46 protein-coding genes (2 of these 46 only partly in view) are annotated in these 57671 nt (G+C 61.7%); 29 read left to right on the plus strand and 17 right to left on the minus strand.

Annotated elements, in window-relative coordinates; genetic code table 11:
• The 14 genes from hscA to N8H74_RS10130 all read left to right on the plus strand — a co-directional run.
• Window positions 1–888: the 3' end of a Fe-S protein assembly chaperone HscA gene (gene hscA, locus N8H74_RS10065; RefSeq protein ID WP_262147282.1), read on the plus strand. It extends 978 nt beyond the left edge of the window; 888 of the gene's 1866 nt are visible here — the last part of the coding sequence; its start codon lies beyond the left edge, outside the window; it ends in the stop codon at window positions 886–888.
• The gene (gene fdx / locus N8H74_RS10070; RefSeq protein WP_041071821.1) at window positions 888–1229 is read left to right on the plus strand and encodes an ISC system 2Fe-2S type ferredoxin; all 342 of its coding nucleotides are present in this window, start codon (window positions 888–890) and stop codon (window positions 1227–1229) included. The genes hscA and fdx overlap by 1 nt, the downstream gene beginning before the upstream one ends.
• Window positions 1230–1243: 14 nt before the next feature.
• A complete protein-coding gene (gene iscX / locus N8H74_RS10075) occupies window positions 1244–1444 on the plus strand; it encodes a Fe-S cluster assembly protein IscX (RefSeq protein WP_217833939.1) in 201 nt (66 codons plus the stop codon).
• A gap of 88 nt (window positions 1445–1532) precedes the next feature.
• Window positions 1533–1958: a nucleoside-diphosphate kinase gene (gene ndk / locus N8H74_RS10080; RefSeq protein ID WP_217833938.1), complete on the plus strand. Its 426-nt coding sequence runs from the start codon at window positions 1533–1535 to the stop codon at window positions 1956–1958.
• A 29-nt stretch (window positions 1959–1987) separates the two neighbouring features.
• Window positions 1988–3136 carry a 23S rRNA (adenine(2503)-C(2))-methyltransferase RlmN gene (gene rlmN, locus N8H74_RS10085; protein WP_217833937.1) on the plus strand — a complete coding sequence of 383 codons (1149 nt, stop codon included), beginning with the start codon at window positions 1988–1990 and terminating at the stop codon, window positions 3134–3136.
• A gap of 12 nt (window positions 3137–3148) precedes the next feature.
• Complete coding sequence (gene pilW, locus N8H74_RS10090) at window positions 3149–3907, plus strand: type IV pilus biogenesis/stability protein PilW (RefSeq protein WP_262147288.1); 759 nt, start codon at window positions 3149–3151, stop codon at window positions 3905–3907.
• Window positions 3907–4959 carry a RodZ family helix-turn-helix domain-containing protein gene (locus tag N8H74_RS10095; protein ID WP_262147289.1) on the plus strand — a complete coding sequence of 351 codons (1053 nt, stop codon included), beginning with the start codon at window positions 3907–3909 and terminating at the stop codon, window positions 4957–4959. The genes pilW and N8H74_RS10095 overlap by 1 nt, the downstream gene beginning before the upstream one ends.
• Window positions 4960–4962: 3 nt before the next feature.
• Entirely contained in the window at window positions 4963–6072 is a 1110-nt protein-coding gene (ispG, locus tag N8H74_RS10100) for a flavodoxin-dependent (E)-4-hydroxy-3-methylbut-2-enyl-diphosphate synthase (protein WP_053152544.1), read from the plus strand.
• 38 nt (window positions 6073–6110) lie between these two features.
• Window positions 6111–7400: a histidine--tRNA ligase gene (gene hisS / locus N8H74_RS10105; RefSeq protein WP_217833934.1), complete on the plus strand. Its 1290-nt coding sequence runs from the start codon at window positions 6111–6113 to the stop codon at window positions 7398–7400.
• A 40-nt stretch (window positions 7401–7440) separates the two neighbouring features.
• Window positions 7441–8082, plus strand: coding sequence for a tetratricopeptide repeat protein (locus N8H74_RS10110; RefSeq protein WP_217833933.1), 642 nt, complete (start codon window positions 7441–7443; stop codon window positions 8080–8082).
• Complete coding sequence (gene bamB, locus N8H74_RS10115; RefSeq protein ID WP_217833932.1) at window positions 8075–9226, plus strand: outer membrane protein assembly factor BamB; 1152 nt, start codon at window positions 8075–8077, stop codon at window positions 9224–9226. The genes N8H74_RS10110 and bamB overlap by 8 nt, the downstream gene beginning before the upstream one ends.
• Before the next feature lie 136 nt (window positions 9227–9362).
• Complete coding sequence (gene der / locus N8H74_RS10120) at window positions 9363–10835, plus strand: ribosome biogenesis GTPase Der (RefSeq protein ID WP_217833931.1); 1473 nt, start codon at window positions 9363–9365, stop codon at window positions 10833–10835.
• A 222-nt stretch (window positions 10836–11057) separates the two neighbouring features.
• Window positions 11058–12206 (plus strand): pyridoxal phosphate-dependent aminotransferase, encoded by a 1149-nt coding sequence (locus N8H74_RS10125; RefSeq protein WP_262147295.1) that lies wholly within the window; start codon window positions 11058–11060, stop codon window positions 12204–12206.
• Window positions 12194–12985 carry an amidohydrolase gene (locus tag N8H74_RS10130; protein WP_262147297.1) on the plus strand — a complete coding sequence of 264 codons (792 nt, stop codon included), beginning with the start codon at window positions 12194–12196 and terminating at the stop codon, window positions 12983–12985. The genes N8H74_RS10125 and N8H74_RS10130 overlap by 13 nt, the downstream gene beginning before the upstream one ends.
• 100 nt (window positions 12986–13085) lie before the next feature.
• Here the strand turns inward: N8H74_RS10130 and leuA are convergent, their stop codons facing one another.
• From leuA to N8H74_RS10150, 4 genes are all read right to left on the minus strand, one after another.
• Entirely contained in the window at window positions 13086–14765 is a 1680-nt protein-coding gene (gene leuA, locus N8H74_RS10135) for a 2-isopropylmalate synthase (RefSeq protein ID WP_217833928.1), read from the minus strand.
• A gap of 477 nt (window positions 14766–15242) precedes the next feature.
• Window positions 15243–16064 carry a M23 family metallopeptidase gene (locus N8H74_RS10140; RefSeq protein WP_262147300.1) on the minus strand — a complete coding sequence of 274 codons (822 nt, stop codon included), beginning with the start codon at window positions 16062–16064 and terminating at the stop codon, window positions 15243–15245.
• A gap of 3 nt (window positions 16065–16067) precedes the next feature.
• Window positions 16068–17447: an exodeoxyribonuclease VII large subunit gene (xseA, locus tag N8H74_RS10145; RefSeq protein WP_262147302.1), complete on the minus strand. Its 1380-nt coding sequence runs from the start codon at window positions 17445–17447 to the stop codon at window positions 16068–16070.
• 41 nt (window positions 17448–17488) lie between these two features.
• Window positions 17489–18385, minus strand: coding sequence for a LysR substrate-binding domain-containing protein (locus N8H74_RS10150; RefSeq protein ID WP_262147304.1), 897 nt, complete (start codon window positions 18383–18385; stop codon window positions 17489–17491).
• Between the two features lie 100 nt (window positions 18386–18485).
• Between N8H74_RS10150 and N8H74_RS10155 the strand changes: the two genes are divergently transcribed.
• The 4 genes from N8H74_RS10155 to guaA all read left to right on the plus strand — a co-directional run bounded on the left by N8H74_RS10155 (window position 18486) and on the right by guaA (window position 23155).
• Window positions 18486–19253 carry a sulfite exporter TauE/SafE family protein gene (locus N8H74_RS10155; protein ID WP_262147306.1) on the plus strand — a complete coding sequence of 256 codons (768 nt, stop codon included), beginning with the start codon at window positions 18486–18488 and terminating at the stop codon, window positions 19251–19253.
• Between the two features lie 91 nt (window positions 19254–19344).
• Window positions 19345–19893, plus strand: a complete 549-nt coding sequence (locus N8H74_RS10160) for a sugar ABC transporter ATPase (protein ID WP_217833923.1) — start codon at window positions 19345–19347, stop codon at window positions 19891–19893.
• A 116-nt stretch (window positions 19894–20009) separates the two neighbouring features.
• Complete coding sequence (gene guaB, locus N8H74_RS10165) at window positions 20010–21479, plus strand: IMP dehydrogenase (protein ID WP_217833922.1); 1470 nt, start codon at window positions 20010–20012, stop codon at window positions 21477–21479.
• A gap of 98 nt (window positions 21480–21577) precedes the next feature.
• Window positions 21578–23155, plus strand: a complete 1578-nt coding sequence (guaA, locus tag N8H74_RS10170; protein WP_217833921.1) for a glutamine-hydrolyzing GMP synthase — start codon at window positions 21578–21580, stop codon at window positions 23153–23155.
• Window positions 23156–23237: 82 nt separating this feature from the next.
• Here the strand turns inward: guaA and N8H74_RS10175 are convergent, their stop codons facing one another.
• The 3 genes from N8H74_RS10175 to N8H74_RS10185 form a co-directional block, all read right to left on the minus strand.
• Entirely contained in the window at window positions 23238–27536 is a 4299-nt protein-coding gene (locus N8H74_RS10175; protein ID WP_262147308.1) for a membrane-targeted effector domain-containing toxin, read from the minus strand.
• A 207-nt stretch (window positions 27537–27743) separates the two neighbouring features.
• A complete protein-coding gene (locus N8H74_RS10180) occupies window positions 27744–30593 on the minus strand; it encodes a membrane-targeted effector domain-containing toxin (protein WP_347710404.1) in 2850 nt (949 codons plus the stop codon).
• Between the two features lie 3 nt (window positions 30594–30596).
• Window positions 30597–30824 carry a hypothetical protein gene (locus N8H74_RS10185; RefSeq protein ID WP_262147313.1) on the minus strand — a complete coding sequence of 76 codons (228 nt, stop codon included), beginning with the start codon at window positions 30822–30824 and terminating at the stop codon, window positions 30597–30599.
• Window positions 30825–31045: 221 nt separating this feature from the next.
• Between N8H74_RS10185 and N8H74_RS10190 the strand changes: the two genes are divergently transcribed.
• Window positions 31046–32422: a multicopper oxidase family protein gene (locus N8H74_RS10190; protein WP_262147315.1), complete on the plus strand. Its 1377-nt coding sequence runs from the start codon at window positions 31046–31048 to the stop codon at window positions 32420–32422.
• The gene (gene tadA / locus N8H74_RS10195) at window positions 32422–32919 is read left to right on the plus strand and encodes a tRNA adenosine(34) deaminase TadA (RefSeq protein ID WP_217833918.1); all 498 of its coding nucleotides are present in this window, start codon (window positions 32422–32424) and stop codon (window positions 32917–32919) included. Before N8H74_RS10190 ends, tadA begins: the two co-directional genes overlap by 1 nt.
• 52 nt (window positions 32920–32971) lie before the next feature.
• Here tadA and cmoB read toward each other — a convergent pair whose 3' ends face one another.
• The 7 genes from cmoB to N8H74_RS10230 all read right to left on the minus strand — a co-directional run bounded on the left by cmoB (window position 32972) and on the right by N8H74_RS10230 (window position 43204).
• On the minus strand, window positions 32972–33928 hold the full coding sequence (gene cmoB / locus N8H74_RS10200; protein ID WP_262147317.1) for a tRNA 5-methoxyuridine(34)/uridine 5-oxyacetic acid(34) synthase CmoB: 957 nt from the start codon (window positions 33926–33928) through the stop codon (window positions 32972–32974).
• Window positions 33925–34704 (minus strand): carboxy-S-adenosyl-L-methionine synthase CmoA, encoded by a 780-nt coding sequence (cmoA, locus tag N8H74_RS10205; RefSeq protein WP_262147318.1) that lies wholly within the window; start codon window positions 34702–34704, stop codon window positions 33925–33927. Before cmoA ends, cmoB begins: the two co-directional genes overlap by 4 nt.
• Window positions 34705–34796: 92 nt before the next feature.
• Window positions 34797–35441 carry a lysoplasmalogenase gene (locus N8H74_RS10210; protein WP_262147320.1) on the minus strand — a complete coding sequence of 215 codons (645 nt, stop codon included), beginning with the start codon at window positions 35439–35441 and terminating at the stop codon, window positions 34797–34799.
• A 2-nt stretch (window positions 35442–35443) separates the two neighbouring features.
• Window positions 35444–35836, minus strand: a complete 393-nt coding sequence (locus N8H74_RS10215) for a protease inhibitor I42 family protein (RefSeq protein WP_217833914.1) — start codon at window positions 35834–35836, stop codon at window positions 35444–35446.
• A gap of 275 nt (window positions 35837–36111) precedes the next feature.
• Window positions 36112–38529: an endopeptidase La gene (lon, locus tag N8H74_RS10220; protein WP_225930165.1), complete on the minus strand. Its 2418-nt coding sequence runs from the start codon at window positions 38527–38529 to the stop codon at window positions 36112–36114.
• 753 nt (window positions 38530–39282) lie between these two features.
• Window positions 39283–41694, minus strand: coding sequence for a glucose/quinate/shikimate family membrane-bound PQQ-dependent dehydrogenase (locus N8H74_RS10225; protein ID WP_262147324.1), 2412 nt, complete (start codon window positions 41692–41694; stop codon window positions 39283–39285).
• Between the two features lie 148 nt (window positions 41695–41842).
• On the minus strand, window positions 41843–43204 hold the full coding sequence (locus N8H74_RS10230; protein WP_262147326.1) for a carbohydrate porin: 1362 nt from the start codon (window positions 43202–43204) through the stop codon (window positions 41843–41845).
• A 300-nt stretch (window positions 43205–43504) separates the two neighbouring features.
• Between N8H74_RS10230 and N8H74_RS10235 the strand changes: the two genes are divergently transcribed.
• Both N8H74_RS10235 and N8H74_RS10240 read left to right on the plus strand, forming a co-directional pair.
• On the plus strand, window positions 43505–43735 hold the full coding sequence (locus tag N8H74_RS10235; RefSeq protein ID WP_065258699.1) for a VF530 family protein: 231 nt from the start codon (window positions 43505–43507) through the stop codon (window positions 43733–43735).
• 1 nt (window position 43736) lies between these two features.
• On the plus strand, window positions 43737–44375 hold the full coding sequence (locus N8H74_RS10240; RefSeq protein WP_262147329.1) for a Pr6Pr family membrane protein: 639 nt from the start codon (window positions 43737–43739) through the stop codon (window positions 44373–44375).
• Between the two features lie 59 nt (window positions 44376–44434).
• On the opposite strand, the gene N8H74_RS10245 is transcribed toward N8H74_RS10240, so the two are convergent.
• Both N8H74_RS10245 and N8H74_RS10250 read right to left on the minus strand, forming a co-directional pair.
• Window positions 44435–45220 carry a siderophore-interacting protein gene (locus N8H74_RS10245; RefSeq protein WP_262147331.1) on the minus strand — a complete coding sequence of 262 codons (786 nt, stop codon included), beginning with the start codon at window positions 45218–45220 and terminating at the stop codon, window positions 44435–44437.
• The gene (locus tag N8H74_RS10250; RefSeq protein WP_262147333.1) at window positions 45217–45795 is read right to left on the minus strand and encodes a PadR family transcriptional regulator; all 579 of its coding nucleotides are present in this window, start codon (window positions 45793–45795) and stop codon (window positions 45217–45219) included. Before N8H74_RS10250 ends, N8H74_RS10245 begins: the two co-directional genes overlap by 4 nt.
• A gap of 516 nt (window positions 45796–46311) precedes the next feature.
• On the opposite strand from N8H74_RS10250, the gene N8H74_RS10255 reads away from it, so the two are divergent.
• The 7 genes from N8H74_RS10255 to N8H74_RS10285 all read left to right on the plus strand — a co-directional run bounded on the left by N8H74_RS10255 (window position 46312) and on the right by N8H74_RS10285 (window position 53847).
• Window positions 46312–46803, plus strand: a complete 492-nt coding sequence (locus tag N8H74_RS10255) for a CS1 type fimbrial major subunit (protein WP_217833706.1) — start codon at window positions 46312–46314, stop codon at window positions 46801–46803.
• 102 nt (window positions 46804–46905) lie between these two features.
• On the plus strand, window positions 46906–49428 hold the full coding sequence (locus tag N8H74_RS10260) for a CS1-pili formation C-terminal domain-containing protein (protein ID WP_262147338.1): 2523 nt from the start codon (window positions 46906–46908) through the stop codon (window positions 49426–49428).
• Between the two features lie 3 nt (window positions 49429–49431).
• On the plus strand, window positions 49432–50664 hold the full coding sequence (locus N8H74_RS10265; RefSeq protein ID WP_262147340.1) for a hypothetical protein: 1233 nt from the start codon (window positions 49432–49434) through the stop codon (window positions 50662–50664).
• A 44-nt stretch (window positions 50665–50708) separates the two neighbouring features.
• A complete protein-coding gene (locus tag N8H74_RS10270; RefSeq protein ID WP_262147341.1) occupies window positions 50709–51452 on the plus strand; it encodes a molecular chaperone in 744 nt (247 codons plus the stop codon).
• A 23-nt stretch (window positions 51453–51475) separates the two neighbouring features.
• Window positions 51476–51976: a CS1 type fimbrial major subunit gene (locus N8H74_RS10275; protein ID WP_262147343.1), complete on the plus strand. Its 501-nt coding sequence runs from the start codon at window positions 51476–51478 to the stop codon at window positions 51974–51976.
• Between the two features lie 94 nt (window positions 51977–52070).
• A complete protein-coding gene (locus N8H74_RS10280) occupies window positions 52071–52574 on the plus strand; it encodes a fimbrial protein (protein ID WP_262147345.1) in 504 nt (167 codons plus the stop codon).
• Between the two features lie 61 nt (window positions 52575–52635).
• The gene (locus N8H74_RS10285) at window positions 52636–53847 is read left to right on the plus strand and encodes a hypothetical protein (protein ID WP_262147347.1); all 1212 of its coding nucleotides are present in this window, start codon (window positions 52636–52638) and stop codon (window positions 53845–53847) included.
• A gap of 92 nt (window positions 53848–53939) precedes the next feature.
• Here the strand turns inward: N8H74_RS10285 and N8H74_RS10290 are convergent, their stop codons facing one another.
• Window positions 53940–57671: the 3' portion of an NEL-type E3 ubiquitin ligase domain-containing protein gene (locus N8H74_RS10290; RefSeq protein WP_262147349.1), read on the minus strand. 1245 nt of this gene lie beyond the right edge of the window; only the last 3732 of its 4977 coding nucleotides appear in the window; its start codon lies off the right edge, out of view; its stop codon occupies window positions 53940–53942.

Raw genomic sequence — 57671 nt, forward strand, 5'->3', positions numbered from 1 at the left:
GAAGACGTACACGCCGTGGTCATGGTGGGCGGTTCGACCCGTGTTCCGCGTGTTCGCGAAGCGGTCGCCGAAGCCTTTGGCCGTCAGCCGTTGACCGAGATTGACCCGGATCAGGTGGTCGCCATCGGCGCTGCGATCCAGGCCGATACCCTGGCCGGCAACAAGCGCGATGGCGGTGAATTGCTGCTGCTCGACGTGATTCCGCTGTCCCTGGGGCTGGAAACCATGGGTGGCCTGATGGAGAAGGTGATTCCGCGTAACACCACCATCCCGGTCGCTCGCGCTCAGGACTTCACCACTTATAAAGATGGCCAGTCGGCCATGGCGATCCATGTGTTGCAGGGCGAGCGCGAGCTGATCAGCGACTGCCGCTCCCTGGCGCGCTTCGAACTGCGCGGCATTCCGGCGATGGTCGCCGGTGCGGCGAAGATTCGCGTGACCTTCCAGGTCGACGCCGACGGCCTGCTCAGCGTTTCCGCCCGTGAACTGGGTTCGGGCGTCGAGGCGAGCATTCAGGTCAAGCCGTCCTACGGCCTGACCGACGGCGAAATCGCCAAAATGCTCAAGGATTCGTTCCAGCACGCCAATGATGACAAGGTCGCCCGCGTCCTGCGCGAGCAGCAGGTCGACGCCCAGCGACTGATCGAAGCGGTGCAGGCCGCTCTGGAAGCTGATGGCGAGCGTCTGCTCGATGCCGACGAGCGCATGGTCATCGAGCTGCAAGTGCAGGAACTCACCGAACTGATGAAAGGTACTGATGGCTATGCCATCGAGCAACAGACCAAGCGTCTGTCGCAAGTGACCGACGCCTTTGCCGCCCGCCGCCTGGATTCGACGGTGAAAGCCGCGCTGGCCGGGCGTAGCCTGAATGAAATCGAGGATATCTGATGCCGCAGGTCATTTTTCTGCCACACGAGAAGTTCTGCCCGGAAGGCATGGTGGTCGAGGCTGAGCCCGGCACTTCGATTCTCGAGTTGGCCCACGAACACCATATCGAGATGGAAAGCGCCTGCGGCGGCGTTTGTGCCTGCACCACTTGCCACTGCATCATCCGTGAGGGTTTCGACTCGCTGGAAGAGGCTGATGAGCTGGAAGAGGACTTCCTTGATCGCGCCTGGGGTCTGGAAGCTCAATCGCGTCTGGCCTGCCAGGCTATCGTGGGTGAGGAAGACCTCACCGTCGAGATTCCGAAATATTCGCTTAACCATGCGGCCGAAGCGCCGCACTGACTGGTACGACTGTCATGAGCTACGGTTGGAATGATGTTCAACGCATTGCAGAAGAATTGGCGGATGCCAAGCCGGATGTAGATCCGCTTTCTGTCAATTTCGTCGACCTGCAGCGTTGGATCATGGAGCTGCCTGACTTCGACAACACCTCTGGCCGGGTTGGCGAGAAGGTGTTGGAAGCGGTTCAGGCACTCTGGATCGAAGAAAAAGACTGATCGTCCTCGCAGGTTAGGCAATACCCAAGAACCCGCGTATAATTCGCGGGTTTAATTTTTCGCAAATTACCGTTTCTGGAGTTACACCATGGCTGTTCAACGTACTTTCTCCATCATCAAGCCTGACGCCGTTGCCAAAAACGTGATCGGCAAGATCACCACTCGCTTCGAAGAAGCTGGCCTGCGCGTTGTAGCTTCGAAACTGAAGCAACTGTCCAAAGCCGAAGCTGAAGGCTTCTACGCCGAGCACAGCGCTCGTGGCTTCTTCGGTGACCTGGTTGCCTTCATGACTTCCGGTCCGGTTGTCGTTCAGGTTCTGGAAGGCGAAAACGCCATCGCTCGCAACCGTGAGCTGATGGGCGCTACCAACCCTAAAGAAGCTGCTCCAGGCACCATCCGTGCTGATTTCGCCGAGTCAATCGACGCCAACGCCGTTCACGGTTCGGACTCCGAAGCCGCTGCTGCTCGCGAAATCGCTTACTTCTTCGCAGCTACTGAAGTAACCACTCGCTAAGCATTGGCTTGATGAGTGAAGGTGAATCCATGACTACATCGACTGTTAAAACCAACCTGCTGGGTCTGACCCAGCCGGAAATGGAAAAATTCTTCGACTCAATCGGGGAGAAGCGTTTCCGTGCCGGTCAGGTAATGAAATGGATTCACCACTTTGGCGTCGATGATTTCGACGCCATGACGAACGTCAGCAAGGCCTTGCGCGAAAAGCTCAAGGCTGTTGCTGAGGTCCGTGGTCCCGAAGTGGTCAGCGAGGACATTTCCAGCGACGGCACCCGTAAGTGGGTGGTGCGCGTGGCGTCCGGCAGCTGTGTCGAGACCGTGTACATTCCCCAGGGCAAACGCGGCACTCTGTGCGTTTCGTCCCAGGCAGGCTGTGCCCTGGACTGCAGTTTCTGCTCCACCGGCAAGCAAGGCTTCAACAGCAACCTCACCGCCGCCGAAGTCATCGGCCAGGTGTGGATTGCCAATAAATCCTTCGGCAGTGTTCCGGCCACCATCGACCGCGCCATCACCAACGTGGTGATGATGGGCATGGGCGAACCGCTGCTGAACTTCGACAACGTCGTGGCCGCCATGCATCTGATGATGGATGACCTGGGCTACGGGATTTCCAAGCGCCGCGTGACCCTGTCCACGTCGGGTGTGGTGCCGATGATCGATGAGCTGGCCAAGCACATCGATGTATCCCTGGCGTTGTCCCTGCATGCACCGAATGACGCATTGCGTAACCAATTGGTGCCGATCAACAAGAAATATCCGCTTAAGATGCTGCTCGATTCCTGCGTGCGCTATATGTCCGCCCTTGGCGAAAAGCGCGTGCTGACCATCGAGTACACCCTGCTCAAGGACGTCAACGACAAGCTTGAGCACGCGGTGGAGATGATCGAGCTGCTCAAGGATATTCCGTGCAAGATCAACCTGATTCCGTTCAACCCGTTCCCGCATTCCGGGTACGAGCGGCCGAGCAACAATGCTATTCGCCGGTTCCAGGATCAGCTTCATCAGGCCGGTTTCAACGTCACTGTCCGCACCACCCGTGGTGAAGACATCGACGCGGCCTGTGGTCAATTGGTAGGGCAGGTGATGGATCGCACCCGTCGCAGCGAACGTTATATCGCCGTGCGTGAGTTGAGCGCCGACAGCGATCTGGCACAGAACGCCGCGAACACTAACTAAGAGAGGATCTCTATGTCCCTGCGCTTTGCGCTGCTGTTGCTGTGGGCCAGCCTGTGTGCTGGTTGTGTTCTGTCGGGCGACTACAACCCGATGAAGACCAGCAAGGGCCGCGATGAGGCGCGGGCTGCCTACGTGCAGTTGGGACTGGGGTATTTGCAACAAGGCATGACCGAGCGTGCCAAGGTGCCGCTGAAGAAGGCGCTGGAGCTCGACGGCTCGGATCCGGACGCCAACGCCGCCCTGGCGCTGGTGTTTCAGGCCGAGATGGAGCCAAAGCTGGCTGACGAGCATTTCCGCAAGGCCTTGTCCTCGCGTCCCGCCGATGCCCGTATCCTCAACAATTACGGCAGTTTTCTCTACGAAGAACAGCGTTACAAGGAAGCCTACGAGCGTTTTGAACAGGCCGCCGCCGATACCCTGTATCCTGAGCGTTCGCGTGTGTTCGAAAACCTCGGCATGACGGCCGCCAAGCTCGGTCAGCGGGATGTGGCGCAGCAACAGCTGGAAAAAGCGTTGCGTCTGAACCGCCAACAACCGCGCGCCTTGCTGGAAATGGCTGAGTTGTCATTCGAAGACAGGCATTATGTGCCCGCGCGTGACTATTACGACCAATACAACCTGCTTGCCGAGCAAAATGCACGTAGTCTGTTGCTCGGCGTCCGGTTGGCAAAAGTGTTTGAAGATCGCGACAAGGCCGCCAGTTATGGCCTGCAATTAAAACGACTCTATCCCGGTACGCCGGAATATCAGCAATACCTGTCGGAGCAATGATGAAAGCGGCGCATCCCGAAGTTGTAGCAGCGAATCGCGTTAACCCCGGTGAGACCCTGCGCCAGGCCCGCGAAAGCAATGGCTGGTCGCTGGCTGAAGTGGCCCTCAAGCTCAACCTCACTGTGACTTCCCTGAGCAATCTTGAAGCCGGCGCGTTCGACAAGCTGCCGGGGCACACCTTCGCTCGCGGTTACATTCGCGCCTACGCCAAGTTACTCGGTATGGATCAGACCGTTCTGGTCCAGCAGTTCGACCAGTCCACCGGCACCGACTCTCAAGGCAGCAATGTCCACGCCTTGGGCCGCATCGAGGAACCGGTACGGGTTTCCCACACCATTTTGCGCATCGTCAGCCTGTTGCTGCTGGTCGCCGTTATCGGCGGCGGTTTCGTCTGGTGGCAGGATCAGACTTCGCTGCGGACCAAGGATCTGATGAGCCTGGCGCCGGAGCATGTCGAAGTCGAAGGCGCCGACGGCACCACCCAGATTCATCCGCTGGACGAGCCGGAAGACCAGGCTGTCGCGGAAGGTCAGGCTGAGGGTTCGACCGCCCTGGCGCTGCCACAATCCGAAACCACCGCTGAGTCGACCGGCACCGAAGCTGCCGCTCCGGCCGCCGAGCCGGTTGTTCCGGCGCCTGTCGCCCCGGCGGCAACACCTGCCGCGCCGGTTCACACCCCGGCGCCTGTTGTTGCTGCCCCGGCCACTCCGGCACCGGCGGCTCCGGCTACACCGGCTCCGACCGTCGCCGCTCCAACAGCTCCGGCTGTGGCTCCTGCACCTGCTCCTGCACCGGCCGTTCCGGTCGCGGGCCAAGGGCAGGTTTCGGTGCAGTTCATCGCCGATTGCTGGACTCAGGTCACCGATGGCAGCGGTAAAGTGCTCTATAGCGGCCTCAAGCGCAAAGGCGACAGCCTGTCGGTTGTCGGTAAACCACCGTTTGCCGTGCGTCTGGGCGTTGCCCGTGGCGCGCAGGTCAGCTACAACGGCCAGCCGGTCGATGTCGCTCCGTTCACCAGTGGCGAGACTGCTCGCCTGAAGTTGGGTCAATAAGTCATGCACGGCGAATCTCCAATCAAACGTCGCGAATCGCGCAAGATCTGGGTCGGTAACGTACCGGTTGGCGGCGATGCGCCTATCGCTGTGCAGAGCATGACCAACAGCGACACCAATGACGTCGCGGCCACCGTCGCCCAGATCAATCGTCTGGAAGCGGCCGGTGTCGACATCGTGCGGGTGTCGGTGCCGGACATGGACGCCGCCGAGGCGTTCGGCAAGATCAAGCAACTGGTCAAGGTGCCGCTGGTTGCCGACATTCACTTCGACTACCGGATCGCCCTGCGTGTGGCGGAACTGGGTGTCGATTGCCTGCGGATCAACCCGGGCAACATCGGTCGTGAAGATCGCGTGCGTGCGGTGGTGGATGCGGCCCGTGATCGCGGAATCCCGATCCGCATCGGCGTCAACGCCGGTTCCCTGGAAAAAGACCTGCAAAAGAAATACGGCGAGCCGACGCCGGCCGCGCTGGTCGAATCGGCCCTGCGTCACGTCGAACACCTCGAGCGCCTGAATTTCCAGGACTTCAAGGTCAGCGTGAAGGCTTCCGACGTGTTCATGGCCGTCGAAGCCTACCGTTTGCTGGCCAAGGAAATCGTCCAGCCGCTGCACCTGGGCATCACCGAAGCCGGTGGTTTGCGTTCGGGTACGGTGAAATCCGCCGTGGGCCTAGGTATGCTGCTCGCCGAGGGGATTGGCGATACTATCCGCATCTCGCTGGCGGCCGATCCGGTCGAGGAAGTGAAGGTCGGTTACGACATTCTCAAGTCCCTGCATCTGCGTTCCCGTGGTATCAACTTCATCGCCTGCCCGAGCTGCTCGCGGCAGAACTTCGATGTGGTCAAGACCATGAACGAGCTGGAAGGACGGCTTGAAGACCTGCTGGTGCCGCTGGATGTCGCGGTGATCGGCTGTGTGGTCAACGGTCCCGGCGAAGCCAAGGAAGCCCATATCGGCTTGACCGGCGGCACGCCGAACCTGATTTACATCGACGGCAAGCCGTCGCAGAAACTGACGAATGACAATCTGGTGGACGAGCTGGAAAAGCTGATCCGCGAGAAAGCGGCCGAGAAGGTCGAAGCTGACGCAGCGGTTATCGCGCGCGGCTGAACCTGACTGACAGCGCCGAACGAATTTAAGGATTTAAAGTGAGCAAGTCTCTGCAAGCCATCCGTGGCATGAACGACATCCTGCCCGAACAGACTCCGCTATGGCGTTATTTCGAAGGCACCGTCGCCCGTTTGCTGGATAACTACGGTTACCGCCAGATCCGCATGCCGATCGTCGAGTTCACCGAGCTGTTCAAGCGCTCGATCGGCGAAGTGACCGACATCGTCGAAAAAGAGATGTACACCTTCGACGACCGCAACGGCGACTCCCTGACCCTGCGTCCGGAAGGCACCGCCGCCTGCGTGCGTGCTGTGCTCGAACACGGGATCACCGGTGGTGGCCAGGTTCAGAAGCTCTGGTACATCGGTCCGATGTTCCGCCATGAGCGTCCGCAGAAAGGCCGTTATCGCCAGTTCCACCAGATCGGTCTGGAAGTCTTCAACCTCGACGGCCCGGACATCGATGCCGAGCTGATCGTGCTGACCTGGCGCCTGTGGGGCGAGCTGGGCATTCGCGATGCGGTCAAGCTCGAACTCAACAGCCTGGGCACCAGTGAGTCCCGTGGGCGTTATCGGGAAGCGCTGGTCGAGTATCTCTCGGCGCATCACGACAAGCTCGACGAAGACAGCCAGCGCCGTCTGAAGACCAACCCGCTGCGCGTGCTCGACACCAAGAACGCCGACACTCAGGCGGTGCTGGTCGATGCGCCGAAAATGGCCGATTACCTGGATGACGAGTCCCGTGAGCACTTCGAAGGTCTGAAGGCGCGTCTGGATGCCGTCGGCATTCCTTACGTGCTCAATCCGAAACTGGTGCGCGGCCTGGATTACTACAGCAAGACCGTTTTCGAATGGGTCACCGACAAGCTCGGCGCCCAAGGCACGGTATGCGCCGGCGGCCGTTACGACGGTCTGGTCGAGCAGATGGGCGGCAAGCCGACCACCGGCGTTGGTTTCGCCATGGGCATCGAACGTCTGGTATTGATGCTGGAAACCCTGGAGCAGATTCCGGAGGAAATCTCCCGTCAGGTCGACGTCTATCTCTGCGCCTTCGGGGAAGCCGCGGAGCTGGCCGGTCTGGCCCTGGCCGAGCGCGTGCGCGACCAGTTGCCGAACCTGCGCCTGCAAGTCAATGCCGGTGCCGGCAGTTTCAAAAGCCAGTTCAAGAAAGCCGACAAGAGCGGTGCGCTGTTCGCACTGATCCTCGGTGACGACGAAATGGCTCAGCAAGTGGTAGGTGTCAAACCCCTGCGTGGTCAGGGCGAACAACAAAACATTGCCTGGGATGCGCTCGCTGCACACCTGGCCACCTGCGTCGTGCAGGCTTGAAGCTGTCAAACAGCCGATTTAGCGATTAAGGAGTATTGGGGTGTCGAGTACCGAAGACGAACAGTTGGCGGATTTGAAGGACTGGTGGGCACGCAACGGCAAACCTCTGGTCACTGGCGGCCTGTTGGCGCTGGTCATCGTGTTCGGCTGGCAGGCTTTTCACAAGTATCAGAGCAACCAGTCGCAAGGTGCCTCGGTGCTCTATCAGCAACTGCTGGAAACCACGCTGACCCCGGATGGCAAGCCTGACGCCGCGCGCGTCGCGGATCTGGCCGGCAAGCTCAACAGCGAGTTCGGCGGCACTGCCTACGCGCAGTACGGCAGCCTGTTCGTGGCCAAGGTCGCGGTCGACAGCGGCAAGCTGGACGACGCGGTGACCGAGCTCAAGGCCATTGTGGCCAAACCTGCCAACCCGGCGCTGGGCGAAATCGCCCGTCAGCGTCTGGCGCAGGTTCTGGGTGGTCAGAACAAGCCGGAAGAAGGCCTGAAACTGCTTGAAGGCGATGCCGACAAGTCGTTCCTGGCGACTCGCGAAGAACTCAAGGGCGACCTGCTGGTACAGCTGGGCCGTACCGATGAAGCGAACGCTGCGTATCAAAAAGCCAAGGCGGCACTGTCGGATGAAGCGGCGGTCGGTGGCCTTCAAATCAAGCTGGACGACCTGGCCAAAGGGGATGCGTGACGTGATCCGTTGGAAGCATGCAGCATTGCTGGCTCTGGCCATTCTGGCCGCGGGTTGCAGCAGCAACAGCAAGAAAGAACTGCCACCGGCCGAACTGACCGACTTCAAAGAAGAAGTGGTTCTGCACAAGCAGTGGAGCCGTTCGATCGGTGACGGTCAGGGCGAAACCTACAACATGCTGGTGCCGGCGATCGATGGTGATTCCATCTATGCGGCCGATGTGACCGGTATCGTGATGGGGATGGATCGCAGCAACGGCGACGTGAAGTGGAAAAAGGATCTTGAACTGCCTGTGTCCGGCGCCGTGGGCGTGGGTTACGGTCTGGTCCTGATCGGCACTCTGCGCGGCGACGTGATTGCCCTCGACGCCATCAATGGCGAAGAGAAGTGGCGCGCGCGCGTCAACAGCGAAGTCCTCGCACCACCGGCCAACAACGGTGACGTGGTGGTGGTGCAGACCCAGGACGATCGTCTGATCGGTCTGGACGCCTCCACCGGCAACCAGCGCTGGGTGTATGACAGCACGCCAGCCGTGCTGACCCTGCGCGGCACCAGCGCGCCGATCGTCACCAACCGCCTCGCGGTGGCTGGCCTGTCGACCGGTAAAGTGGTCGCGGTCGACATTTCCAACGGCGTGCCGGTATGGGAACAGCGTATCGCGATTCCACAAGGTCGTTCCGAGCTGGAGCGTGTGGTCGACATCGACGGTGGCCTGCTGCTGTCCGGCGGTACGCTGTACGTCGCCAGCTATCAGGGTCGCGTGGCGGCACTGGACCTGGAAAGCGGTCGTCAACTCTGGCAGCGCGATGCGTCGAGCTATGCCGGTCTGGCCCAGGGCTTCGGCAGCGTCTACGTAAGCCTGTCCTCGGGCACCGTTGAAGGCGTCGACGAGCGTTCCACCACCGCATTGTGGAGCAACGATTCGCTGGCCCGTCGTCAACTGTCGGCCCCGGAAGTGTTCTCCAGCTACGTTGCTGTCGGTGACCTGGAAGGTTACCTGCACCTGCTGAGCCAGGTGGACGGTCGCTTCGTCGGCCGTGAGCGCATCGACAGCGACGGCCTGCGTGCCCGTCCGCTGGTGGTGGGCGACACGATTTATGTGTATGGCAACAGCGGCAAACTGGAAGCCCTGACCATCAAGTAACAACTATGCTTGGGGTTGATCCCCAAGCGGCCTTGCATTTGCAGGGTTTGCAGCACCCATGGGTGTTTGCCCCGAGCACCAGCCGCTGCCTCGCAGCGGCTTTTGTATTTTCTGAAATAACGAAGTGGAGAGCCGCATGGTTCCCGTAATCGCCCTGGTGGGCCGACCGAACGTCGGCAAGTCCACCTTGTTCAACCGCCTGACCCGGACCCGCGACGCCATCGTCGGTGACCTGTCCGGTCTGACCCGTGATCGCCAGTACGGTGAGGCCAAGTGGCAAGGGCGTTCCTACATTTTGATCGACACCGGCGGTATCTCCGGTGACGAATACGGTATGGACGAAAAAATGGCCGAGCAGTCGCTGCTGGCCATTGAAGAAGCGGATGTCGTTCTGTTCCTGGTGGATGCCAAGGCCGGCTTCACCGCTGCCGACCAGATGATCGGCGAACACTTGCGCAAACGTAACAAGCGTTCCTACGTGGTCGCCAACAAGGTCGACAACATCGACCCGGAAATGGCCCGCGCCGAATTCGCCCCGATGGGCATGGGTGACGCGATCCCGATCGCCGGTGCCCATGGCCGTGGTATCACTCAACTGCTGGAAATCGCCCTGAGCGAGTTCCCGAAGGATGAGGACGAGCCGCAGGAAGGCGAAGAGGACGAAGAAGTTGCCGAAGGCGAGGAAGCCAAGCGCATTCCTGGCCCGAGCGAGAAGGACGGCATCAAGATCGCCATCATCGGCCGGCCGAACGTCGGCAAGTCGACGCTGGTCAACCGCATGCTCGGTGAAGAACGGGTGATCGTATACGACCAGCCCGGCACCACGCGCGACAGTATCTACATTCCGTTCGAGCGCAATGAAGAGAAGTACACGCTGATCGACACCGCCGGTGTGCGCAAGCGCGGCAAGATTCACGAAGAAGTCGAAAAGTTCTCCGTGGTCAAAACCCTGCAGGCGATCAAAGACGCCAACGTGGTGATCTTTGTGATGGACGCCCGCGAAGGCGTGGTCGACCACGACCTCAACCTGCTGGGCTTCGCGCTCGAGTCGGGCCGTGCGATGGTCATTGCGCTCAACAAGTGGGACGGCATGACGCCGGGTGAGCGCGACTACGTGAAGACCGAGCTGGAACGCCGGCTGTTCTTCGTCGACTTTGCCGACATTCACTTCATTTCGGCGCTGCACGGCACTGGTGTGGGCAACCTGTACGGTTCGGTGCAGAACTCGTTCAAGTCGGCGGTCACCCGCTGGCCGACCAGCCGCCTGACCCAGATCCTCGAAGACGCGGTCAGCGAGCACCAGCCGCCGATGGTCAACGGTCGCCGGATCAAGCTGCGGTATGCCCACCTCGGTGGCGCGAACCCGCCGCTGATCGTGATCCACGGCAACCAGATCGAGAAAGTGCCGAAGTCGTACGTGCGTTATCTGGAAAACACTTACCGCCGCGTGCTGAAGTTGGTCGGTACGCCGATCCGCATCGAGTTCAAGGGCGGCGAGAACCCGTACGAAGGCAACAAGAACACGCTGACCGACCGCCAGGTCAACAAGAAGCGTCGTTTGATGTCGCACCACAAGAAGACCGAGAAGAAGCGCCGCGACAAGCGCTGATCTTGCAGCTTGCCTGGCTCCCGTGGGAGCGTGGCTGGCCCGCGAAGGACGATAACGGGGGTATGTGTGACACCCCGTTGCAACCTTCGCTGGCAAGCCCGCCCCCACGAGGCCGGGTTACAGAAAGGGCGCTGGCGGCGCCCTTTTTTTATGGGCGCCGGATGGGCTATCCTCGGGCTCTCCCGCGCCGTCGTCAGAGCCGGGGCAGAGCAGGGAACCCCGATGATCACCAGCAAGCTGCCGAATGTCGGCATCACTATTTTCACGCAGATGTCTCAGCTCGCGGCGCAGACCGGAGCGATCAACCTTTCCCAGGGTTTTCCCGATTTCGATGGCCCGCAGGAACTGCGGGATGCGGTCGGTCGGCATATCGCCAGTGGCCACAACCAGTATTCGCCGATGACCGGCCTGCCGGCGTTGCGTCAGCAGATCGCGGCGAAGATCGCCCGCAGCTACGGCGCCCATGTCGATGCCGACACTGAAGTGACGGTCACCCCGGGCGCGACCCAGGCCATCTTCTGCGCCATTCAGGCGGTTATCCACAGCGGCGACGAAGTCATCGTGTTCGACCCGGCCTACGACAGCTACGAGCCGGCGGTTGAGCTGGCCGGCGGGCGTTGCGTGCATGTGCAGCTGGGGCTGAACGATTTCTCCATCGACTTCGAAAAACTCGGCGCAGCCTTGAGCCCGCGCACCCGGATGATCATCCTCAACACCCCGCACAACCCGAGTGGCGCGCTCATCAGCCGTGCTGAACTCGACCAGTTGGCGGCGCTGATCCGCGATCGCGACATTTATGTGATCAGCGACGAAGTCTACGAGCATCTGGTGTTCGACGGCGTGCCCCATGTGAGCGTGCTGGCCCATGAAGAGCTGTATCAGCGCGCCTTCGTGGTCAGCTCGTTCGGCAAGACCTACCATGTCACTGGCTGGAAAACCGGCTACGTCGTGGCGCCACCGGCCCTGACCGCCGAGTTGCGCAAGGTGCACCAGTACGTCAGTTTCTGCGGGGTGACGCCGCTGCAATTTGCCCTGGCCGACTACATGGCCGAGCACCCGGAACACGTTGAAGAGCTGCCGGGCTTCTATCAGGCCAAGCGCGATCTGTTCTGCGATTTGCTGGCGCCGTCGCGCTTCAGCTTCACCCGTGTCACCGGCACCTATTTCCAGCTGGTCGATTACTCGCAGATCCGCCCCGATCTGAACGACGTCGAGATGGCCATGTGGATGACCCGTGAGCATGGCGTGGCGAGTATCCCGGTGTCGGTGTTCTATCAGAATCCACCTGAAGGCCAGCGGCTGGTGCGGCTGTGCTTTGCCAAACGCGAGGAGACGCTGCGCGAAGCAGCGGCGAAACTATGCGTGATCTGAGTGCGTTGCCCGATCTCAAACTGGCGCTGATCCAGACCACCCTGGCCTGGCATGACCGCCAGGCCAACCTCGAGCATTTCGAGCAACTGCTGGAGCAGGCGCAGGGTGCCGACCTGATCGTCCTGCCGGAAATGTTCACCACCGGATTCTCCATGGAGTCCGAAACCCTCGCCGAAGCCGAAAACGGCCCGACCAGCAAATGGCTGCGGGCTCAGGCGGCAAAACTGAATGCGGTGATCACCGGCAGCGTGATCATCCAGGCCGCTGACGGCAGTCATCGCAACCGCTTGTTGTGGGCGCGGCCGGACGGCGAGGTCTGGCACTACGACAAGCGTCACTTGTTCCGCATGGCGGGCGAGCACAACCACTACACCCCTGGCGAGCGGCAGGTGCAGTTCGAGCTCAAGGGCTGGAGGATTCGTCCGCTGATCTGCTATGACCTGCGTTTCCCGGTGTGGAGCCGCGACGCGCAGGACACCGATCTGCTGCTGTACACCGCCAACTGGCCGGGGGCGCGGCGTCTGCACTGGAATCGGCTGCTGCCGGCACGGGCGATCGAAAACCTTTGCTACGTGGCGGCGGTCAACCGCGTCGGCACCGATGGCAAGGGCTTCGCCTACACCGGCGACAGTCAGGTGCTGGACTTCCAGGGCGAGACATTGCTCGCGGCGGGGGAGGCGGACGGCGTGTTCAAAGTGACACTGGAAGCGGCGCCACTGGCGGCTTACCGTGAACGCTTCCCGGCGAATCTGGATGCGGACACCTTTGAGTTCACCTGAGCCCTTCACTGCCTGAAATCAGGACAAACCACACAGAACCATCAGGCAAAAAAAGGCCCCGAAGTTTTCACTTCGGGGCCTTTTGCGTTGCAGCGAAGGCTTAGGCTGCTTTCGCTTCCGGCTGGCTCAGGGAGCGGTTCAGCGCACTGAACAGGGCCTTGAAGCTGGCGGTGGTGATGTTTTCATCGATGCCCACGCCGTGTACCGCACGCTCACCGTTCACGCGCAGCTCGATGTAGGCCGCTGCCTTGGCGTTGGTGCCCGCGCCGATGGCGTGTTCGTTGTAGTCCATGATTTCCACCGGGATCGGCAGGCCGGCCACCAGGGCTTCGAGGGCGCCGTTGCCCTTGCCGCGCCAGTGCAGGTTGGTTTCGCCCTGACCCTTGCTCGCCACTTCCACTTCGACGGCGCTGTTGCCGTTTTCTTCCTGCAGGCGATGGCTGACCAGCGCATACGGGGTGTTGGCTTGCAGGTACTCGCTGATCAACAGGGAGTGGATCTGCTTGGCGGTCATTTCCAGGCCGAGGCGGTCGGTTTCACGCTGCACGACCTGGCTGAACTCGATCTGCATGCGACGTGGCAGGCTGATGCCGTATTCCTGCTCCAGCAGGTAGGCGATGCCGCCCTTGCCCGACTGGCTGTTGACGCGGATCACCGCCTCGTAGCTGCGGCCGATGTCGGCCGGGTCGATCGGCAGGTACGGCACTTCCCACAAGGCGTCGGATTTCTGCTGGGCGAAGCCCTTGCGGATCGCGTCCTGGTGCGAGCCGGAGAATGCAGTGTGGACCAGGTCGCCGACGTACGGATGACGTGGGTGAACCGGGATCTGGTTGCACTCTTCGACGACCTTGCGCACGCCGTCGATGTCGGAGAAGTCCAGTTGCGGGTCGAGGCCCTGGGTGTACATGTTCAGGGCGACGGTGACGAGGTCGACGTTACCGGTACGCTCGCCGTTGCCGAACAGGCAGCCTTCGACACGGTCGGCACCGGCCATCAGGCCCAGCTCGGTGGCGGCTACGCCAGTGCCACGGTCGTTGTGGGTGTGCAGGCTGATGAGCACGCTGTCACGACGGTTGATGTTGCGGTGGAACCATTCGATCTGGTCGGCATAGACGTTCGGGGTCGCGCATTCCACGGTGGCCGGCAGGTTGAGGATCACCTTGCGCTCAGGCGTCGGGTTCCAGACTTCGACCACGGCGTCACAGACTTCCTTGGCGAATTCCAGCTCGGTGGCGCTGAAGGTTTCCGGCGAGTATTCGAACGTCCACTCGGTTTCCGGCTGCTGGGCGGCGTATTTGACGAACAGCTTGGCGGCGTCGACCGCGATGGCCTTGATGCCGTCCTTGTCCTGGTTGAAGACGATACGCCGGAACGACGGCGAAGTGGCGTTGTACAGGTGAACGATGGCTTTTTTCGCCCCGCGCAGGGATTCGAAGGTGCGCGCGATCAGGTCTTCACGGCCCTGGGTCAGCACCTGGATGGTGGTGTCGTCGGGAATGTGGCCGTCTTCGATCAGGGTGCGCACGAAGTCGAAGTCGGTTTGCGACGCGGCCGGGAACGAAGCTTCGATTTCCTTCACGCCGACTTGCACCAGGGTTTTCCAGAAACGCAGCTTCTTCACCGAGTCCATCGGTTCGATCAGCGACTGGTTGCCGTCACGCAGGTCGGAGCTGCACCAGATCGGCGCGGCATCGATGGTTTTCGACGGCCAGGTACGATCCGGCAGGTTGATCACGGGGAACGCGCGGTATTTCGAAGACGGGTCTTTGAGCATGCTCATCGGAATAATCCTTGTTGTGAGGGCCGAAAGAAGGCGGCCTGCCGGTGGAACGAATGTTCTGGGAAAAGCGTGGGACGAGGCGCAGCGATTCAGCCCGGCAGTCGTGCGCTGACGAGGCACAGGCTGCGGTGCTGGCGAAGCTGAATGAGGGTGTGAGAGGTTTTCATGCCCTCAACCCTAACCGCGAGGATTGAGTATGGCAAGCAGTCGGGAAAATTTGAGAGGAATACTCGAAAAGCGAGGTTTGGCGAGATTTTATTGTGCGTAATGCTGTTGATCGTCGGGATGTTTGCGCAGTGTTTCAAGCCGGCGCAATCGACGAAAAAGCATTCGGCTGAAGGGAGAGTGGCCGCTTTGTCAGCGGATTTTGCGGTGACCTTGAGGTGTATTCGCGGGCAAGCCCGCTCCACGGGAGTACGCATTCCAACCGTGAGAGCGGGCTTGCTCGCGAAGAGGCCGGTGGCCGCCGCCGATGACTCAGGGCTGGAACGCCCCGATGAAAATCGCCGGATCCACCCGTGCATCATTCAGGCTGACGTTCCAGTGCATGTGCGGGCCGGTCGCGCGACCGGTGGCGCCCACCCGGCCGACCACGGCGCCACGGGCCAGTTGCTGGCCATTTTGCACGTCGATTTTCGACATGTGGCAGAACATGCTGATGAAGCCCTGACCATGGTCGACAAACACCGTGTTGCCATTGAAGAAGTAATTGCCGATCAGAATCACCTTGCCCGCCGCCGGGGTCTTGATCGGCGTGCCGGCCGGCACCGCGAAATCGAGGCCCGCGTGAGGATTGCGCTCTTCACCGTTGAAGAAGCGGCGCACGCCGAACTTGCTCGACAGCGGTCCGTTGACCGGTTTGTCCAGCAGCAGGTTGCTTGGGGTGTTGGGGCTGAAGCTGCGGTAGGCCTTGATCTGTTCGGCCAGTTCACCCTCGATGCGCTTGAGGTTCGCCGGGTTCGGGTTGACCTGCTGAGTGTTCTTCAGGGTGATGTGCTGTTCCGGGTACTTCTTGTTGCCGACGTTGAAACTCAAGGTACGGCCGGCGCTGCTGATCTGCTGAACACCGGGTTTGACCGTCAGCGGCACGCCGACAATCGCCAGCCAGTTGTTCTGTTCCTTGACCACCAGCACCGGTTTGCCCTGATACGTGGCTTTCGGCGCCTGGGCGGCGGTGCCCAGATCGACCACCGCCACGCCGCCCGGCACCGGTTTGTTCAGCAGCCGGGTGATGTAACTGTCGGCGTGGGCATTGAAGGTCAGGCACAGCAACAGCAGCGGAGCGAGAAAACGCGGCATTGATCAGTCCAGTAAAGAGAGGGTGACAGGCGTCAGATGGTTGTCCTCGACGCGCACTTGCAGTTCGCCTTCGCCCAGCCTGGCCTTGAGACGCTGGCCGGTGTGGGTCTGTTCGGCGCTGCGGATCGCGTTGCCGCGTTCGTCCAGCAGAATGCTGTAGCCCCGGCCGAGGGTCGCCAGTGGGCTGACCACATGCAGGGTCTGCATCTGGCTGTGCAGTTGCAGGCGACGGCTTTTCAAACCTTCGCGCATGGCCCGTGGCAGGCGTTCGGCGAGGCTGTCGAGACGTTGGCGCAACAGGGCCAGTTGCCGGCCGGGATGTTGCCCGGCGAGACGGGTTTCCAGGCGGATCAGCCGTTCGCGGCGGGTATTGAGCTGACGCTCGAACGCCCGGCGCAGGCGCATGTCCAGGTCATCCAGGCGTTGTGCCTGCTGACGCAGACGCTCGCCGGGATGGCGCAGGCGACGGGCCATGCCTTCAAGACGCAGACGGTCACGCATCAAGCGGTCGCGCATGCGCATCACCAGACGCCGGTGCAGGCTTTCGACCTGGCGGATCAGGTGGCTGGAGTCGGGCGCCAGCAGCTCGGCAGCGGCGGAGGGGGTTGGCGCACGCACGTCGGCCACGAAGTCGCTGATCGAGACGTCGGTTTCATGGCCGACCGCGCTGACAATCGGCGTCACGCAGGCGTCCACGGCCCGGGCCACGGCTTCTTCGTTGAAGCACCAGAGGTCCTCCAGCGAGCCACCGCCACGGGCCAGGATCAGCGCATCGAAGCCCCGGGCGTCCGCCAGTTTCAGCGCGCGGACGATTTGTGCCGTGGCCTCGCGGCCCTGCACCGCTGTCGGGATCAGGGTCAACTGCACCTGCGGCGCGCGACGGCGGAATACGCTGATGATGTCGCGGATCACCGTGCCGGTCGGCGAGCTGACGATACCGATGCGCTGCGGATGCGCCGGCAGCGGCACTTTGCGTTCGGCGCTGAACAGGCCTTCGGCGCTGAGCTTTTCCTTCAGGGCATCGAAGGCCAGGCGCAGCGCACCGTCGCCGGCAGGTTCGACGGTGTCGAGAATCAGCTGATAGTCGCCGCGTCCCTCGAACAGCGAGACCTTGCCGCGCACCTTGACCGCCAGGCCGTCCTTGAGCGCCTGACGCACCCGCGCCGCATTCTGGCGGAACAGCGCGCAACGCACCTGGGCGCCGCTGTCCTTCAGGGTGAAATACACATGGCCGGACGCCGGGCGAGCAAGGTTGGAGATTTCGCCTTCGACCCAGATGTTGCTGAACACGTCTTCGAGCAACACCCGCGCGCGGCCGTTGAGCTGGCTGACGGTCAGGACTTCACGGTCCAGGCCGAGTCTTGAAAAGGGATCTTTAATCATGGGGCGCAGTTTAAAGGCATTCGGCGATCAATCTCCATGAGTCAGCACAAATCGCTTTTTCGTGTGAGGGCCTGGATGAACTGCCGCAGCAGGGGCGAGGGTGACTGGCGATAGGCGAGGGCGACGGTGCTCTGGCAGTCGGGATCGGCCAGCGGCAGAAAGCGTACGCCGGACGGTGCGATGTCCTGCATCGACTCCGGCAGCAGGGCGATGCCGAATCCAGCCTGGATCAATTGCAACTGAGTGGTCTTGCGCGACATCACCCGCGCCGCTTTCGGAAAGAAGCCCTGACGCATGCACAAGTCCGCGCATAAATAGCTCAGGCCGCCCCGTTGCGGATGGGGAATGGAAATGAACGCCTCGTCCTGCAATTGCGCCAGTTCGACGGTGCGCGCGCTGGCCAGTCGATGACTGGCCGGCAGCGCGAGCAACAGGCGTTCGGTGAACAGCGGCACGATCTGCACGCCTTCGCGCTGACGCAATACCGGCAGGCGCAGCAGGCCAAGGTCGAGACGGCCCTCGGCCAGTTCCTCCAGTTGCGCTTCCGAGGACAGTTTGCCGATGTCCAGCGACACGCCGGGCTGGCGCTCGAGATAGGTGCTGATATCGGTCAAAAGGCGTCCGCTGATCGGCACGGTGCTGGAATGGCTCAGGCGCAAGGTGCCGAGCTGGCCGTGGCCGATGTCGGTGGCCATGGCGCTGGCCTGGGTCAGTTCATTGAGCAGATTCCTCGCCCGTGGCAGAAAGGCTTCGCCTGCTGCCGTGAGACGGGGCTGGCGGGCGGTGCGTTCGAACAGCGGCGTTTGCAGGCGGGTTTCCATGTCCTTGATCTGCCGGCTCAGTGCCGATTGCGCGATGAACAGGCGTTCGGCCGCCGCGCTGAAGCTGCCGCACTCGGCGATTTCCACGAAGTAACGCAATTGACGGGTTGAAAGCACAAGGTATGCCTTTTCGAGATGAGTGATCGGCCTTGAAGATATTAGTCGCAACCTTCGGCGCTGGCTAAAGTCATCTCAGGCTTATAAAGGAAGCGGATTGATGAGCGTGGTGGGTTTGTTGAGTGAGTGGTCGTGGGGCGCGGGCGGCTGGGCGGTGGTCGGGCTCGGTATCGCGCTGGCCTACATCGTGTTTGGCATTGCCGGTTTTGGCACGGCACTGGTGGCGGGGCCGATCCTGATTCTGTTCATGCCGCTGTCGAAGATCGTGCCGCTGCTGGTGCTGCTGGATTTCGTCGCGGCGTTCGGCAATCTGTTGCCATCGCGGCGAGACGTCGCCAGGCCCGAATTGCTGCGACTGCTGCCGTGCATGGCGGTGGGCTGCACGCTGGGCGTGATATTTCTGCTCAACCTCAAGTCGGATCTGTTGCTGCTGTTGATGGGGCTGTTCATCAGCGCCTATGCGGTTTATAGCCTATGGGTCAAAACCCGGCCGGCGCAATTATCTGCCGCATGGGCAGTACCGATGGGCACCGTGGGCGGATTGTTCGGTGCGCTGTTCGGCAGCGGTGGCTTTTTATACGCGATCTATCTCAACAGCCGGCTGCCCAAGGAGGCGGCCCGGGCGACACAGAGTGCGCTGATCAGTTGCAGCACGGTGGTGCGCTTGAGTCTGTTCGCCATCGCCGGTGTGTATGCCGAGCTACCCTTGTTGCTGCTCGCGTTTTGTTTGTTGCCGGCGATGGCGCTGGGCTTGTGGATCGGACGGCGGCTGACCATGCGCCTGTCCCGCGAGGCTTTCGTGCGGCTGGTGACCTGGCTGGTGCTGGCGAGCGGGATTGCGCTGATCGGTCGCTATTTGAGTACTTGACCGGATTGCGTCAGGGATTAAGCTGCCGGCCGTCAAGACGCTTCGCGGGCAAGCCTGCAAAGACGTCAGAAGCCATGCCGCAGGACTATCCATGAATTCGCAAAGCATCCTCGTCCCGAAAATCTCCACCCTGCCGGTCCACGAACCCCGGGCGCGGGCGATCGTGCGCTGGCTGGTGCGCAAGAACATCGTGCAGGAAGAGTTGACCACCTGCGGGCGCACCGGCAACCGCATGGGTCATGCCCTGGCCGAGGGCGCGCGTGCCGTGGTGCTGCATCCCGAAGCGCTGCCGTTCGGTGAGCCGGTCAATGGTCTGGAGATCATCGTAAAACGTTGCATCTACACCCCGGCCAAGGGCTTTCTCGAAGAGGCCGGTTGCGCCGAGTGTCGGCAGGAGGTGGGAGAGGCGCTGTTCGAAAGCCTCGAAGACTGGATGCCGGGGCGCACCGACAACTTCACCTGCCCCGAATGCGGGCACGAAGACGACATCAACGGCTTTCTGTATTTGCAGCCGTGTGCGTTTTCCAACCTCGGGTTCATCTTCAATAACTGGCTGGAAGCTGGCTTCAAGCAGAGTTTTATCGACGAATTCGCCGACTGGCTCGACCAACCGGTGAGCTGGGTGAAAGTGGAGTTGTAAGGGCGCTCATTCCCGTACATCAGCAACATTGATATTCGACAGAGTTTTACATTGAGCCCGGTGGGGTGTCTGAGTATAATGGCGCGCTTCCATTTTCCCGCTCGGGAGCCCCCGCGATGCTGCGTATCAGCCAAGAAGCTCTGACATTCGACGACATTCTCCTAGTGCCCGGTTATTCCGAGGTTCTTCCTAACGAAGTCAGTCTGAAGACCCGCCTTACCCGTGGCATCGAGCTGAACATTCCTCTGGTTTCTGCCGCCATGGACACCGTTACTGAAGCCCGTCTGGCGATCGCCATGGCTCAGGAAGGTGGCATCGGCATCATCCACAAGAACATGACCATCGAGCAGCAAGCTGCCGAAGTGCGCAAGGTCAAGAAGTTCGAAGCCGGTGTGGTCAAGGACCCTATCACCATCGAGGCCGATGCCACGGTGCGTGATCTGTTCGAACTGACCCGCATGCACAACATTTCCGGCGTTCCGGTACTGCACGATGGCGACCTGGTCGGCATCGTCACTTCCCGTGACGTGCGTTTCGAAAACCGTCTGGACGCCCTGGTCCGCGACGTGATGACGCCGAAAGAGCGTCTGGTCACCGTCAAGGAAGGCGCCAACAAGAACGAAGCCCGCGAACTGCTGCACAAGCACCGCATCGAGCGCGTGCTGATCGTCGACGACAAATTCGCCCTCAAGGGCATGATGACCGTCAACGACATCGAAAAAGCCAAGGCCTACCCGCTGGCGAGCAAGGACGATCAAGGTCGTCTGCGCGTCGGCGCTGCGGTCGGCACCGGTAAAGACACCGGTGACCGCGTCGCCGCCCTGGTCAATGCCGGCGTGGACGTGGTGGTGGTCGACACCGCGCACGGTCACTCCAAAGGTGTGATCGACCGCGTTCGCTGGGTCAAGCAGAACTTCCCTGAAGTGCAGGTGATCGGCGGCAACATCGCCACCGGCGCAGCCGCCAAGGCCCTGGCCGAAGCCGGCGCCGACGCCGTCAAGGTCGGTATCGGCCCTGGCTCGATCTGCACCACCCGTATCGTCGCCGGTGTCGGCGTGCCGCAAATCAGCGCCATCGCCAACGTCGCCGCCGCCCTCGAAGGCACCGGTGTTCCGTTGATCGCCGACGGTGGCATCCGTTTCTCCGGTGACCTGTCCAAGGCCATCGTGGCCGGTGCCTCGGCAGTGATGATGGGCTCGATGTTCGCCGGTACTGAAGAAGCGCCGGGCGAAATCGAACTGTTCCAGGGCCGTTCGTACAAGGCTTATCGCGGCATGGGCTCGCTGGGTGCAATGTCCCAGGCGCAAGGCTCTTCCGACCGTTACTTCCAGGACTCCTCGGCGGGTGCCGAGAAACTGGTTCCGGAAGGCATCGAAGGGCGTGTTCCGTACAAGGGCACCCTGACTGCGATCATCCACCAGTTGATGGGCGGCCTGCGCTCCTCGATGGGCTACACCGGTAGCGCCAACATCGAAGAGATGCGCACCAAGCCTGAGTTCGTGCGGATCACCGGTGCCGGCATGGCCGAATCCCACGTTCACGACGTGCAGATCACCAAGGAAGCGCCAAACTACCGCGTAGGTTGAGCCTTCAAGCAAAAAGTTAACGACCGGGGCTGTTTTATTCAGCCCCGAGTTGTTTCTGAATCAAGACTGTTTCTGAATTACTTAGACGAGACTGAATCATGGCCCTCGACATTCACGCTCACCGCATCCTGATCCTCGACTTCGGCTCCCAGTACACCCAACTGATCGCCCGCCGCGTGCGCGAGATCGGCGTGTACTGCGAACTGCACCCGTTCGACATGGACGAAGATGCGATCCGTGAGTTCGCTCCAAAAGGTGTCATCCTCGCCGGCGGCCCCGAGTCCGTACACGAAGCCAACAGCCCGCGCTGCCCACAGGCCGTGTTCGATCTGGGCGTACCGGTCTTCGGTATCTGCTACGGCATGCAGACCATGGCCGAGCAACTGGGCGGCAAGGTTGAGGGTTCCGAGCTGCGTGAGTTCGGTTATGCCCGCGTTGACGTGGTTGGCAAGAGCCGCCTGCTCGATGGCATCGAAGACCACGTCGATGCCGACGGCGTATTCGGCCTCGACGTCTGGATGAGCCACGGTGACAAGGTCACCAAGATGCCGGGCGACTTCCACGTTCTGGCCAGCACCCCGAGCTGCCCGATCGCCGGCATGTTCAACGACGATCTGGCCTACTACGGCGTGCAGTTCCACCCGGAAGTGACCCACACCAAGCAGGGCGGTCGCATCCTGTCGCGCTTCATCCTCGACATCTGCGGTTGCGAAGCCCTGTGGACGCCGTCGAAGATTGCCGAAGACGCCATCGCCAACATCCGTGCCCAGGTCGGCACCGACAACGTGCTGCTGGGTCTGTCCGGCGGTGTCGACTCCTCGGTGGTTGCGGCGCTGCTGCACAAGGCCATCGGCGACCAACTGACCTGCGTGTTCGTCGACAACGGCCTGCTGCGTCTGCATGAAGGTGAGCAAGTGATGGCCATGTTCGCCGAGAACATGGGCGTCAAGGTGATCCGCGCCAACGCTGAAGACCAGTTCCTCGGCAACCTGGCCGGCGAAGCCGACCCGGAGAAGAAGCGCAAGATCATCGGCCGTACCTTCATCGACGTGTTCGACGCCGAATCCTGCAAGCTGGAAAACATCAAGTACCTGGCCCAGGGCACCATCTACCCGGACGTGATCGAATCGGCTGGCGCGAAAAGCGGCAAGGCTCATGTGATCAAGTCGCACCACAACGTGGGCGGCCTGCCGGAAGAAATGAACCTGAAACTGGTCGAGCCACTGCGCGAACTGTTCAAGGACGAAGTCCGTCGTCTGGGCCTGGAGCTGGGCCTGCCGTACGACATGGTCTACCGTCACCCGTTCCCGGGCCCAGGCCTGGGTGTGCGGATCCTCGGTGAAGTGAAGAAGGAATACGCCGACCTGCTGCGTCGCGCCGACCACATCTTCATCGAAGAACTGCGCAAGGCCGACTGGTATCACAAGGTCAGCCAGGCATTCGTGGTGTTCCAGCCAGTGAAGTCGGTTGGCGTGGTGGGCGATGGTCGTCGTTACGCCTGGGTCGTGGCCCTGCGTGCGGTGGAAACCATCGACTTCATGACCGCGCGTTGGGCACACCTGCCTTACGAACTGCTGGAAACCGTTTCCGGCCGCATCATCAATGAAATCGAAGGCATCTCCCGCGTCACCTACGACGTGTCGAGCAAGCCGCCGGCGACCATTGAGTGGGAATGATCCTGCCCACGCCTTGACGGCGTAACCGCAGGTATCGCAAAAGGCCGTGTGAACACTGTTCACGCGGCCTTTTTGTTGGCGGTTACAACGCGCCCGACCAGCCGGCCAGGGTCAGGCCCCGGCCATTCAGCGCATCAATCAAGCCGAGCATGCTGTCGAAGCGTTTTTCATGCAGCGTCGGCCAGGCCGGGCGCTCGATGAAGTAGCGGCCGGATTCGTGGTTGATGCGTGTCTTGACGATGAGGTTGTCGCGCCCGCGATGCAGCAGCGATGTACCGCCAGGCTCTCTCGTCAGGGTGTACATCCCCGGACGGGTCAGCAGTTTCTCGGTGTTCTCGATCGACCGGGCAGCCCACGGGGTTTCCATTTGCAGGCGCAGATCGCTCTTGACCACGCCCGTGGGCCGGCCGTCCTGGTAAACGAACGTTCGGCCTGGGTCTGGCTGGTATCCGCTGGCCTGGCCCTTGGGCACGTCCTCTATTCGCAGCCCGAGAGCGCCTTCCGTTTCGCTGACGCCGATGGCGCCTTCGTAGGTGTTGGCATGGGAGTTACCCATCAGCGCGATCCACTTTTGTGGCCCCCTCGCAGCGCGGTCGGCCTCGATGATCGTGTGGGCGTAGTAGTTCATCATTTTCTGACGGGTCGTGCGCTGTAGGCCTTTCATGCCGCTCAGACGATAACTGGTCATGCAGTCGATTGCCTGAATCCGCACGCGTTTGTTGCGTGCTGTCTGTACCAGCTCAAGAAAGGTGTAACGCCCCATCGGATCGGTCATGTGGCCCCGGTCCAGTGTTTGCAGATACCGCTCCAGATCCCGGGGCATGACGCCGGTGCGGTAATAGTTGTTCAGCGATACCTGGTGAAAGTCGGTCATCAGGTGTTCCAGATACAGCGTCTGCACGCCCCGGCGGCTGAGTTCCGGCATGTTTTCGATCAGCCAGCGTTTGCTGCCGACCTCGCCGTGGCTCTCTCCGATGGCCAATCCGTCGTAGTGATTGATCCACCAGTCGATGAACGCCTCGGGGTCGGCGGCCGGGTCGACTGGCGGCACTGCCCGACGGGGCGGGAGTTCCAGTTCGGCGTAAAAACGTGTGGCCTCCTGATGCAGTTTTTGGCGCAGGGCCCGGAAGGTTTCCATGCCGGTGTCTTCGTCCAGGCTGACGAATTGATCGCCGAGTGTGCGGCTGTCAGGGTTCAAGGCCGACGGCTTTAATTCCCCGCGAAACGCTTGTGGAATTTCATACGGCGAATCGAACAGCGCCTTGTCGGGCATCATGGACTCCGGGTCGACGGTCGCACTCGTGGCGGCGGAGGAGGGCGGCTCGATGACCGGCGACTGGCCTGCCTTTGGATCGATGCGCACGCGTCTCAGCGACAGACCTTCATCTTCCAGCGCGATGGCGAGTTCATGCACGCTGTCGAAGTGTCGTCCACTGACCGAAGTCCAGCGCGGGCGAACGATGGAAAAACCGCCGGCATCGTGCTGGATCGGTGTACGAACCAGCGTGCCGTCGCCGCTGCGATGAATCAGCGTGGTGGATTCATCGATCATGAACATGCCACCTCTGGGCAAGGCCTCGTCGATGTTGCGAGCCGTGATCGTTGGCGAGGCCTCCAGTTGCAGGCGCAGGTCGCTCTTGATCAGATCAACGGTCTGGCCCAGCAGGTCGTGGACCTTTTTGCCCGGATCGATCGACACTCCGCCAGCCTTGCCCACCGGCACTTCTTCTACACGAATCGCAACGACACCTTGCTGCTCGCCGAGGCCGGGAACACCTTCAAGAACGCTGGCCCGTTCTTCGTCGACCAATGCCACCCAGGGGTTGGCGCCGTGGGCAGCCTGGTCGGCGCGGATCGCGGTGTCGGAAAAGTAGTTCAGCATCTTGCGGCTGCTGACCTGTGACGTGTGCTCCATGGTCGGAAAGCGGCGGCTGGCCATGCAGTCGATGGCTTGTACGCGGATATGATTTTTCTGTGCGGCCTTCACCAGTTCCAGATAACTGTGGGGACCTGTCGGATCAGTGCCCAGGTGGATATCGATGGCTTTCAGGGATTCTTCCAGAGAAGGCGGCAGCTTCCCGGTCCGGTGGAACGCGTCGAGGTCGGCCTGATGGAAGTCTGTCAGCAACTGGTCCAGGTACAAGGTTCTGACTTTCTGCTTGTTCAGTGCCTTGAAGTTGTCGATCAGCAGTTGCCGGGCGCCGGTGGTAGCGTTTTCCTGGCCGATCACCAGACCGGGTATCTCTTTGAGCAGTCGTTTGCTCATGTCGGCGAACGAAGTCGAGGGCTTGAAGGTTGGCACCATCGGGCGCGAGGGCAGGCCTGGGGTGGAGTAGAAGTCGATGGCGTCGTCATACAGGCTGCGCCGCAGCGTCTTGAAGTCCTGATAGAGGCTGTCGCTGTGCTCCACGCGGTCCAGCGGAAAGTCATCGAGGCGGTTTTCGGCCAGTGGTCGCAGTTCCGTTGCCGACGTTTGCGCAACGTCATAGGGCAGCGGTTCGCTCGCAAGCTCCGGCAGCGGGCTGGACGTGTGTCCCCAGGGCCATTCGCCGAAGATTTTCATGCCGCCCCGCAGGCCGGGGCGGGCAGCCGGTTCCCATTTCAGTGCCTCGTTCAGGCGTACCGGCACGTTGCGATAGAACGAGTAGGGATGAACCGGATCGATGATGACCCAACTGCGCATCTGCTCGACATAACGGACTTCATAGAAACCGTCGCCACCGGCGCGCCGCATGTAAATGTAACGCTTGCCCGAAGGGGTCTGAATGATCTCCTGGAGCTTCGGATGTTCGGGGTCGATGAGCGTGGGTTCGCTGATGGTGGTCTTGAACGATTCGAGAAAATCCTCCGGTGCAGCCGGGAGCACCTGTTTCGGCGCGATTTCCTCCAGCGGCGGCAATGGCGTGCGAGTCGGTGTCGTGCCGACGAGATGTTCTTCTTCCTCGATGACCATGGAGGTTTCGGCAATTTCCGGAAGTGCGCCTTCCCCCCTGAGGAACGTCGCGTTGAACAGGGTATCGATGGCCGTGAAGATCGCAGCGGTCACCGCCGACTTGCGGGCTTGCGGGGTTTTGCCGTTGACCGCCTGATCGATCTGCAGGCCGACGTTGGCGATGCCCGCACCGACCACCGCCAGCGCCACCGGCCAACCCACGGCGGCCATGGGGCCGAACATCCGGTTGAAGGCGTTGAGGTAGCCGATCCACAGCTTTTTACGCAGATCGCCGTTGGTATGCATCATGAACGTGGCGTCGCTGAGCATGCGCGCGTGGGTGGCGCTGGCGAGGAAGGTGAAGGCGTCACCGGTCAGGGTTTCGGCGGTGCTCTCGACCAGTTTGTGATCGTTGCTGTCCCAGGTGCTCACCAGCAGGTCGAGGACGTGATTGAGCCCGACGTTCTCGATGTGCGGCTCACGGAAAAACAGCGAGGCCAGATTTGCCCCGGGATTCAACGCTTCGAGCCATTGTTTCTTGGCGTTCTGTCGCCAGGCGGTGTCCTCCATAATGTCGTGATCGGCGACCTGAAAATGCGCCATGAAGCGTTTGCGGTCATCCGGCTTTTTGATTTTCGACAGCACCCACCAATGCACATGACGGTCGGACTGCAAGGCGTGCACACCCCAGGCTTCACCGGGGACATAGATCATCTTCCGGCCGTGAGCATCGATGATGCACAGGATGTCGGTCGCCACGAATCCGCCGATCTTCAGCAGGCTGACGCGAATTTCCCTGGCTGGCGGAACCTCGTCTTCGAGCATCTGGCGGGTCACCGGCCAGCTGACATTGCCGGCCACGGCCTTGACCACGGTCTTGAAGTTTTCATCCGAGAGCCGGCCGCTTTCGCGGTCTTCCATGGCCTTGGCGAGGAAGGTGCATTTGGCCAGCGCACGGAAGGTCTTGCTGTGTTTGTTCCAGAACGACTTGATCTTTTTCTGGTAGCGATCGGAAAAGTTGATTGCCCAGAACGCCTTCAGCACGTCATTGGCGTGCAGCCGTACTTCGTTGCTTTCGTCGTAATTTCCAGCGTTCGGGCCGGCGGTGTAGAACCCGGCATCGGCGTCGAGCAGATCGGCGTTGTCCTGGTCGTGCACACTGAAACGCTGAATGACCAGTTGCGGCAGGGTCATCGACAGGCGTGGGGTTTCCAGCCGATGTTCCCAACCGGTGAAGGTTCGCGAACTGCTCTGAGCCGAGTGAAAACGGTGGAAATAGACCTGTTCCGGTTCCAGATGGGCAAGGTCATGGCTGGCAAGGATCTCCCGGGCGATCGCGCAGGCCATTTCATACAGGTCGGGGCAGGCTTCGACCAGGTTCGGGACCAATAACTTGAGTGCCTCTCGGTCACCGGTGTTGGGTAGTTTGCTGTCTTGAAGGGTGTCCACAGTCTTTCCTTGATCGTGGGTGGTTGAACGCAGCGACGATCATTTCAGGGTGGCGGGTGATACGTCTGTCAGACCGCAGGACGACGTGTTGTCGTATGAGGTGATGGGGTGCATAGGAAAACTCCGCTGCCAGCGAACGAAACCAGCACCCGAGCGGAGCCTGAGTGCTCCGCCCGGTGTGCATAGATCCCTAATACGCAGACCTGCTCAAGCCGGAATCTGGCTTTGCAGGCTCAGGCCGTATTCCTGAGCCAGCGCCCGGGACATCCGCTCGAGGTTGGCGTAGGGCACCTGATTGACCCGAGCCCAGGTGGGGCGCTCGATGAAGTAATAGCCGGCAGCCGTCCTTTGAACCGGCGTTCGCACGATCTGCTCGGTGGTGCTTCTATGGACCAGGGTGTAGCCCTGCTCTGTACGCTCGAACACATACATGCCCGGACGCTGGAGCAAGCGGCTGGTCTGCAACGGGTTGCGCGTCACGGGTGGCGCCTCCATCTGCAGCAGCAGATCGGCATGAAAGGTATCCACGGTTTCGGCCGTCTCCGGTGCGTTTGCTACCGGGCCTCGCTGGATGTCGATACCCGGATCGGCGCTGAACCGTTGGCCCTGACCCGGATCGACTTCTTCAATACGCAGCCCGATCCCACCCTCCAGTTCCGCGAGGCCGGGAAGACCACGGAAGGTGTTGATGTTGCCGGTATCGGTCAAGACTACCCATTTGCCCGTGTCGTTCATTGACCGGTCAATGAGCATGATGTCGTGGATCAGGTGATTGGCCACGATCTGCTGTTCCGGTTGCGGCAGGGTGAGCGGCCGCCGGTACAGGGCCGTGCAGTCGATGGCCTGGACACGAACGCCGTGCTGCTGTGCGGTCTTGACCAGTTCAAGTTCATTGAATCGCCCCAGAGGATCGCCGCCCATACGGCTCAGATACATTTCCAGATCCCTGGGCATGCTGCCGGTGTGGAAGTACTGGTTCAGATCGAGTTGGGCGAAGTCGCTGAGCAGGCGATGGACATACAGGGTTCTTGTGCCCGCGCGGGCGAAGGTCGGCATGTGCTCGATCAGCAGGCGCATGCTGGTGATCCGCCCTGGTGTTTCCGCGATCACCAGCCCTGGTGACAGCTCCAGCGCACGGCTGATGAAGGCCTCGATGGTCGTGGACGGCTCAATCGCCGGCAGCGCCGGGCGCGGGGGCAGGGTGTTCCAGTGCAGGTTGGCATAGAAGCGTTTTGCCGAGCTCACCAGGTGGCGGAATTTTTCGGCGAAGTGCTCGGGGTAATGATCTGGAGCGATCAGGTCGCCCTCGGGACCGATCACGAAGCGCAGATGGGTTTGCGGCAGACGCAACGCCCATTTTTTCAGCGTTGCCTGTTGCGCAGGATCAACATCGTAGGGCGTTCGGACCAGACCGATACCGGTGGACGTCGACGGCTGTGGCTCATCGACGGGCGGTGCGACTGCCGGGGCGTCGGCGGTGTCCGGCTCGAAGGTGTCCAGTTCGAACGCCGGTGCGCACTGCTTGCCCAGGCATTGCCCTCCGGCTTTCAAGCCCAGGCGCGGAAGACGCTCCCAGGTCCCGGCGGCGGTCAGGCGCACTGGCAGGGCGTGGATGAACTGATTCGGTTTTGCCGGATCGACGATCGCCCAGAAACCGCTGCCTCGGGCGTCGGCGAAATAGTGTACGTAGTAGGGCGTGTCGTTCAGCAGAATGGCGTAGGGCGGGTCGCTGTCGAGCCTGTAGACACCCTGGAACTTGCCGGCCTCGGTCGCCGGCGTCAGCCCGTCGAGCAGTTCGTTGCATTGATAGGCCTGCGGGATGACAGATGGCTGTACCGGCGGGGCGGGCATCGGTGGGGTGTCGGTTGCGGGCGGGAACGGACCGTCGGGCTCTTCAGCGACAAAGGCAGGTTCATCCGGCGTCTGTGCGCCTTCGGCGTATTCGGCCCACTCTGCGGCTTCGGCTTGCGCGCTGATTTCGGCGATTGATCCGACACCCTTGAGAAACGGCAGGTTGAACAGCAAGTCGATACCGCTCAGCACCGCGCCGATCACCCCTTCCTTGCGTTCGGCGGCGGTCTTGCCGTTGACCGCCTGATCGATGTTCAACCCCAGGCTGGCGAGGCTGGCGCCGATGACCGGCAGCGCCACTGGCCAACCCACCACCGCCATCGGGCCGAACAGTTTCAGGCCGGCACTCAGGTAGCCGACCCACAGTTTTTTGCGCAGGTCGGCGTTGGAGGTCAACGCTGCCCCGGCTTCGGCAAACATCGCCGTGCGGGTCGAATCACGCAGCCAGGTGAAGGCGTCCCCGGTGATCGCCTGCTCGTGCTGGTTGATCAAGTGATGATCGGCGCGACCCCAACTGCTGACCAGGCGGTTCATCAGGTCGCTGATGTTCTCGCTGATCGCTTGACGCTCGATCAGCGCAAAGTGATTGAGGAACAGCTGTCGCGGGTGGGCCTGGTTCATCTGCTGCAAGATCCACCAGTGCATGTCCGAGGGCGTCGCGCAGACCACGAAGGCTTCGACGTCGCCGGGCAGGTAAAGAATCTGCCGGCCCGTGGAGTCGATGATGCGCAGAATGTTGTTCGCCACATGACCGGCAACGTCCAGGGCATACACCTTCGAGTGCTGGTCGAGCGGCGTTTCGGCTTGCAACTGAGACAGGCTGACAGGCCAGGTCAGCGGGCCGATGACGGCGTTGACCACGGTTTGAAAGTCTGCGTCAGACAGCCGTCGTGCGTCCCGGGCTTCGATGGCTTTGACGAGAAAGTTGCATTTGGCCAGGGTGCGAAAATCGGTGGCGGAAGCATCCCAGAAAGTCTGAAGCCGATGGCGATAGCGTTCGCTGAAATCGATGCTCCAGAAGTCTTTCAAGACCTCATTGCCATGCAGGCGCACCTCGTTGGTTTCGTTGAAGTCTTCGGTCTGCGGGCCTGATGTGTAGAAACCGGCGTACAGATCCAGCAGGTCGGTGTTGTCCTGGTCAGTGGCGCGGAAGCGGTGGATCACCAGTTGCGTCAGGGTCAGGGATTCACAGGGCTTTTCCCGGATGTGCTACCAGCCGGTGAAGGTCGTGGAGCTGCTTTGCGCGGTCTTGAAACGATGAAAATACACACGGTCGGGGTCCAGGCCGGTAATCCCGTGTTTGCCCAGCAATTCGCTGGCGACCTGATGGGCGGTGTCGTTCAGGCCGGGGCATGTATTGATCACATGGGCGGCGATGACCTTGAGGGCTTCCTTGTCTGCGGCGTTGGGGAGTGGCGGGGGGCGATTGGGTTGCATGTAGGCTCGGTCCTTGAGAAGTGATGGCTGATCATTACCCGATGGCGCGTCCCTGATGCGGTGCATATGTACTACCTGCCAGGCGCGTTCCCGAGCTATGGGCGGACGGGTCGCTGCGGCCATCCGCCGCGCTGCCCTTACTGTTTCGCAAGCGCAGGTGTATCGTATTCGCCTTTTGCGGGCGCCCAGGCCTGCGGCTGATTCGTGAGGTAGTTGAGTTCATGTCCTTTACCCGTCGCCAAATTCTCGGAGGCCTGGCCGGTCTTGTTGTCGTAGGTGTTGGCGCAGGGGGCGCTTCGCGTTACTGGCTCGGTAAAATGGCCGATGTCAACGCGGGTCATGACTACGAGCTGATCGCGGCACCCCTGGACGTTGAACTGGTGCCGGGGCACAAGACCGAAGCCTGGGCTTTCGGCCCCTCGGCGCCGGGCACCGAATTGCGCGTGCGCCAGGGTGAATGGCTGCGGGTGCGCTTCATCAACCATCTGCCGGTCGCCACCACCATCCATTGGCATGGCATCCGTCTGCCGCTGGAAATGGACGGCGTGCCTTACGTCTCGCAACTGCCGGTGCTGCCGGGCGAATACTTCGACTACAAATTCCGCGTGCCGGATGCCGGCAGCTATTGGTATCACCCGCACGTCAGCAGCAGCGAAGAGCTGGGGCGCGGGCTGGTCGGGCCGCTGATTGTCGAAGAGCGCGAGCCCACCGGCTTCAAATACGAAAAGACCCTGAGCCTGAAGAACTGGCACATCGACGACGAAGGTAATTTCGTCGAGTTCAGCATCCCCCGTGAAGCGGCCCGTGGCGGTACGGCGGGGCGTCTGTCGACGATCAATGGTGTGCCGTCACCGGTGATCGAATTGCCGGCCGGGCAGATCACCCGGGTGCGGCTGCTCAACCTCGACAACACCCTGACCTATCGCATCAACATTCCCGGAGTCGAAGCGCAGATCTACGCGCTGGACGGCAACCCGGTGCAGCCGCGCCCGCTGGGCAAGGAATACTGGCTCGGGCCGGGCATGCGCATCTGCCTGGCGATCAAGGCCCCGGCGGCGGGCGAAGAGCTGTCGCTGCGCAACGGCCCGGTACGCCTGGGGACGCTGCGTTCGGTGGCCAACACGGATGCACCGACTGACTGGCCCCCTGCGTTGCCCGCCAACCCGGTGGCCGAGCCGGATCTGGCGAATGCCGAGAAACTCAACTTCAATTTCGAATGGGTCGGTTCGGTGTCGGTCAATGTCGACAACGGCAAGCCGCCGAGCCTGTGGCAGATCAACGGCAAGGCCTGGGACATCACCGACAAGACCTGCGCCGACCGGCCGATCGCCAGCCTGAAGCTGGGCCAGAGCTACATTTTCGAACTGAAGAACATGACCCAGTATCAGCACCCGATCCACCTGCACGGCATGAGTTTCAAGGTGATAGCCTCGAACCGGCACAAGATCGTGCCGTATTTCACCGACACCTATCTGCTGGGCAAGAACGAGCGCGCGCAAGTGGCGCTGGTGGCGGATAACCCTGGGGTGTGGATGTTCCATTGCCATGTGATCGACCACATGGAAACCGGCCTGATGGCCGCCATCGAGGTGAAGTGATGCGCCAGATTCGCCCGGCGGCGATCATCGACCGCAGCCGCGACCGCGACTTCATGCACGAAGCCCTGGCCCTCGCGGCGCAAGGCGCGGCGCTTGGCGAAGTGCCGGTGGGCGCGGTGCTGGTGCAGGATGGCGAGATCATCGGGCGCGGGTTCAATTGCCCGATCAGCGGCAACGACCCCAGCGCCCACGCCGAGATGGTTGCGATCCGCGCGGCCGCCCAGGCGGTCAGCAACTATCGCCTGCCCGGCAGCACCCTTTACGTGACCCTGGAGCCGTGCAGCATGTGCGCCGGTTTGATCGTTCATTCGCGCATCGCGCGGGTGGTCTACGGTGCGCTGGAACCCAAGGCGGGGATCGTGCAGAGCCAGGGGCAGTTCTTCACCCAGGGCTTTCTCAACCATCGGGTGTTGTATGAGGGGGGCGTGCTGGCGGAGGAGTGCGGGGCGGTGCTGACCGAGTTCTTCAGAGCAAGGCGCGCCAAGTCTTCTGACTGAATACACAACTCAATGTGGGAGCGGGTAGCCCGCTCCCACAAGGTAACCCGGATTATTTCTTCGCGACGATCACCGCGCGCATCGGCGCCGGCAACCCTTCAATGGTCTTGCTGTGATCCTCGGGGTCGAGGAAGTCGCTCAGCGATTGATACTTCATCCACTCGGTGCTGCGCTGTTCCTCGACGGTGGTGAAGCTCACGTCCACGCAACGCACGTCGGTGAAACCGGCGCGGCGCAGCCACAACTCCAGCGCCGGCACCGAAGGCAGGAACCACACGTTGCGCATCTGCGCGTAACGATCTTCCGGCACCAGCACCTGCTGTTGATCGCCTTCGACCACCAACGTCTCCAGCACCAGTTCGCCGCCCTTGACCAGGCAGTCCTTGAGCGCCAGCAGATGCTCGATCGGCGAGCGACGGTGGTAGAAAACTCCCATGGAAAACACCGTGTCGAAGCCTTCGAGGTTCGGCGGCAGGTCTTCGAACGGGAAGGGCAGGTGCCAGGCGTTCGGTTCCGACAGGTAACGCTGCACGGCCTGGAACTGGCAGAAGAACAGCCAGTTCGGATCGACGCCAATCACGCTGTCGGCGCCGGCACCGAGCATGCGCCACATGTAGTAGCCGTTGCCGCAACCGACATCGAGGATGCGCTTGCCCTTGAGGTCCAGGTGCGGAGCGACCCGCGACCATTTCCAGTCCGAGCGCCATTCGGTGTCGACATGCACGCCGAACAGATCGAACGGCCCCTTGCGCCACGGCGAGAGGCCCATCAGCGCGGTGTGCATCTGCGCACGGGTGGCGTCGTCGCAGTCGCTGTCCAGCTTCAGGCCGTCGAGCAGATCGACTTCGCTCGGCTGGATCTTCGGCAGGGCGTCCAGCGCACTTTGCCAGCGCTCCAGGTCGCCGTGACCTTTCTCCATTTTCTTGTCGAGCTGCACTTGCAGGGTGTTGGCCCATTCGGCCAGCGGGGTGCCGGCCAGACGGCGGGCGAGGGGGGACAGATCAATCATGGCAAGGCAATCAACGAAGCAAAGTTAAGACACTGGAACCACGGCACGACTTTCGAGAACCCGGCGGCCAACAGGCGTTCGCGGTGTTCTTCGAGGCTGTCGGGCTTCATGACGTTTTCGATGGCGCTGCGCTTCTGGGCGATTTCCAGTTCGCTGTAGCCGTTGGCGCGCTTGAACGCGACGTGCAGGTCGGTGAGCAGCGAGTGTTCTTCGGCGTCGTTGAAACGCAGCTTCTCCGAGAGAATCAGGGCGCCGCCCGGCAACAACGACTGGCGGATGCGCGAGAGCAGCGCGGTGCGTTGCTCCGGGGCGATGAATTGCAGGGTGAAGTTCAACGCCACCACGGAGGCCGGTTGAAATTCCAGGGCCAGGATATCGCCCTCGATCACCTCGACCGGCAGCAGCTCCTGGAACATCGAGTTCTGCGCGTTGAGGTATTCGCGGCAGCGCTCGACCATCGCTGCCGAGTTATCCACCGCGATCACCCGGCAGCCGTCGCTGCGTACGTGCCGGCGCAAGGCCTGGGTCACGGCGCCGAGGGACGCACCGAGGTCGTAGAGCACGCTGTCGGGTTGAGCGAACTGCGCCGCGAGTACGCCGAGGTTTTCGACAATGGTCGGGTAACCCGGCACCGAGCGCTTGATCATGTCCGGGAACACCCGCACCACGTCCTCGTTGAAGGCGAAGTCGGGCACCTGGGCCAGGGGCTGGGCGAAAATGCGATCGGGTTCTTTGCTCACGGCGGTTCCGGCGGTGTCGGTGGAGAGGGCCGGCATTTTAGCCAAATTGACGCGGGGATGCGCGGGTTGGCGGATAAAGCGCTTTCTGGCGATGCTCGCTTCCCTCGGGCGGGAGCGAGCATCGGCCTTTATGGGGCCGCGCGTTTGCTCTGCGAGAACGCCGAAGCGGTGATCCCCCACTGGCCGAGCCAGTAGCTGAGGATGATGACGTAGGGCGCGGCATTGAACGGTGCCACGAAGCGGTTGATGCCGATCACGCTGTCGGAGAACACGAACGCCACCGCACCGGCCGCCGCCAGCAACGCCGAACGCTGCGGCACGCCGCTGCCGAGTCGGGCCAGGGCGCGCCAGAGCATCGCGCTGATGGCGGTGCCGTAGACGATCACCGGCACCAGCAATGGACCCAGACCATGGGAAATCAGAATCCCCAGCAGCACGGCACCCAACGCAATCGCGAGCATCAGCGGCAGCAGTGCCAGGCGCCGGCAATCGCTGAGATAGGCTTTGAGGTAGGCCAGATGGGCAACCAGAAACGCGCCGAGGCCAAACACGAACAAATCCCCCGGCCACGCCAGCAATACATCGCCGACCAGGGAAAAAATCAGGCCGAGGCTGATCCAGCGCCGATAGTCGCTGGCCGGAGCATCATGCAGCCAGCCGAGCAGCGCCAGCACCGGCAACGGTTTGACCAGCAGGCAGAGCAGAGCCGCGTGGGTGCTCAATCCGTAGAGAAACGTCACCGCGCCCATCAGCGCCAGAATCAGCCAGCCCATGCTCAGTTCACCGTAATGGCGCAGTCAAAGGTTTCCACCGGCAGCACTTCCGGCGCCCACGGTTGCTGCGAGGTCAGGCGCAGGCGCCCGGTGCCGGTGGCGAAGGCCTGGAAGCGCCAGGTCGAAAGACCGGCGGCACCGACCACACCGGCGTCCTCTGGATTGCTGTAGACCTCGGGACTGAGGGCGCGCAACACGCCGCCAGCGGAATCCTGGATCGCCCAGCGGTAACCGGTGGTGGGATTGCTCGGCAGAGTGACGATCAGGTTTTGCCCATTGACCAGCCGCACCGGGCATTCGCTCTGTTTTTCCACCGTCAGGTTGGTTTTCGGTTGCGTGGCGCAGGCGGCCAGCAGGGCGAGGGACAGGGGGACAAGCAGGCGAATGGGGGACATGGGGGCAGCAGCTCCGACGTTGGCGACGAACGGCGAGCATAACTGAAGATGAGACAAAGTGTGACAACGCCAAGCCCCTCACCCTGACCCTCTCCCGGAGGGAGAGGGGCAGGGTGAGGTGTCTGGCGTTATACATCGACCTGGAAGACCGGGTGGATTATGGATTCAGCGAAGAGCTTTCAGGTCGACGCATCTCTGAAGCATCGCACAATCGGCTCCCTCTCCCTTTGGGAGAGGGCTGGGGTGAGGGAGACGATTGATCGCTCAAGCCGTCATCAGAAAAGCACCTTCGCCACATCCGCAAACCGCTTGGCGAAATGCGCGGTGATGCCTTCTTTCAGGTAATCCGGCAACTCCTCGAAGTTGCCCCGGTTCGCTTCCGGCAAGATCAGCTCGAAAAGCTTCTGCCGCCGCGCCGCGATCACCTTCTCGCGCACCCCGCCAATCGGCAGCACATGCCCGGTCAGCGTCAGTTCGCCGGTCATCGCCACGCCTTTTTTCGGCGGCTGGTTGCGGGCCAGGGAGAGCAGGGCGCTGGCCATGGTCACCCCGGCGCTCGGGCCGTCCTTCGGTGTCGCGCCTTCCGGCACGTGCAGGTGGACGAAGGCTTCGTCGAAGAATTTCGGATCACCGCCAAACGACTTCAGGTGCGAGCTGACGTAGCTGTAGGCGATCTCCGCCGATTCTTTCATCACGTCACCCAATTGTCCGGTGAGTTTGAAACCGCGATTCAACGTGTGGATCCGCGTCGCTTCGATCGGCAATGTCGCGCCGCCCATGCTGGTCCAGGCCAGCCCGGTGATGACGCCGGTGCCGGACAGCACTTGCTCGTTACGGAACACCGGATGACCGAGGGACGCTTCGAGGTCTTTCGGGCCGAGCTTGATCACCGCTTTCGGGTCGTCGATCAGCTTCATCACCGCTTTGCGCACCAGTTTGCCCATCTGTTTTTCCAGCTGGCGCACCCCGGCTTCACGGGCATAACCGTCGATCAAAGCCTTGAGGGCGCTGTCGCTGATGCTCAGGCTGCCCTTGGACACGCCAGCCTTCTCCAACAGTTTCGGCCACAGGTGACGCTTGGCGATGGCGACTTTTTCTTCGGTGATGTAGCCCGCCAGGCGAATCACTTCCATCCGGTCCAGCAACGGGCCGGGAATCGAATCCAGGGTGTTGGCGGTGCAGACGAACAGGACTTTCGACAGGTCCATGCGCAGGTCGAGGTAGTGGTCGAGGAATTCGACGTTCTGCTCCGGATCGAGGGTTTCCAGCAGCGCCGAGGCCGGGTCGCCCTGGTAGCTCTGGCCCATCTTGTCGATCTCGTCGAGCATGATTACCGGGTTCATCACCTCGACGTCCTTCAACGCCTGCACCAGTTTGCCCGGCTGGGCGCCGATGTAGGTGCGGCGGTGGCCCTTGATCTCGGCCTCGTCACGCATGCCGCCAAGGCTGAAGCGGTAGAACGGCCGGCCGAGGGATTCGGCGATGGATTTGCCGACGCTGGTCTTGCCCACGCCCGGTGGGCCGACCAGCAGCACGATCGAGCCGCTGATCTCGCCTTTGTAGGCACCGACCGCGAGGAACTCGAGGATCCGGTCCTTGATGTCGTCGAGGCCGGCGTGGTGTTTGTCCAGCACCTTGCGTGCGTGCTTGAGGTCGAGCTTGTCCTCGCCATACACGCCCCAGGGCACCGAGGTCGTCCAGTCGAGGTAGTTGCGGGTGACTGCGTACTCCGGCGAGCCAGTCTCGAGGATCGACAGCTTGTTCATTTCTTCTTCGAGGCGTTTCTGCACCTGCGCCGGCAGGACCTTGCCTTCCAGACGCTGCTCGAACTGTTCGAGGTCGGCGCTGCGATCATCCTTGGTCAGACCGAGTTCCTGCTGGATGACCTTGAGCTGTTCCTTGAGGAAGAACTCGCGCTGGTGTTCGCCGATCTTGCGGTTCACTTCTGCGGAGATTTCTTTCTGCAGCCGCGCGACTTCGACTTCCTTGCGCAGCATCGGCAGGACTTTTTCCATGCGCTTGAGCATTGGCACGCAGTCGAGCACGCCTTGCAGCTCGGGGCCGGTGGCGGAGGTCAGGGCGGCGGCGAAATCGGTCAGCGGCGACGGATCGTTGGGGCTGAAGCGGTTGAGGTAGTTCTTCAGCTCCTCGCTGTACAGCGGGTTGAGCGGCAGCAGTTCCTTGATCGCGTTGATCAGCGCCATGCCGTAGGCCTTGACCTCGTCCGTCGGCTCGGTCGGCTGGTGCGGGTATTCGACTTCCACCAGATACGGCGGACGGTGGTGCTTGAGCCAGGTCTTGATGCGCACGCGGCTCAGGCCCTGGGCGACGAATTGCAGTTTGCCGTTTTCACGGCTGGCGTGGTGGACCTTGACCAGGGTGCCGTATTGCGGGAGCGCTTTGGTGTCGAAGTGACGCGGGTCTTCCTGGGGCGTGTCCATGAAGAACAGCGCCAGGGAGTGGTGTTCGGATTTGCTGACCAGTTCGAGGGTTTCGGCCCAGGGTTCTTCGTTGACGATGACCGGCAGGACCTGGGCCGGGAAGAACGGGCGGTTGTGGATCGGGATGACGTAGACCTTGTCCGGCAGGTTCTGGCCGGGCAGGGCCAGGCCTTTGCCGGTGGAGTGGTGTTCGATGTGGTCGGTCTGGGTGTAGTCGTCGGGGCTGTCCGGGAATTCTTGCTGGTCGCTCATGGGGCACCTGCGCAATGGGGTATGGGTCTTAGATGGGGCGCGGGTTTGGTGGTTTCAATGGGGCTGGGTGTTTCTGGTTGTGTGTTCAGGGTTTTGACAGTTTTTGGGCTTTTGCTTTGGGCTTGGCGGCCTCTGGGGGGGTGAATATCCGTTTCTGCGGGTGTTGCGGCTGGCGGTTTCGCCCTGACGGTCGACTCCCTTTGGCAAACGCCCCAAAGGAAGCAAAGGTCTTGCCCCGGCGTACGGCCCCTCGCTGAGGCTCGGGGTTCCTTCGTTCCGGGATTCATCCGGGGGCATCGCCTACGGTTTGCTTCGCTGCACCTCCTCTCGATGTGTTTGGCTTCGCCAAACGGTCGCTGCGCTCCCACCCCCGGATAAATCCCTCCACTCAGCCTGCCGAAGGGGCCGGCACGGCAAGATCAAAAGCGGTACTCGAGCTAACGCTCATCGTGTTGAGTGGTGAGAAGCGGGTGCGGACTTCTCAGGCTGCCTTTGCCTTTGCCTTTGCCTTTGCCTTTGTTTTTGTTTTTGTGGGAGTGGGCTTGCCCGCGAAGGCGGCCTTCGGGCCGGCCTGGTTTTGGTGGGGGTACATATTCTTTACTGCCGCTGTGGTCAGTCCCCTCTCCCCCTGGGAGAGGGCAGCGTCCTCAAGTCCAGCAAAGCCCAATCATCCCGCGCATAAACCCTGAACGTAACCCACAAAAAAGGCGACACCCCTCACAGGGCGTCGCCTTCTTCAACGGTCGCTAATGCTTATTCGGACAGTTTGTAGGCAATCACGTAGTCGCCCATTTTGGTGCCCAGCGAGCCGTGGCCGCCGACCACCAGCAGGACGTATTGCTTGCCGTCCTTGCCGGTGTAGGTCATTGGGGTCGCTTGACCGCCCGCAGGCAGGCGCGCTTTCCACAGTTCCTTGCCGCTGTTGACGTCATACGCACGCAGGTACTGATCCAGGGTGCCGCTGAGGAAGCCGACGCCGCCGGCGGTGACGATCGAGCCGCCCATGCTTGGTACGCCCAGGTTCATGCCGATCGGGATTGGCGAGCTGTCGCGGCTGGTGCCGTTCTTGCGTTTCCACACGACTTTGCCGGTGGTCAGGTCGATGCCGGCGACGTAGCCCCAGGCCGGGGCCTGGCACGGTACGCCGAAGGGCGACATGAACGGGTGCATGATCACCGCATAAGGCGCGCCGGTGTTCGGCTGCACGCCGGCGGTTTCGCTCTCGCGCTTGCTGTCGGCGGCGACTTGGGCGCGTGGCACCATTTTCGAGACGAAAGCCATGTAGTTCGGGCTGGTGAACAGCATCTGGCGAACCGGGTCGACCGATACGCCGCCCCAGTTGAAGACACCGACGTTACCCGGATAGATCAGGCTGCCCTGTTCCGATGGCGGGGTGTACTGGCCTTCGTAGCGCAGTTCCTTGAACTGGATACGGCACAGCATCTGGTCGAACGGGCTGGCGCCCCACATGGCTTTTTCGGTCAGTTCCGGAGCCAGCAGGTTGAGGTCCGAACGGGCCTGGGTCGGGGCGGTGTGGTCACCTTTCACGGCGCCTTGCGGAACCGGGATTTCCTTGATCGGAATGATCGGCGTGCCGTCGCGACGGTCGAGGACGTACAGACTGCCCTGCTTGGTCGGGGCGATCAGGGCCGGTTTCACACCGTCGGCGGTTTTCATGTCGAGCAGGGTTGGCTGGCTGCCGACGTCCATGTCCCACAGGTCGTGGTGGGTGAACTGGTAGTTCCAGCGGACCTTGCCGGTGCCCAGGTCGAGGGCAACGACGCCGGCGCTGAATTTCTCGGCGCCCGGGGTGCGGTCGGCGCCCCACTGGTCAGGGGTCTGGTTGCCCAGTGGCAGGTACACCATGCCGAGTTTTTCGTCGACGCTGGCCAGCGACCACATGTTCGCCGAGTTGCGGCTGTAGATCTTGCCGGGAGCCAGAGGTTCGGTGGCGTCCGGGTTGTTGCTGTCCCAGTTCCACACCAGATGACCGTCGCGTACATCGTAGGCACGAATCACGCCCGATGGCTCGTTGGTCGACTCGTTGTCGGTGACGTGGCCGCCCATGATCACCAGGTCCCGGGTGATCGCCGCTGGCGACGTGGAGTAGTAGCCACCGGCGGTGAACGGGCCGATGCCTTGGGTCAGGTCGACCACGCCGTTGTTGCCGAAGCCTTCGCAGATCTTGCCGGTGTCGGCGTTCAGCGCGATCAGGCGGGCGTCGGCGGTCGGCAGGTAGAGGCGACGCGGGCAGGCCTGGGCCACGGCTTTGCCGGCTTCGGAGATGACCGCCGAGGCGGCGTTTTCAGACTTGGCGTAGGCCGCTTCGTCGTAGTACGACACGCCACGGCAGGTCATGTGGGCGAAGCCCTTGAAGCCGACCGGGCTCTTGATCTGCGGGTCGAAGCGCCACAGTTCCTTGCCGGTGTCCGGGTCCAGCGCCAGCACCTTGCTGTGAGCGGTGCACGCGTAAAGCATGCCGTTGGCTTTCAGCGGGGTGTTTTCGTTGGTCAGCTCCACCGGATCATCGGCGGTCGGCAGGTCGCCGGTCTGGATGCGCCAGGCCTCTTGCAGTTTGCCGACGTTGGCCGGGGTGATCTGCTTGAGCGGCGAGTAGCGGTCACCGAATTCGGTGCGGCCGTAGGCCTGCCAGTCGCCGTCCGGCATTTGCGGGGCGGTGCTGGTGGTGTCGGCGGTGTCGCGACCCAGTTCACCGAAGATTTCGCCCGGGTGGGTGAACAGGCTGGCCAGGGCGGTGACGCCGGCCAGAATCACGGCCACGGTCAGGCCGCCGGAGCCCAGGGGAGCAGGACCGTTGAGCAGCAGCGGGCGACGGAACCACGGCAGCAGCATCACGAAGCCGAGGACAAACCAAAGTGCCAGACGTGGCACCAGTTGCCACCAGTCCAGACCTACTTCCCACAGTGCCCATACGGTGCTGGCAAACAGCACGATGGCGTACAGGCCCAGTGCTGCGCGGCGACGCATCAGCAACAGGATGCCGGTCAGCGCGATGCCGATACCGGCCAGCAGGTAGTACAGCGAGCCGCCGAGCGTGCTCAGCTTGATTCCCCCGGCCAGCATGGCCAGGCCCATCAGTAGAAGCAGAATACCGAGCAGGCTCGGTAGCAGACGGCCTCGACTCGAAGCACTTTCGGTGCTCATAGTGTGGTTCTCCGTGACGTTTCAAGTAGTCCCGCGCTGTAGTCACTTTAGATGACGATCGGGCGCGGGCATGGTTCAGATAAAAACTTGTGTAGCTATCGAATTTCATTTGTGGGAGCTCGCTCCCACACGGGTTTTCAGTTGTGCTTTAGAACGAGGACTGGATCTTGATCCCGCCGATCAGCGCGTCATCGACCTTGTCCACGCCACCGGGATGGCGGATGTACTGCAGGTTCGGGCGCACGGTCAGCCAGTTCGTGACGTGTACGCCGTAATAGAGCTCGGCGCTGTATTCGGTGTCCTGCGGCGGCAGGAACGATGGATCGTCGTAGTCGTAGACGGCGCGGGCCTGGTTGGTCGCTTCGGCGTTCTTGCGGTAGGCCGGGTTGACGTGGACGCGGGCCAGGGCAAAACCGATGTCGTCCCTGGCGCGGGCGTCGAACAGGCCTTTGTAGACGAGGCCGGCCTGCACGTAGTTGTCGATCGCGTTGGTCTTCTTGTCGTGCATCGTGCCGTTGGCGAACAGGCTCAAGCCGCGACTGTCGTCGCTGGCAACGCTGGTGATTTGCTGCTGGAGGCCCAGCCACACGCCATGTTTGCTCGACGCGCTGCGGTAGGCCTCGCCAGTGAGGGCGGCCGGCTGGCCGTTGCGATCCTTGTAGGCGTCGGTGGCTTTGGCGTTGCTGTAGTAATAACCGGCGCGGTACTCGCCCGGCAGGCCGTTGAGCTTCGGTGTCCACACCAGTTCCACCGGGAGGATCGCGCCCTGGGTGCCGCTGCCGCTGAGCTTGAAGCCGTTGCCGCGATCAAGGTTCGACGGGTTCTGCTCATAGGCGCCGACCTGCGCGTACAACTCCGGCGTCAGGTGATATTTGACCCGCAGCGCCCACTGGCTGACCGGCCAGTTGTACCAGATGCCGCCGACCCAGTTGCCGACCTGCGAGCCGCAGAACGCCAGGTTCTGGAAGTCGCAGGGGAAGCTGTTGAAGTCTTCGCCTTCGCCGAAGCGGCCGACCTTGATGTCGAGTTTCTGGTCGAAGAATTTCTGCTGATACCACATCTGCGTCAGACGGGTGGTCTGGCCGCGACCCCAGACTTCCTGGGCCGAGGTGAAGCCACCGACGCGCGGGTCGTTGATGCGGTCGTTGCTGATGTTGTTGCCGCTGCGCTTGGTCACGGTCAACTGGAATTCGGCGTCGTTCCAGCCCAGCAGTTTTTGCAGATCCAGATGCGTGCCGAGGCCGAACTGATCGCTGTAGCGTGCCGTGCGGTCATGGTCGTAGCCGCCGTGCAGGTTGCTGCCCATTTCGCCGACGTAATCGAGCTTGAAGTCGATGCCTTTTTCCGAGAGTTCGCTGCGGGCGCCATTCCAGTCACCGAGCATGTACGGTGAATCGCTGTCGAAGGCCGCAGCGGCCTGGGTGCAGGTGGCGAGGCCGAGGGCGGTGCAGCCGCCGATCAGGCGCAGGGTTGAGACAGCGCTGTCTCGGAGAAACGGAAAATCGGGCATGAAGAGGTCTTTCTTGATCTTTTTTGGGGAATGCGCTGAGCGCTACAATTTGACGCAGACAGTGAAGCGATTCAGCAGGAGGGCCGCAGGATAATGGTCTGTTACAAAAAGACAAAGGTCTTTTGCTGACATGAATTCTTTCGGATTCGGTAACAGTGCGGCAAAACGGCACATTGCCGGGGGCGTCACCGGCTGCGATCTTTCGCGGTTGGCCTACATTTGAAGGAAGGCCTTCCACCCGAACACCCCCTCGGCTAAGGTGCGCGGCTTTCGCATTTTCAATTCGCCCAAAGGCCCGGCATGAACGAACACAACCCCGATCCACTGCACGGCGTGACCCTCGAGCAAATCCTCAATGCGCTGGTGACCCACTACGAATGGTCGGGGCTGGCCGAGCGTATCGACATTCGTTGCTTCAAGAGCGATCCGACCATCAAGTCGAGCCTCACTTTCCTGCGCAAGACGCCATGGGCACGGGAGAAGGTCGAGCGGCTGTACGTCAAGCTGATGCGCACCAAGCGTCCGCTCTGAGATGGACGCCGTGCTGCGGCGCCGCTTGATCGCGCTGACGGCCGTGCTCGGCTGGGCCGGCCTGAGCATTCAGTTGTATCTGATTTTTTTCGCCCGCCTGGGTGTCGGCGCCAGTCTGCTGGGCGGCCTGGTGAGTTTCTTCAGCTACTTCACGGTCCTGACCAACACCCTGGTGGCGGTGGTGCTGACCTGCGCGGTCACCGAGCGCGAATCCGCCGCGCGCCGCTGGTTTCTGCAGCCGTCGGTGAGCAGTGCGATCGCGGTGAGCATCGCCCTGGTCGGCCTGGCCTACAACATTTTGCTGCGCCATCTCTGGCATCCCCAGGGCTGGCAGTTCATTGCCGACGAATTGCTTCACGACATCATGCCGCTGCTGTTCCTCGGTTACTGGTGGTTGTGCGTGCCGAAGGGGACGTTGCGTCTGACGCATCTGCCGCTGTGGCTGATCTATCCGCTGGTGTACTTCGCCTATGCGCTGTTGCGCGGGCATCTGCTGGGGGCCTACGCCTATCCGTTCATTGATGTGGCGCTGCTGGGTTATCCACAGGTGTTCATCAATGCGGCGGGGATTTTGGCGGGGTTCGTGGGGATCGGTTTAGGGGTGATCGGCATTGACCGCTGGCGGGGAAGGCGCAACTGAAGCTGTCTGTGGGCTTTGTGGGAGCGGGCAAGCCCGGCTCCCACAAGGGAAGGCGCCCGTCACTCCTCTTCGGAACCCTCGGCGCGCCAGTAACCCACGGCCTTCACGAACTGCTCATCCAGCCCATGCTCGTCGAGCAGCACCCGGCGGATCTGCCGTGAGACTTTGGTTTCCGTTGCCACCCACGCGTACAGATTGCCCTTGGGCACCTGCAGCTGCTTCACGGTGGTCATCAGGTTGTCCTTGCCGCCTTCGCGCAGTACCCAGATCACATTGACCTGCGCCGCACTTTCCAGCGCCTGCTGTTCGCGACCGTTTTCCACTTCGATCACCACCAGCGCCTTGCGATTGGCCGCCATGCCTTCGAGGCGGCGGGCGATGGCGGGGAGCGCGGTTTCGTCGCCGATCAGCAGGTAGCTGTCGAAAATGTCCGGCACGATCATCGAACCGCGCGGCCCGCCGATGTGCAGGAACTGCCCCGGTTGCGCCTGTTCGGCCCAGGTCGAGGCAGGGCCGTCGCCGTGCAGGACGAAGTCGATCTCTAGCTCAAGCTTGTCGAGGTCGTAGCGGCGCGGGGTGTAGTCGCGCATCTCGGGCATCGGCCCGTCGTTCTTGCCGGCACCCAGTACCAGGTTTTCCAGCGCGGCGGCTTGTTCGGCATTCTGCGGAAACAGCAGTTTGACGTGATCGTCGGTGCCCAGGCTGATGAAACCGGCCAGTTCCGGGCCGCCGAGGGTGATGCGGCGCATGCGCGGGGTCAGGTCGACCACGCGCAGCACTTGCAGGCGGCGACGTTTGATTTCATGCATCACGCGGTGAATGGTGAGGTTATCGACTGCGCTCATTCGGCGTTCTCCGATACGGTTGTTCCAACGGCGGGGCCGTCGACGATGGCTTTGGCGGTGTCGTTGAGCAGGGCCGCCACCCGTTTGATTTCGTCCGGGCTCCAGCGCCCGTGGTGCATTTGCAGGGCGTGGCGCAGGTTGTGCACCGCTTCGTGGATTTCCGGCGGTCGGTCGTGGCCGCGCAACGAGCGCTTGCTGACATCGATGCGCATGCGCACGCCATCGAGGGCGACGGCCTGTTCGCTCAGGAACACACGTCCGGCCTCGGTCACCGCGTAGCGTTTCTTGCCACCTTCGGCGTCGCCGCTGATCAATTCGCTTTCTTCCAGAAACGTCAGGGTCGGGTAGATCACGCCGGGACTCGGGCTGTAGGCGCCGTCGAACAGGCCTTCGATCTGGCGGATCAGGTCGTAGCCGTGGCACGGCTGCTCGGCGATCAGCGCCAGCAGGAGCAATTTCAAATCACCAGGGGCGAAAACCCTGGGGCCACGGCCGCCGCGTTCGCGCCCGGGACGTCTTTCGAAGCCGTCACGGCCGTCGCCGTGGGGGTGATGGGGGGAATGATGGTCTCTCATTTCTGTCTTCTCTCGTCGTGTTTAGATACAACTTAAGATATATCTTGAAAGGCAGGCAAGCCCTTTTTCCTCCGATTCCGGAGGTGCCGACGAGTGGTTTTCCCCAGAGAAAAGCCTGTTTGTCGAATGTCCGACGCACTTGCACTAAATAAATTCGTGGTCAAAAACAGTGACCTGAAAGTTAAAGCTGTGACTCTATAAAGTTGAGTATATGTTCTATAAATTGCCAATATCCCCGGTCTTGATAGTTTGAATGGCTGTATGGTTTTTTACCTGAAACTGTATGTAGGGAATAACTTACAGTTGAAGTTTTGAATATTGAATGTTTGGTGTTTTTTCTTGCTGGTCATAAGGTTGATGAACTACGAGACTGTGGGAAGTTGCCTGCTTACATTCCGGAGAGAACAGTCGATCATGCCTCGGCGTTGGAAGTTCAAAACCACTCGCCCTTTCGACCTGAGTTGTTTTGAACTTCCTCGCATCTGACCCCCTTAAAAGAAAACAAGGTACTGACCGATGTTCAAGAAAATTGCTTTCGCTGCGCCCCTGGCTGTCCTGGCTCTGAGTTCTTCCGTGGCCTTCGCCGCCGGTGAAGCCCGTCATTCGATCAGCCTGGTCGCCCACGTGCCGACCAACGGTTTCTATGTCGTTCCGACCGATTCGGATCTGGTCAACAAAGACCAGGACATGAGCTACCAGCCAAGCACCGGCAAGATGCGCGAAGTCAACGGTTTCTTCGATGTGCGCAACAACAGCGGTTCGGTTCACGCCAGCCTGGAAAGTGTTCCGCAACTGATTTACGGCAACCAGACCATTGCCCTGAAAGTGGAGTTCAACAACAAGGAACTGAACCAGACTCCGCAACTGGTTGTAGGTGAGTCGGAGTCCGACGTGAACTTCCGCGCGCCGATCAAGATCAGCGCCAACGGCAGCAACTACCTGCCGGGTGATTACACCGGTGTGGTCGCCATGACCTTCGATGCTGTGCCACCTGTGGTTCAGCCTTGATCGGGCGATTTGCGCTGACTGCCAAGTAGCGTTTCCCGGCGGGACACCTCAGCTGGTCTGTTCCGCCGGACTTCAACTTGTTCAAAATCAGAGTAAGAGTTCATGTTCCCGATGACACCCATCGCGGTTGCGCTTGCGTTGCTGTTTTGTGCCAGCGCGGCGGCGGCACCTGCTTCCTTGGGTACGACGCCTCGCAGCCTGCTGGCGCAGGCCAAGGGCCTGCCGGCAGATTTCGAGGAGCATTTCTTCGATGTTCCCCTGGCGGTGCGCATCGAGCTCGACCAGCAGCCTCTGGGCGAAGCATTGGTCGTGCTGTCGCGCGATGACCGCATCACCCTGCTCGAATTCACCGACACCAGCGAGAACCGCTACGGCCCGGCCGAGCGGGAGAGATGGGCCAGTTACCTTAAGCCCGGCGTAGCGCTTGGCGATTGCACCGGATCCTGTCCGGACAACGTGCTGGCGGTGCATTACAACCTGGAGAGTTCGCTGGTTTCGATCCTCACCCGCGACGCCGAGCGCGATCTCGAGGCACGGCGTTATTACGAGCAGCCCGAAGCCGGCAGCAGCGGTTTGATGGTGCGCAACCAGCTCAACCTCAACGGTGGCGAAGGCCAGGATACGGGCGGACGTTTCGGCCTGGAGGCGAGTGGCAGTCTGGGCAACTGGAGCCAGACCTTCAACATGCAAGTGGCGCGCATGGGCGGCCCGGACGACCAGCTGTACCACGCGGTGCATGAGCTTTACACCCAGCGCGAACTGCAAGGCAGTTTCTTTCGCCTGGGCTATTTCACCCCCAATTCCGAAGGCCTGACCCGGCAGCCGCGTACGTTTGGCACCAGCCCGGACACGGCGGTCGGTGTGATGTACGGCAGCTCCGACAGCCTGGCCATCAACAACGCGATGCCCAGCGTCTATCCGATCTACGTCACCGCCAACCGTCAGGGTTCGGTGGAGATTTATCGCGATGGTTTGCTGATCAACACCCAGCCGGTGCCGGCCGGTTTGCAGACCCTCGATACCCGGCCTTTGCCCGGCGGCATCTATGAAGTGGAAGTGCGTCTGGTCGAGGACGGCCAGATCACCTCCAGCACTCAGGAGCTGGTCTACAAGCCGAACAACTGGCGCAATCACGACGAGCGCTGGCGCTACAACCTGTTTGCCGGCGAGGAAAGCAAACTGCTGAGCAACTGGGATCGCCAGGCCAGCGGCAGCACCACGGCCGGGGCATCAATCAACTACCTGGCGCATCCACGGGTGATTCTCGGACTCTCGGCCCGTCAGGTGCGTGAGTCGCTGCAATACGGCACGTCCATCGACTGGACGGTGGGCAATCGCCTGAGCCTGTTTGCCAACGCCTATCAGACCCGTGACTACGGCACCGGGCTGGACCTGCAAAGCCTGTACAACTACGGCTCCGGCAGCCTGATCCTCAGCCACACCCGCAGCTGGCTGGACACCACCGACCTGTACGAAACCCTGCCCGACGGCACCCGCGTGCGGCAGCGCAACGTGTTCATCGGCCAGACCAGCAACTCGTCGCTGTCGATCAACCACCGGGTTGACCAGCGCAATGCCCTGAATGCGCGAGTCTCCCACAGCGAAGGCAACGTCGAAGGCGTGGGTGTCGATCTGGGCTGGAGCCGTCGCGCGGTGCTGTTCGGCAACGATGCCAACTGGCGTCTGTCGCTGTTCGACCGGCCAGGCAGTTTCAGCAGTGGCGATGATCGCAATCGCGGCGTCGATCTGAGCCTGAACCTGGCGATCGGCGCACCGGGCCAGCAGCTGACCGGCAGCATCGGTTCGCGTACCGACCGTGACGGTGGGCGTGACAACAACGCCTCCCTCGGCTGGCGCAAGGACTTCCAGGATCACGTCCTGCAGAACGTCTCGGTGACGGCCCTCAGCGACACCTACGGCATCGGTCTGTCGAGCCTGGCCAACTTCCGTACCGATTCGGTCAACGGCGATGGTTTCATCCAGCGCTCGTCCTATAACAACAACTTTACCGGCGGCCTGAACCTGGACAGCACCCTGGTCATCGGCAAGCAGAAAATGCTCATGACCAGCGAATACGAAATGCGCGGCGCCGGCATGATCGTCGACGTCGAGTCGGATATCGAAGACGTCATCCTGCGTGCCGACGACCTCAGTGGCGGTGGTGCGGCGTTGAAGCCGGGGCGCAATTTCATCCCGCTGACGGCGTACCAGAACAGCTCGGTGAGTTTCGACTTCGAAGGCAACCATGTGCCCGCCGCGACCATCGCGCCGGCACGCGCCCGCTACCACCTGAACAAGGGCGGCGTGGATTACCGCAAGGTTCGCGTGATGAAGACCCTCACCGTGCTCGGTCGCCTGGTGGATGAACAGGGCCGGCCGCTCAAGGGCCATCACGTGATCAACCACGCCAGTCGCGGGGTCACCGAAGTCGACGGGTTCTTCTCGATGGAAATGAATGCCGGTTCGCCGACCCTCGAAGTGCGCCGGGAAAACCGACTGCTGTGTCAGTTCCGCCTCGATGCGGATCGCCATCCCAGCGAAAACAACGTGTTGATGATCGGCGACTTGCGCTGCACGCCGGACACTCTCGCCGACGCGACATTCACTGAACAGAAGGCGGGTTGAGCCATGAACAAATTGATCAGTGGCCTGGGCCTGCTGGCCGCGCTGGGCATGGCCTCGGCTGAGGCGGCAAACCAGGAGATCCGGGCGTTGTTCCAGCCCGATTCGTCGCAGCCGAACAAGAACGTGTTCGTCAACCAGACGCCGAACAGCGGTTACTGCGCGATCTACCCCGCGCAGTGTGTGGACAACAATACGTTCAGCATCCAGCTGCCGATTCGCTTCGAGTCCGCCGGCCCCATCCTGCCCGGTACGCCGGGGGCCGACATCGGTTTGAAAGTACCGGCCAACTGGCGGCAACTGACGGTGACCAACCAGGCGACCGGCGAATCGGAAACCGTCGAAATCCGCATCACCGGCATCGGCTCGCAGTACATCCTGCCGCAGTCGGCCGCCAGCCTGGTCGGGGTGACGGACAGTCTGGAGGGCCATCGCCAGCTCTGGACCAATAACAGCTGGGTCAATGCGCCGGCGCCCTGTGGGTACAGCGGGGTGGGTGGCTACTATCCGGCGAACTACTGGTTCTTCTGGAAAGCGCCGGTGGAAGCCCTGTGCACCAAGACGGCGGCTTATCGGATCCCGTCCATGGCCTTCAGTGGCGTGGACATCGCCTACGAACTGCGCACACCCAATCCGCTGAGCATGTCCTCGGGGCTGTACACCGGTTCGCTGACCTACACCGTCGGCCCGGCCGGTGACTTTCAGATGGGCTCGATGATGATCCCCAACGACAGCAACATCACCTTGGACTTCGTGCTCGATGTGCAGCACACCCTCAAGGTCGAGTTGCCGCCGGGGGGCGACAAGGTGCAGATGGAACCCGAGGGCGGTTGGCATAGCTGGATCAATGCCGGGAAAAGGCCGACGGCCATCTACCGTGACCAGCAGTTCTTCCTCTCTTCGTCGAGCCGTTTCAAGGTGATGTTGCTGTGCGACGCAGCAGGGACGGGTGCCACGTTATGCAGTATGGGCGGTAGTGCCGGGCACTCGCGGTTCTCGATCAAGATGATCCTGCCCGACGGCATTGTCATGCCTGCCGAGAACCACCCCGGCAGCTATGCCTTCCCGCTGTACAACAACCTGTGGACCGGACCTTTCGAGCCGATGCGCTATGTCGATCGCAAGCCCGGCATCCTGCGCTTCTACATGGATAAATGGGACATCGACTTCATGCTCAAGCCCGGCACGAAAGGCACGATGCGCGGCAACGCCACCATCATCTGGGACTCGGAAGTATGAACCTCCGTGCCTGCTCAACTTCATTTTGCAAAGGATCAACGACGATGAAACGTCTGAGTTTGCTGTGGCTGCTCGCCGGGTTCTGCACGACTGCCCACGCCGGACCGCAGATCAATGTCGGCACGGTGTACGACTACCTCGACGGCAGCAAGAGCACCTACCTGAAGCGGGTCTTCAACAGCGGCGACAGCACCGCGTTCGTCAAGGTCAATGTGCTGGAAATCGTCTACGAGGCGGACGGTACGCCGAATGAAATCCCGGTCGAGGCCTCGGCCGACGGCGCTTCGCGCAACGGCCTGATGGCCAGCCCGGCACGCCTGATCATCCCGGCCGAAGGCATGCAGGGCACACGCCTGCTGTACATGGGCGAGCGTGAGCGCGAGCGCTATTTCCGCGTGCGGTTCGTACCGGTGGTGCCGGAAAAGGAAGACGACTTCGTGGTCTCCAGCGAGGAGCGTGAAGACTACAAGAAGACTCTCTCGGCCGGAGTCAACGTGATGACCGGGTTCGGCACGGTGTTCTTCGTGCGGCCGCTCAATGCGCGCTACGACACGCAGATCAACGACGGCGCCAGCCGCTATGAAGTCAAGAACAACGGCAACACGGTGCTGGTGGTCGATGAGTTCAAGAGCTGTTCGCTGACCGATGAAACCGATTGCGGTGCCACCGTCAAACACCATGTGCTGGCCGGGCGCACCTTCGGTTTCGACAAGGAGCAGGGCCGCGAGTACCGCTTCAAACTGGTCGAAGGCGAGCACAAGCAGGACCTCAAGGTCGTGAGCCGCTGACTCCCATGCAACAAGGAACGCACATGAACAAGCAATGGCTCACCGCCGTCATGGCGGCTATGACCGGCCTGATGGCCGCCACCACCTGGGCGGCGCGCGAGACGCTGAATTTCGAGGTTTCGGTGACGGTGCCCAGCCGGCCTTTCTACATCATTCCGTCCGAACCCAACTGGATCCACCGTCCCCAGCACCTGGTGTGGAACTACTCGGACTCGACGCTGAGCAGGCTCAGCAGACATTTCGATGTGCGCCACGACACCAGCGCCATCGAGGCCCGCCTGGAAACGCCACCGCACCTGGCCACCGGCAGGCCGGGAGAAATCATCGGCCTGCGGGTGCGCTTCAACGGCGTCGAGCTCAGCGATCAACCGGCGTTTCGCCAGGTGTTGAGTCAGGAAGAAGCCGCTGCGGGCAGGCGTGTGCTCCTGGAAGTCGACCCGATCATTCCGGTCGGCGGTTACCGGCCTGGCGAATACAGCGGCAACTTGCTGATGCTGTTCAACGCCAGAGCGCCGGGACAATGAACGGCGTCGGCCATTGATCGAGGAAGACGGTCGTCGCCACACCACAAAAACCGCCAGGGAGGCGGTTTTTTTATCGATGCAAAAAGGAAGTGACATGATCAAGCAAGCGGTCATTGCCGTCTCCGTGGGCGTGTCGCCGCCCCTGGCGGAATCGGCGTTAGCGGCGCAGGAGAAACACGTCTTTGAAGTTTCGGTAGACATTCCGACCCTGGAATTCTATGTGATACCCAGCGAGTCGGACTGGATCCACCTCCAGCAGGCGTTGCCCTGGAATCTCGCGACCTCGACCCTGGGCAGCCTGCGCAAGAACTTCGATGTGCGCACCGACAGCAGCGCCATCGAAGCGCGCCTGGAAAGCTTCGCCATTCTGTCCAGCGGCCAGGACTCGCGGGACGACATCAGTCTGCGGGTCACCTTCAACGGGGTGGAACTGAGCCACAACCCGACTCCGCGCCAGGTGGTTTCGCGCGAGGAAGCGGTGGCGGGCAAGCGCGTGTTGCTGCAAATCGAACCGAGGCCGCATGTCGAAGGCTACAAACCGGGGGATTACTACGGCAGCGTCAACATCATTTTCAATGTCGCGGCCCCGGCGGGCTGATTGCCTGCAGCGCTGTTCAAGCAAGGAGCGGGTAATGGTTTCAGGATGCAAGAGAGCAAGAGTGTGGTTCGGTGCGTGTGTCTGGTTGTTATCGGCCATGGCCCATGGCGTGACTCAGGAAATTCGCGCGGTGTATGTGCCCGATCCGGCCAATCCGCAGATCAATGCGTTTATCAATCAGACGCCGCCGAGTGGTTATTGCGCGACGTTCCCCAATGACTGCAAGCCGTTGTCGGGCGTGCGGTTGCCCGTGCGTTTCGCCTCGGTGCAGGCGATCGTGCCCGGTGCCTCGGAGCGCAACGGCGCGATGTTCAGCATGCCCGCGCAGTGGCGCAGCCTGGTGGTTTCCCATGTGTTCACCGGTGAGGCGGCCACGGTCGAAATGCGCATTGGCGGGTTCGGTTCGCAGTACGTGTTGAGTGACACGGCGGTCAATCTGACGGGTGAGTCCAATGACGAGCGCGCTCATGAAGCGCTGTGGGGGGGCCGGTCCTGGTGGTTCGTGACACCGCCCTGCAAAGGGGCGGCGATGTTCTCCTACGGGCCGGAGTTCTACCGGTTTTTCTGGCGAGCCCAGGACGTTGGCACCTGTGCCAGGCAGGCGGCATTCACCATTCCGTGGATGTCGTACGGGTATCTGGATGTCGGTTACGAGCTGCGTACGCCGAACCCGTTGCAGATGTCGTCCGGGCTGTACGTCGGCGAGTTGCGCTACAGCGTCGGGCCGGGCATGGACATCGACACCGGCGACAACATGCTGCCGGACAGCGCCGAGGTGACCTTCCGTTTCGTGCTGGATGTCCAGCATGTGCTCAAGGTCGACCTGCCGCCGGGTGGCAACAAAGTCGAGCTGATACCCCAGGGCGGCTGGCAGGCCTGGCTGCAGAGCGGGCGCCGGCCCGAGCGGTTGTTCCGTGACCAGACGTTCAACATCTCCGCCTCTTCGCGGTTTCGCATGTCCATCGAATGTGAGCATGCGGGCATCGGCGGATGCAGTTTGCGGGATGCGCAATCCGGCAGCATTTTTCCGCAGGTCAACATGAGCGTCAGCCTGCCCCTGAGCATCACTGACGACAAAGGCCAACCGGTGCAGAAACGACGGCTGACGGAAACCTCGACCGACGCGGTGTTTCAACCGGCGCTGTACGTCGACCGCGCGCCGGGCGTGCTGCACTTCGAAGTGCCGAGCTATTACATGGAAAACATGATCGAACCCGACAAGGCGAAGCGCTTTGCCGGCAAGGTCACGGTGATCTGGGATTCGGAGGTCTAGTCCGATGTCAGGCGTTTGATGGGCTGCCCGCGAACACTCTTCGCGGGCAAGCCCGGCTACCACGAGGATGAGCTATCCAAAGGTGCAGGGCTTCAGATCCTGGCGCGCTCCATGGCCTCGCGGGTCAGTCGGCGGGCGAGTTGTTTTTCCTGTTCGCCGATGTCCGCATTCAACCGGGCGATGGTTTCCTCGGACATTTTCTGCGGGGTGAACACCACGTCATCCGGGATGGATAATTTGTGCGCGATCTCGGCGACTTTCTGTCGGCGCAACGCGCGTTCGGCGTCGGGCAGGTCGGCCGCCTCGACCCACTGCGCCTGGGCGGTCTGCAACTCCACCAGCAGATCGATTTTTTCCAGGCAGGCATCGGTGTTGGCGCGCATTTCCCCAGGGTGGGTTTCCTCCAGATAGTCCCTCCAGAATTTCTGTTCGAGCATCTGGTCCACCAGGCCATTGCCTCGTTCTTCGGCAAGGATCTTGGTGTAGGCCTTTTCGATGGTCTCTTCGTTGACGCCGCTGACTTGCTGAAACTTCATCGCTTCGGATTGCCATGGCAATTCCAGGCGTTTGGCCAGTCCGGTCTCGTAGGCCAGATGCACTTCGACTTCATCGGGATTGCCGCCGCGTTTGGCGATATCGGCCTGGGCTATCTCGCCGACTTTGCTCAGGCGCGCCTTGCCTTTGGCCAAGGTCACCAGTCTGCTTTCCAGTTCCGCAGGCGTTCGGGAAAACATACGGGCTTCGGATTCCAGCACGTGGATGCCCATGTTGTTGAACAACTGCGCCCCGGCGTCCTCGCAGCCCTCGGGTTCGGTGGACATGATGAACAGCTTTTCACGCAACGCGTCGTCGATATCCGCCGCCTCGACCATGCGCCAGACGCGTTCGGTCAGCTGATCGTTGGCATCGCCGCCTTGCAGGTAGTCGGCGGATTGAGTCAGGTTCTGCAAGACCTTGAAGAAACCCTCGGACTCGGGTTCGCTGGCCAGGTCGTGCCAGGCTTCGGGTCGGTAAGCACCCACCCCGGGGGTTTCATCAAGGGTCGTGGTATCGGTGTGGACCGGCCAGCGTTCGAGCAAGTCGGCGGCCGCCGTCGAATAGACCGGGTAGGGGTGCATGCCGACTGACTGTCGGTATCGTTCGTAGGCCGAGCGGGTCGACGCGGTCATCCAGTCTGGATAGAGAAGGGTACGTGCAATCAGGCGTGCATCGTCGGAGCCGGGTCGCACCTCGGGTATGTATTTGATCTGATTGCCGCCCAGGCTCAGATAAAACTCACGCGGCCGGGGTTTGTCGAACAGCCCCGGCGGCCAACTGTCGATGCCGGTGTTTCTCAGGCTCAGAATCCGCAGCCTCGGCATCCTTCCGATGTAAGGCACGGTGTCCAGCGGCGTGTTATCCAGGCGCAGGGTTTGCAGATGCGTGAGATTGCTCACTTGTCGCGCTGTGGCAGGCGTCAACGGCATCGGGTTGTTGTTCAGCCGCAAGTCTTCCAGTCGATACATCTTGCCAACGCTTTCCGGCAAGGCCTTGAGGCCGCAGTTTCTGGCGCTGAACTGGCGCAAGTGATGGAAGTCTTTCAAAAGCCCTTCGGGCTTGGGCGAAAAAATCTGGCCATCGAGATTCAATGAGGTGATCTGTTCGAGGTAAGGCTTGAGGGCTTCCGGCATCTGGTTCCACCAATGCTGGAGATTATGGGGCACGCCATCCGTGGACAGATTCAGTGCGTAGCCGCTCTCAAGGCTTCTGTTGCGCTCGCCGAACACGTCGGATGCGCGACTGAAACATTCCAGCAGTTGCCTGGCGAGAAAACGTCCGCCCTTGCGTTCATAGGTGATGTAAGAGTTGGGCACTGCTTCGGGACCCGCCGGGTCCCAGCCCGCCAGGTTTTCCTGGCGCCAGTTCTCGAGGATGTCCTGCAAACGGTCGTATTCGGTTTTCAGTTGGTCGATTTTTCCATGCGCATCGCCGGTGGCGTCCAGCGAACGGCAGAACCGCTCGACCTCGGCGTCGGTGAAATGCGGATACAGGTTTCTGACTTTATCCTCCACCGTTTGCGGCTCGCGGGACTGGTTGGCGCCACGCACCAGCAGCTCGATCTGTCTGGGCACAACCGGGCGGATCGGCTTTTCCGCCAACAGCGTCCGGCGTTCGGCCGGCAGATCGGTCTTGACCCTGATCCATTGCCTGAACATTTGCCCTTGCCCGCTGCGATAGCCCAGTGCGGCGCGTTTTTCCTCGGGCATGGCCCAGAGCAAGGCTTCATAAAAATCAGTGGCCCCGTGCAGTTGTTTGCTTTCGCCGTCGAACACGGCATAACGCCCCTGTCGATCGCGAACCAGCACCCGTACGGTCGCGGCATCCGCACCTCCGGCGCTGCTGCGCAGCTCACCGGCAGGGTGGCCGTTGCGTACCTCGATGCGCAGGTTTTCGTAGGTGTCGGTGTGAAACTTCAGGGCATTGAGGGCCAGGCGTTCGGTGTCGGCGGTCAGCAGTTCCGGCTCATACAAGCCTTCGTTGGCGCGGGTGGTCATTACCTCGAAAGCGATTTCCCGCGCCTGGTTTTTCAGGCGCAGGGGAATGCGTTGCTCTTCGTCCATGACCTTGTGTTCGTCGGCGCTGGCCTGCTCGACCAGGGTTTCGGCAAGCGGTGCCGGCAGTGGCGGGTACTGCTGTTGGAGCAGGGTGGCCTCGGCATCGTGGGAGCGGTTCTTGAACCGGTACTGATAGTCGAAGATGTCAGCGGTGCGGCTGTTCGCGATGTGCGCGAGCCGGTCGCGCAAGGCCTGCGCCCGCTGTTCCTTCGGGTACTCGCTGCCGAGCAGCGACTGCATGTCGGCGTCATCGAGAAACGCCACCAGGCGTTCCGGGAGTTTGTTGTCCATTACGTCACCAATGCCGATAGACAGCGTCTGACTGTCGCTGGCATGGGGGGTGCCGTACACCCGAGAGGCGCCAGTGAGGTCATTGTGTTCGCAGATTTTCAGCGCCTTGTCGGCGGGCCAGCCGGGCATGTCCGGCACCGTTCGGTCGAACCAGTGAGCCTCCGGGGGGAGCGGCTGCCCGGTGCGAATCAGGCGGCCGACATCTTTCGCTTCGTCCAGGGTTTTGAAGCGGGTCAGGGTGTCGGCCAACAGCGGTGGTGGCGGGTCGTTCTGCACATGCATGCGGCGCAGCGCATCCTCGGACGTGCCGCTGATGCTGCGGATTTTTTCCAGCTCGCTGTCGCTGTAGCCGTCGACCGTGTGGCCCAGGCGGCGCATGAGGGTCGGGCCTTGCCAGTTTTCCGGGGCTTCCGCTTCGTGGCTCCAGGCGCCCTGGCCGTTGTGGCGCAGTCTCGGTGAGTAGGCGTCCTTGCGCGTGGGATGTTCGATGCGGTGCTCGCCGCTGCGCGGATTGACCTTGACCGCGTAATGGTTGTCGTCCAGCGGCAGAACCGTCTTGCCGGCATGCTGATGCAGGCCCTTGGCATCGGGCTTCGATTCGCTGGGCACGGCCAGTTCCGGCTGGTTGTAAGGGGCGAGGTCGGGATGCCACAAGCGGGTCTTGCCGTCAGCCGAGGGCACCGCCTTCATGTTCTCGACCAGGGGCGAAAGCTTCAGGGAGAACTCACTGGCCAGTTGACCGCCGACGCCGATAAGGGCGAACTGAATGACGTCGTTGACCACCCCGAGCAAATGATCCGTCGCCTCGGACCACAGGCCCTCGGCCAGATCCACGATGCCTTCGATCACGTCGCTGGCCAGTTGGTAGGCGGTGTAGGCCATCATCAGCTGACCCAGCACCGGGACGAACGGAGAGACCACCAGCAACGCCACGTTGAA

The sequence above is a fragment of the Pseudomonas sp. B2M1-30 genome (genome assembly GCF_025447575.1).
Taxonomy (GTDB): domain Bacteria; phylum Pseudomonadota; class Gammaproteobacteria; order Pseudomonadales; family Pseudomonadaceae; genus Aquipseudomonas; species Aquipseudomonas botevensis.

Bases quoted from the DNA above. Each gene is read 5' to 3' on its own strand.
- N8H74_RS10215 (WP_217833914.1), bottom strand. From the start codon at position 35,836: ATGTCCCCCATTCGCCTGCTTGTCCCCCTGTCCCTCGCCCTGCTGGCC.
- iscX (WP_217833939.1), top strand. From the start codon at position 1,244: ATGAGCTACGGTTGGAATGATGTTCAACGCATTGCAGAAGAATTGGCG.
- N8H74_RS10240 (WP_262147329.1), top strand. From the start codon at position 43,737: ATGGACGCCGTGCTGCGGCGCCGCTTGATCGCGCTGACGGCCGTGCTC.
- cmoB (WP_262147317.1), bottom strand. From the start codon at position 33,928: ATGATTGATCTGTCCCCCCTCGCCCGCCGTCTGGCCGGCACCCCGCTG.
- N8H74_RS10265 (WP_262147340.1), top strand. From the start codon at position 49,432: ATGAACAAATTGATCAGTGGCCTGGGCCTGCTGGCCGCGCTGGGCATG.
- der (WP_217833931.1), top strand. From the start codon at position 9,363: ATGGTTCCCGTAATCGCCCTGGTGGGCCGACCGAACGTCGGCAAGTCC.
- ispG (WP_053152544.1), top strand. From the start codon at position 4,963: ATGCACGGCGAATCTCCAATCAAACGTCGCGAATCGCGCAAGATCTGG.
- lon (WP_225930165.1), bottom strand. From the start codon at position 38,529: ATGAGCGACCAGCAAGAATTCCCGGACAGCCCCGACGACTACACCCAG.
- N8H74_RS10140 (WP_262147300.1), bottom strand. From the start codon at position 16,064: ATGCCGCGTTTTCTCGCTCCGCTGCTGTTGCTGTGCCTGACCTTCAAT.
- N8H74_RS10235 (WP_065258699.1), top strand. From the start codon at position 43,505: ATGAACGAACACAACCCCGATCCACTGCACGGCGTGACCCTCGAGCAA.
- N8H74_RS10160 (WP_217833923.1), top strand. From the start codon at position 19,345: ATGAATTCGCAAAGCATCCTCGTCCCGAAAATCTCCACCCTGCCGGTC.
- N8H74_RS10185 (WP_262147313.1), bottom strand. From the start codon at position 30,824: ATGCAACCCAATCGCCCCCCGCCACTCCCCAACGCCGCAGACAAGGAA.
- ndk (WP_217833938.1), top strand. From the start codon at position 1,533: ATGGCTGTTCAACGTACTTTCTCCATCATCAAGCCTGACGCCGTTGCC.
- cmoA (WP_262147318.1), bottom strand. From the start codon at position 34,704: ATGCCGGCCCTCTCCACCGACACCGCCGGAACCGCCGTGAGCAAAGAA.
- pilW (WP_262147288.1), top strand. From the start codon at position 3,149: ATGTCCCTGCGCTTTGCGCTGCTGTTGCTGTGGGCCAGCCTGTGTGCT.
- N8H74_RS10190 (WP_262147315.1), top strand. From the start codon at position 31,046: ATGTCCTTTACCCGTCGCCAAATTCTCGGAGGCCTGGCCGGTCTTGTT.
- N8H74_RS10125 (WP_262147295.1), top strand. From the start codon at position 11,058: ATGATCACCAGCAAGCTGCCGAATGTCGGCATCACTATTTTCACGCAG.
- rlmN (WP_217833937.1), top strand. From the start codon at position 1,988: ATGACTACATCGACTGTTAAAACCAACCTGCTGGGTCTGACCCAGCCG.
- N8H74_RS10260 (WP_262147338.1), top strand. From the start codon at position 46,906: ATGTTCCCGATGACACCCATCGCGGTTGCGCTTGCGTTGCTGTTTTGT.
- N8H74_RS10130 (WP_262147297.1), top strand. From the start codon at position 12,194: ATGCGTGATCTGAGTGCGTTGCCCGATCTCAAACTGGCGCTGATCCAG.
- N8H74_RS10250 (WP_262147333.1), bottom strand. From the start codon at position 45,795: ATGAGAGACCATCATTCCCCCCATCACCCCCACGGCGACGGCCGTGAC.
- N8H74_RS10230 (WP_262147326.1), bottom strand. From the start codon at position 43,204: ATGCCCGATTTTCCGTTTCTCCGAGACAGCGCTGTCTCAACCCTGCGC.
- bamB (WP_217833932.1), top strand. From the start codon at position 8,075: ATGCGTGACGTGATCCGTTGGAAGCATGCAGCATTGCTGGCTCTGGCC.
- N8H74_RS10255 (WP_217833706.1), top strand. From the start codon at position 46,312: ATGTTCAAGAAAATTGCTTTCGCTGCGCCCCTGGCTGTCCTGGCTCTG.
- N8H74_RS10225 (WP_262147324.1), bottom strand. From the start codon at position 41,694: ATGAGCACCGAAAGTGCTTCGAGTCGAGGCCGTCTGCTACCGAGCCTG.
- N8H74_RS10270 (WP_262147341.1), top strand. From the start codon at position 50,709: ATGAAACGTCTGAGTTTGCTGTGGCTGCTCGCCGGGTTCTGCACGACT.
- guaA (WP_217833921.1), top strand. From the start codon at position 21,578: ATGGCCCTCGACATTCACGCTCACCGCATCCTGATCCTCGACTTCGGC.
- N8H74_RS10095 (WP_262147289.1), top strand. From the start codon at position 3,907: ATGAAAGCGGCGCATCCCGAAGTTGTAGCAGCGAATCGCGTTAACCCC.
- leuA (WP_217833928.1), bottom strand. From the start codon at position 14,765: ATGAGCATGCTCAAAGACCCGTCTTCGAAATACCGCGCGTTCCCCGTG.
- N8H74_RS10245 (WP_262147331.1), bottom strand. From the start codon at position 45,220: ATGAGCGCAGTCGATAACCTCACCATTCACCGCGTGATGCATGAAATC.
- xseA (WP_262147302.1), bottom strand. From the start codon at position 17,447: ATGATTAAAGATCCCTTTTCAAGACTCGGCCTGGACCGTGAAGTCCTG.
- N8H74_RS10210 (WP_262147320.1), bottom strand. From the start codon at position 35,441: ATGGGCTGGCTGATTCTGGCGCTGATGGGCGCGGTGACGTTTCTCTAC.
- tadA (WP_217833918.1), top strand. From the start codon at position 32,422: ATGCGCCAGATTCGCCCGGCGGCGATCATCGACCGCAGCCGCGACCGC.
- N8H74_RS10275 (WP_262147343.1), top strand. From the start codon at position 51,476: ATGAACAAGCAATGGCTCACCGCCGTCATGGCGGCTATGACCGGCCTG.
- N8H74_RS10155 (WP_262147306.1), top strand. From the start codon at position 18,486: ATGAGCGTGGTGGGTTTGTTGAGTGAGTGGTCGTGGGGCGCGGGCGGC.
- N8H74_RS10280 (WP_262147345.1), top strand. From the start codon at position 52,071: ATGATCAAGCAAGCGGTCATTGCCGTCTCCGTGGGCGTGTCGCCGCCC.
- guaB (WP_217833922.1), top strand. From the start codon at position 20,010: ATGCTGCGTATCAGCCAAGAAGCTCTGACATTCGACGACATTCTCCTA.
- fdx (WP_041071821.1), top strand. From the start codon at position 888: ATGCCGCAGGTCATTTTTCTGCCACACGAGAAGTTCTGCCCGGAAGGC.